This window comes from Fibrobacter sp. UWP2 (assembly GCF_900141705.1).
GTDB lineage: Bacteria > Fibrobacterota > Fibrobacteria > Fibrobacterales > Fibrobacteraceae > Fibrobacter.
The window spans coordinates 1-57,671 of record NZ_FQYM01000013.1 but is presented as its reverse complement, the minus strand read 5'-3'; the positions used below and the strand labels follow the sequence as shown (position 1 = coordinate 57,671).

Here is a 57,671-nt window from a genome sequence, read left to right as displayed (position 1 = left end):
TGTTCCGAGGCGCTCAGCAAAAGCACCGTCTCGGCACTAGAGCAAAGGGTTTTGTTGTTCCAGGCAACGCTCTGTTCAAAATCCAGGTCACAAGCCCCGCGAATCCCGCGCACCAAAAAATCGGCACCCACAGACTTCATAAAGTCGACCGTCAACCCCTCGTGTACGGCGACCTTCACGTTCTTTAATCCCGCAACAGCCTTCTTTGCCATCTTGGCACGGGTAACGCAGTCAAACAGATTCTTTTTATTTGCATTCTGCGCGACCACAATCCAAAGCGTGTCGAACAAGGCCGAGGCGCGCTTCACGACATCCAAGTGGCCCAAAGTGAACGGGTCAAAGGAACCGGCGAATACAGCAATCTTTTTCATGCTATAAATATAGTTAATAGTTACTAATTACTAGTTAATAGAGAATATTCTGGTAGCTCGGAACCGGCAACTTAAAACTGCGCCGAAGGCGCTCTGTAAATCACTAGCGAAGATTCGCCGTACTTGCGGATATCCGTTTTGCCCTCAGCCTCGTCGGCCTTGGCCCACGCAGGAATGCTTCGGCTCGGGGCTTCGAACACGGCGACGCCCCCGGGATTCAACCACCCAATGTACTTGCGCAAATCCGGGTATTCCATGTCCTTGAACGGAGGGTCGGCGTAAATGAGGTCAAAGCCCTCGTCGGCACAGAGCGATTCTTTTTCCAACGTGAGGGCGTTTTTTTCTAACAAAGTAAGTTTATTCGTCAAGTCGAGCGACTTGTATGCCATGTAAATCAAGCGCGCCTGCGAATGCGCATTCTCAACAGCAGTCACGTTCGCCGCCCCGCGGCTCAACGCCTCAATGCCCATAATGCCGGAGCCCGCGAACAAGTCCAGCACACGAAAGTTCTCCACGCCCTGCAAAATATTGAACAACGCCTCACGGGTCCTAGAACCCGTAGGTCTCGTTTTCATTGTTGGCGGGGACTGCACCTGGCGCCCACGGAGAGCGCCTCCCGTGACGCGGATAGGCATTTTACGGAACGACGAACATTTCGAGACGAATGGCAGACTGCATGCTGTTCTTCTTGGCGAACTTCATGTCGATCTTTTGCACGGCCATGCGAATCGGGGACTCGGCAAGGGCGACAAAGAGCGTCTGCAATTCGGGATAATCATTCGTCGTCGTCAACTGGTAGGTGTAGCGTTTGTAAACGCCGAAGTCTTCGATGGAGGGTTTGTCCAAACCATTGAACACTACTTTATTCGTACTCGCCAAGGTCTTGAAGGCCTTGACTTCGTCGGCCTGCTCGGCGGCGGTCACAAACTTGGTCACGGCATTCAGGTTGACGTTCGTAATGTTGAACACGCCGAATGCAGTAATGTCGGTAGCCGGGGCGTTCTCGGGAATCGGCGGCGTTTTGAATTCGCCGCTTACCGTCTTGAGACGTTCCAAGAAGCTGCGCTGCGACGTAGGCTTGGTCGCCACACCTCGCACGTAGTAGAAGTTCGGCGACTGGAACGAGCAATCCGAAAAACCGATGTCGTCGGGCGTTGCCGTGTTGAGGAAGGTCATGAACTGCGCCAACGCCGCACGCTGGAACGAAATCTTTTCCATCGGCAAGAACTGGGTGAAGTCGGTACGCTTGTTGTTGAACAAGACGGACGGATTCACCTCGCCCACCACCTGCTTGACCGAGAGCACTTCGCGCTGCTTAATGGCGGCCTCGGCGGCAGCAGCCTGCGCGGCGAGCGAACCACCGGCGGAGGTCATCTGACCAGACCCCAAGGTCAAGGCTGCGCGGCTCGGGTCTTCGGCACCAATCAGTTCAAGGTAAGGACCGGGCAAAATACCCTGCAGCGGCTTGGGAACGCCGCTCACGCTAATGAAGCAGCTAAAGGCAACAAACAGGAACAAAATGGCAAGCAAAACCGTCAAGGTCTTTTTCTTGGAGGTTTTGACCTGCGCGGCAACGTCGGTCACATGGACCGGGTTCAAGTTGTCCATAAGTGATTCGCGCTCGGCGGCATCAATCAAATTCAAATGAATCATACACCCTCCATCACATTCAAGGCAGTCCCGATGGCGCCAGCGCAGCACAGCACGGCGGCGGAATCCGTTTCTTCGACCGGGAGCCTCAAGTTAGAGAACGAGTCCATCAAAATCAACTGGTAGTCGGGGCAACGCTTGCGGAGGTCTTCCACGAACAGCGGGTCCATGGCCAGTTCACCGCAAATGTTGACCTGGTGAATATCCAACGCGGCGTTTTCTTCCTTGGCGAGGTTAATCTGGTTCATCACCTCGGCGGCAAGAATGTCGTAGGCCTCCTCGCGGGACTTGTTCACCAGCGGGAGCGTCGACACGCAACGGAGCCCCTGCAGGTTGTCCTTGGAGAGCCACATCAAGGTCACGCCCATGTAGTCGGCCTTGATGACACACTGCAAATTCTTGATGTTTTCGGCAACATCCATCAAATTCAAAAGCGAGAGCACATCCACTTCCATAGCCTTCGGGGCCAAAGCCTTGGCGCGGAAGCCTTTACGGAGGGCATCCACCCACTGGCGCCGGACCGCGATAAGGAGTACGGTGAGTCCAACCGAGGGTTCGCCTCTCAACACCTTGTAGTCGAGCACGTAGGCGTCCTTCTCGGCATTGGTAATGAGGCCGAGGTACCAGCGGAGGTAGTCGTCCAGGTGCTCTGCGGCTTCGGCAGGCACGTAGACCTGGCGAATAATGGAGCGGAACGCGGGAATCGCCACCGAAATGGATTCGACGCTCTCAATTTGGTTGGCTTCCATCCACCCCTGGAGGACCGTTTCGAACGTGTAGATGTCATCAATGGGGCTGGTTTCCGTTTCCAGAACAGCGGTCTTGAGAACGCGCTTTTCGGCGGACTCCAAGAGGGCGACTTTCAGGGAAGCATCGCCAACTTCAATACCCAGGTAAATCTTCGTATCACTCATATACTCAACGACTTATGAAAGTTGTACTCCCTAAAACTAATCAAAAATTACGCCCTGTAGTATACCCTCCAGCTTTTTCTTGCCAATTCCGGGCACTTTTTGCAGGTCCTGAGGGGTCAAAAAGGGTCCATTTTGCTCGCGAAAGGCAATTATCTTCGCGGCGAGCTTGGGACCGACCCCCTTAAGGGCGCAAATTTCGTCCAACCCGGCGGAATTGATTTTGATGGGCAAGTGGACTATTTTCTTTGATTTTTTTTGTTTTTGGGGTCTCGGGTGGGCATCCGCCCTCGGCGATTCCGCTAGCGCAGAATTTAATTTATCTGTAACCGACAGGGAGTCGGGCAGAGGCTCCACCTTCGCGTTCCAGTACTCCAGCTTCACGGGGTCGTCCTGCTGCTCTATGGCAGGGATTCCCCACGGAAGGATTCTCACGACAAGCCCCACCACGAACAGGGCGAGGGCAATGTGCAACACGTTCTTCTCAGCAGCATTCATCCGGCACCACCTTATTGGATACCGAATGTAGCATACTCGAAGCAAGCCTTGCGTTAAACAGGTTCAGCATTTCGCTATCTCCTGGACTTACGTTCTGTAATCAAGGCCTCCACCGCCTGGGCGTCCGAAGGCACGTCCACAGAAATGCTCGGGAACCGGCTCTGCACAATGCGTATCGGGCACCTGCCCAAAATGCGCATCTGCTCTAGCGAGCGTTCCAGTTCAACCGCGTTCTGCGGCAAGGAGGAAAACTCATCGCGGGAGCGCCTGGAGTAGGCGTAAATCCCTTGATGCTGGAACCAGCGCGGGGCTTCCTCCAAAGCCACCTCGCGGGTAAAGTCCACAGCGAGCCCACTTTGCACACGGACCTTCACCACCGTCTTGAGGGCGCACTCGGCGGGGTCGAGCGGGCAGGCGACCGTCACCCAGCAATCGGGGTGGGCGGCCAGGTCCTCGGCCACGTCGCTCAGCACCGAGGGTTCCACCAGCGGCTCGTCGCCCTGCAAGTTCACCACCAGGTCCAGGTCCAAGGCACGGGCCGCCTCGGCCACTCGGTCGGAACCCGTCGCGGCGGGGCCCGTCAAAATGAATTCAAAACCAGCCCTCGACACGACCTCGGCAATTTCTTCGCTGTCGGTCGCACACACAATGCGCCCAAAGCACTCCGCGAGCTGAGCCCGCTCCAGAGTGCGCACAATCATCTCTTTGCCTGCCAATTTAAAAAGGGGCTTCCCCGGAAAGCGAGAAGACCCCATGCGGGCCGGAACAATGCAGTGGACTGCGGCCATGGCGCGTAGCGAACTAACCGCCAATCACCTTGGGAATGGCGAAATGGTCGTTCTCTACAGCCGGGGCGTTGGCAAAGGCCTGGTCCAGGGAGAATCCCTGCACAGGCACGTCTTCGCGGAGGATGGTGGCACCGTTCTCGACGGCGGTCATCGGTTCCACGTTCGAAAGGTCAAGAGCCTTCAAGGCTTCCAAATGGTTCAGCATCTTGTCCAAGTGTCCCTTCACGGAATCGATATCGCCCTCGGCGACTTCGAGCCTGGAAAGCTTCGCCAATTTCAAGACTTCTTCACGTTCAAGCATAAAAACCTCAATTTTACCGCTATAAAATAATAAAATAATGAACAATTAACAATATAAGTTCTCTACAGAACTTCCAAGGCGGCGTACTTCAAAATAATCGTCCTCACGGTGCCATCGCCGTTAAAACGCACGTCCACGCGGGCATTTTCGCCGCTGCCGGTGCAGCGCACAATGGTGCCGACGCCGTACTTAAAATGGCGCACACGCACTCCCGGGCGGTACGGGTTCTCGCTGTACTCGTCGTAGACCACACGCGGGCCCGAAGGCACCGGCGGCTTGACCTTGATGGGGTTCCTGTACACAATGCGCTGGTCGTTTTTGCGGATAGAAGCTGGGACCGAGTGCGGCATGGCCGGGCGCGAACCCGAGCTGGGTCGGGAGAACTGCCCCACCGGAGCCGAATGGTAACGGATGGGGCCGTTGCCGTAGCCCGAGCCCGCATTGGAGCCGTAACCAAATGCAGGGCGGTCGTCTACGCACGGGGTGAACTCCACCACCGACGGGTCCAGTTCCTTGAGGAACCTGGACGGGGCAAAGGGACGGATGGTCCCTTGGAAAAAGCGGCGTTCCGCATGGTACAGATAAAGTTTTTTTTCGGCGCGGGTGCAGCCTACGTAAAACAGGCGACGTTCCTCCTCCATCTGCTCGCGCATTTCCTTGTCGGCGGCAAAGGCGGTTCCGCGCACCAGCGGGAAAATTTCCTCGTCGCAGCCGGCAATGTGAACCGTGTTGAACTCGAGGCCCTTCGCCATGTGGATGGTCATGAGCGTCACCATGCCCTTGGAGGTGTCCACCTTCTTGTCGCCGTCGGTCAAAAGCGAAATGTCCTGCAAAAACTCTTCCAAAGTCGCACCGGGGTGCTCTTCGTCAAATTCGCGAATGGCGTTCACCATTTCGTCCAAGTTCGCGATGCGTTCGTCCGCGGTCGCTTCGTCTTCTTTGCGCAAAAAGTCCTGATAGCCGGTCTCGTTAATAATGCGCTCGGCCAAAATCGGGAGCGGAGTCTCCCCCGCCGCGAGCAAATCCTTCCAGCCCTGCACCATGGCGGTAAAGCCCTTGAGCTTGGGGGCAGCACGGCCTTCGCCGTTGGCCTCGGCCACAAGCACCTGCCAAAAAGTCCCTTCGCCGTTGCGGACGCGTTCCAAAATAGTCTCGACGGTGGTCTTGCCAATAGCACGCGGCGGCGTGTTAATCACGCGCAGGTGGGCCGCATCATCCTTCTCGTTTGAGAGCAGGCGTAGGTAGCCCAAAATGTCCTTGATCTCTTTGCGGTCCCAAAAGCGGGTACCACCGAAAATCACCGACGGGATGCGGTTGTCGTTCAACGCCTTTTCAATCACACGGGATTGGGCGTTGGTGCGGTAAAAAATGGCAGTCTTCGAGTACATCTCGGGTCCCGCCACCGAAATCAGGTTCGCTATCTGCTGCGCCTCGCTGCGATCGTCCAGCAAATGGCGCACACGGATGGGGTCGCCAGCCTCCTCCTTCGAAAACACCTTCTTCTCCATCTCAGCTGGGCGAATATTATGGGCAATCACGGAGCCCGCGCCCTTCACAATGTTGCTCGTGGAGCGGTAGTTGCGTTCGAGTTTCACGATGGTCACTGGTGCAAAGTCCCGATGGAAGTTACGGATAATCTTGATGTTCGCGCCGCGCCAGCCGTAAATGCTCTGGTCATCGTCGCCCACCACCGTCACGTTGCGATCCTCGTTAATCAACAGCTTCAAAAGTTCGTACTGCACGTCGTTGGTGTCTTGGTACTCGTCCACCACCACGTACTGGAAACGCTCCGCCAATTGTTTAGCCAAGGTCGGCACTTTCTGCAGCATGAGCACCGTATTGAGGAGCAAGTCATCGAAGTCCATGGCGTTGGATTCCTGCAGGCGCTTTTGGTATTCGCTGTAATAGCGGGCGCGTTTTTCTTCGTCGGCGAACTCGGCGCGTGCCAACGCCACGTCGGGCGTTTGCAGCTTGGGGGATCCGCCCTCGTACAGCACCGTATTCTTGTAGCGCGAAATGGCGCCATGGAGTTTTTTGACCTCCGAAGCCTCGAAGTTGTCGCCCAAATCTTCCTTCAAAATGTCGCGAAGCAAGCGTTTTTGGTCGTCATCGTCGTAAATCGAGAAGTTGGCGTTGTACCATGTGCCGCCCATCGCCTTGACAACAAAGTCCTTGGAGAGGCAAAGCTTGAGTAGCTTGAGGCAAACCGAGTGGAAAGTCCCCATCCAGCTAAAGGGTAAGCGGCACCCGAGCAGCTTTTGAATGCGGTCCTTCATTTCGCGGGCAGCCTTGTTGGTAAAGGTCACCGCCAAGACCCTGTCGGATTCCACGTTGTGGTACGAGACCAAGTGGGCAATCTTGTATGTAATGGCACGCGTTTTTCCCGAGCCCGCCCCCGCCAAAATGAGCATGGGGCCTTCAATCTTTTTTGCCGCAGCCGCTTGCTCCGGGTTCAATTCCTTGTCAAGCACGCCAAAATCAACAACATTCGCCATTTTCAAAATCCAAAAAACATTTTTTTAGAAAGCCGTTCAAAGAACCGCCTCTCGCAATTTCGTTTTGTATAAACAAACTAATTAAATCAATCATCCGCAGCAGAAGCACCCACCGCCTGTTCCAGCGTGGTGAGCCCTTGCAACGCCTTGTTGATGCCGTCCATGCGGAGCGTAATCATGTCGCACTCCTTCATGGCGCAACGCTTGATTTCGTCGCCCGAGGCACGGCGGATCACGAGGTTACGCACCGATTCGTTCGGCACGAGGAACTCGTAAATACCGCAACGACCCTTGTAGCCCGAGCCATCGCACTTTTCGCACCCCTTGCCGTGGTAGAACTGCATGTCGGGAGACAGGTGCAATTCTTCGCGCAAAGAATCCGAGACTTCGACAGGCTCCTTGCAGAACTTGCAAATGCGGCGCACAAGGCGCTGCGCCAAAATGCCCTTGATGGCGGTAGAAACCAGGAACGGTTCCAGGCCCATTTCGAGCAAACGCGGGAACGAACCTGCGGCGTCGTTGGTATGGAGCGTACTAAAGACCAAGTGACCCGTCAATGCCGCTTCGATAGCCATTGACGAAGTTTCCTGGTCACGCATTTCACCGATCATGATGACGTCAGGGTCCTGACGGAGCAAGGCACGAATGCCCGCGGCAAACGTAAACCCGGCCGCATTGTTGATCTGCCCCTGGTTGACGCCGTCGATGTTCAATTCGACAGGGTCCTCCATGGTAGAAATGTTGATGGTACTGTCAAGAATCTCTCTAATGGAAGCGTAAAGCGTGGTAGACTTACCGGAACCCGTCGGACCGGTCACAAGGATAATGCCGTTCGGCAAGTTAATTGCATCGATGAACTGCTTGAGCACGCGCGGATCAAAGCCCATCTCCTTGAGCGGGAACTGACCCGAATTCGGGTCCAAAATACGCATAACGATCTTTTCGCAAACGCCGCGCTTGCGCAAAGAAATCGGGAACGAGCTCACACGAAGGTCCACCTCGGAGCCTTTGTAACGCACCGTGAAACGACCATCCAAAGGTTTACGCTTTTCTGCAATATCCATCTTGGAAAGTAGCTTGATACGCGAAAGGATCTGCGGCATAAGGCGTGCCGGAATCGGCGGCTGCACTTGCAGGTCACCGTCAATACGGTAGCGGAGCTTGAGGAACGTCTCTTGCGGTTCCAGGTGAATATCGGAAGCATGGCGGGCAATGGCCTCGTGAATGAGGGTCGTCACGATTTTCACCACCGCGCGACCTTCTTCGTCGGTCAATTCCGGTTCGTCATTCCCGCCCTGACCGCGTTCCACGGTCTCGAGTTCCTCGCCGTCCTTGGTCTCACCAATCAGTTCAGCCAGGGATTCCTCGGCAGGACCATGACCTGCGAACACACGTTCAATGGCCTTTTGCACATCGGCTTCGGAAGCCATCACCACGTCGACTTCCATCTTGACCTTGAACTTCACGATGTTGATGACGCGCATGTTGGTCGGGTCCGTCATGGCAAGCGTCAGCGCCACGCGCTGCACGCGGCGGGCGTCCTCGGTCTTGGAGACAAACAGCGGCACAACCTTGTAGGCCTTGCACAAGTCTTCGGGCAAGTAGGTATAGGCTTCGGGATCGATGCTGAAGCTATCCAGCTTCACATAGGGAACTTCGAACTGGCGAGAGAGAATTTCAATCAGTCGGTCCTCGGGCATGTAGCCCAGTTCCACCAGAGTGCGCCCCAGGCGCTTGCCCGTGATCTTTTGCGTTTCAAGAGCCTTCTCGAGCTGTTCCTGCTTGATGTAGCCCTGCGCCAACAGCATTTCACCAATGCGCATCTTGGTAGTGGACTGCATCTGCACGCCCAAGATACTCGTGAGCGTATCCTCGCTAACCATCCCGAGGCGCACAAGAATCTTGGCCAGCGCCATCCCCGTGCGCTTGTGTTCCGACATCGCGTGAGCCAACTGGTCTTCGTCCAGGACGCCCTGACGAAGCAAGAGCTCACTCAAATTCATCTTAGCATTACTTATCATAAATGAGACCAAGCCTGCGCTTTAATGATTTGCTTTTCCCCGTTTTGGCGCACCATGCGGACCTGGTTCCCTGCGGTTACCGACCCGACCCGGTGTACTCCGAACGAGGACAATTCTTTTTGAAATATATCATTTTTATAAGAAGTAGTGAACAAAAGTTCGTACTCCTCCCCGCCGTTCAGGGCGAAATCCATAGCGTCCAAACCGTAAAATTCGGCCATTTTGCGCACTTCGGGGTCAATGGGGAGCAAATCCTCCTCGATTTCCATACCAACGCCCGACGAAAGGGCCAGGTGGTTCAGCTCCGAGCTAAGTCCGTCGCTAATGTCCATGGCGGCACCCTCCACACCCGCGTCCACCAGGCGGGCCCCAAAGTCCTCCTTGATCGCGGGGCAAAGGTGATATTCGACCAAACTAGCGAATTTGTCCTTATCCTGAGGCTTATTCATCAAAATCCAGAGCCCCGCCGCCGACTTGCCGAGGGTTCCACTCACATAGACGCTCTCGTCGGGTTTCGCCGCACTGCGCAAAAGCACGGTATCCGTCACCAGCTCGCCCAAAAGCGTCGTCGAGAACGCGCCCTCGTCGCCCGAGACCGTGTCGCCGCCAATCAGCGCAATGCCGCGCCTGGCAAAGCCCTCCGAAACCGCCTTTACAACGCGGTCGCGGGTCTCGGCGCTCCAGTTCTTGTTGACGCAGAGCCCAAAAAGCGCGAATCGCGGGCGTCCTCCCATCGCCGAGATGTCGGAGACGTTCGAGACAATGTGCTTTTCCACCGCCTGCTCGGGGCTCGACCAGTCCAGCCTGAAATGGGTATTCTCGACAGAGAGGTCCTTCGTCACGAGCCAGCCGTCAAAAATGGCGCAGTCGTCGCCCACATCTAGCCACCCCTTGAAATGGGGAGACTGTTCGACAAATTCCGCTCGATTTTCGAGAATTTTGCGGACCAAATTGAATTCGCCTAGGTTCGGAAACATACCAAGAATGTAGCAATTTATTCCCCGGGAAAAACATCTTGGCGATTTTCTGTGGATAAGTCGGTTACAAGTTTGTCATAGAAAATAATTTTTAAAAATAGGCGATTTATTTATCCACAAAACGGTCTAAATAACCTATTTTTACGGCCGTGGGACACATTTTCTTTATAACGCCATCGTCACCGGGCAGCCTCGACAAGATGAGCCAATGGACTCTCCGTTGGTTGCTGCAGAACGACATGGCCGAAGACTCCACCATGTACACCTGCAATTCCATCGAGGACGCGCAGAACATTCTGGAAACCGCCCTTATCGAAGGCGAATCCCCCGCCCTCATCATCTTTGACCACGCGGACCACGCCAAAGAGGTGAACCTCAAGTTCAGCAAAAAGCTCCACGAGGCCATCCCCGAATCGTGGATTGTGGAAATCGTCCCCGACGACATGCCCATCGAAAAGAGCGACGGCAGCCTCTACTGGATCCGCCGCCCCGTGAACGAAGACGAATGGGCGCAGACCCTGGAGCAGGTACTGCTCCGTACCCCCACCCCGCAGTGGGCCGAATAACTAGTTCGGCGTTTTGAGTTCCGAGTTACTACTAAATAACTAATACTAAATTCTACACATGATTAAAGGTGTAAGTTATTTTGGCGTGCGTTCGCCCAAACATGTTTTGGCCGACATGGCCGACATCAAGGCGGCGGGTTTCAATGCTGTACTCCACACATGGAGCGAAGAAGACCAGCAATACTACTACGGCACAATGAAGGACATCGTAGACGGGAGCGCCGCTCTCGGGCTCCAGGTTTACGTGAATCCCTGGGGCGTTGGTCGCGTGTTTGGCGGCGAAGCGTATTCGGAACTCACCGCACGCAACCACGACATGTGCCAGGTGGGCGTAGACGACAAGCCGAAAGTTGCCGCATGCCCGAACCATCCGGAATTCCGCGCCTACATGCACAAGTGGATTGAAACGGTCTGCGCGACGAAGGTAAGCACGATTTTCTGGGACGAGCCGCACTTTTACTTTGAAAAAGGCGGACTCGAAAAATGGAGTTGTCGTTGTGAGAGGTGTCGGGAAAAGTTCCGCTCCCGATTTGGCTACGACCTGCCTGCAGAACTCACCGACGACGTGAAAAAGTTCCGCGAGGATTCGCTTATCGACTTCCTGAAAGAAATGACCGAAAAAGTGCACGCCCGCGGCAAGCGCAACTGCGTGTGCATGCTCCCGCCATGGTTCCCTGCGGGGCTCGACGACTGGGGCCGCGTTGCAGGCCTTGCAAGCGTCGATGAAGTTGCAAGCGACCCGTACTGGGAACGCGGCGCGACCGAGGAATGGGTCCGCGGGAAGTATGCGGAAACCGCCAAGAAACTTGTAGATGTCGCCACCAAGTACGGCAAGGCCGTGCAGATGTGGATCAAGGCATACCAGATAGAGGCGGGCCGCGAGAACGACCTCGCCATCGCCGTCGAGGAAAGCCGCGCCGCAGGTATCGACAACATCTTCGCGTGGAGCTACCGCGGCACCGAGACGCTCAGCTGGCTAAAAAGCGACAACCCGAACGAAGTCGCCCGGGTGTTTAGGAAATCGCTCGATCTCTAACGGAGCGCGCGAACGCTAATTACTTCGTCACGCGTATCGTCGCAGAACCTGCGCGGGATTTTGCGATGAACATGCCGCCCGTTTTCACGAGGGTTTTCGCGCTGGCCCGTAGTTCCTGCATTCCAGAGGCCCGCACCGTTCCAAGATAGTTGCCATTCATGTCAAACATGCGGTAGCTTTCGGTTCCGGTCGCATGCGATAGCGCAGGCCTTACAAAGTCTGTGCATCCGTCAACGCAAACGATTTCATCTTCTCCGAACACAAAGTAATCCACGTCCATCCAGGAACCGGTCACCGTAAAGCGCAATATGTGTTCGCCCGCGGGGAGGTTCACCGTCGCCCGTACCTTGTTATAGTCGTCGTAGTTGTCCTCGCCTTCGTTTTTCGGGACAGAAATCACATCCGTGATGTTCTTGCCGTCGAGCGACATCTGGAAGCCCGAAGTCTCGTTTGCGGATGCAACCGCCGCCAAGAAAGCGTACTCGCCCGCTTCCTTGACATTCACGCTGTATTCGAGCCATTCGCCTTCTTGGTTGTAGCCCACGATGTAGCCCGTCGCCTTCTTGTAAATATCGACGCCCGTACCTTCGCGGTAATTGCTGCCGCCGTGGTCTTCGGAATCGTTTTCCTTGTAGGAGTCGTTGCCCGAGCCGACACCCGGGATGTCGAAGTCTTCGGCCTCGATCTTGCCGGGAATTTCAAACGGTTTGTCCTTGAACGGCTTCTGCGGTTCGGGAACTACCGGAGCGCGGTTGATTGCCTTGAGCATCTGCTCCGCATAACGTTTGCCGAACGTCACGTAGGCATCGTGACCGAAGTGGTAGCGGTCCACGCCGTTGCCGTCAAGGCCTTCGGACGACGCGTAATAGGTATTGTCCATCGAATTCGGGAGTTTCGACACGCGGTCGGAATAGCAGCAGCCCGAACGCAGGAGTTCGCCCGCCACGAACGGCACCGTGTCGGAACTCATGTCGAGCGCCTTGAGGATATCGTCGCGGGTCTTCTTCACGATTTTCGGCCAGTCCGAGTAGCCGCCGTCGGTTTCGCCCTGGTGGAAGATGAACCCCTTGATGACGCCCACCTGCTGCGCCTTCTTCGCGATATCGATAATCGTCTTCGTCACGTTGCCGTCGCTCGCGTATTCCTTCGCGTAGTTCTTGAGCCAATCCTCCGCCGTAGAGAGGTAACTCGCATATTGGTCCTGGTCAAAAAGCTTGATGCTTGCGCCGCCCACCGCAACCGGGATAATCCCGATGGTCACGTCCGGCATGCTGTCGGCCATCGTGCGCCCAAACCAGTCTGCAATAGAAATCGTGTTGCCGCAGTTGAACAGCGAGGGTACCGCCGGGTAAACTTCGCCGATGGTGTTTCGGCCCTTGCCGCTACACTTTTGCGAGGCAAAAATCTTGAAGCGCGGGTTTTCGACCTTGTCGGCGTTTTCGGCATTGGCAGTGCCGCCCATGTTGGACTGGCCGTACGCGATATAGATGTGGAAATTGGGGTCCGGAGCGGCCTCTGCAGGCATAGAGCCGAACACAATGAAGCCCACGGCCAAGCACGCCACAGGCATGAATCGAGAGAGTTGTCTAAACATTCCCATACATTCTCCTTTCAAACAACACTCTAAATTTACCCTCCAAAACGCGAAAAGGGCACCCAAAGCGCCCTCATTCCATAGACAGATTGTCAATGCGTAGACAAGGGAGGGCTCTGCCCTCAAATAAAAAGCCCCGTCGCATGGACGAGGCAAATTCACAACGACGAACGAGCGGTCGCTCCTGTGAGCAACAAAGCCCTCGGGTGTTAACCGAGGGCGGTTGCGAGAGCGAGTGAGGAAGCGGAGGTTCCGCACCCGAAACGACGAACGAGCGGTCTTATTTCGCGCGTTCGAGGTAAGAACCGTCGCGGGTATCCACGCGGATCTTGGTGTTGTTCTCGATGAACAGCGGGATCATCACCTTGGCGCCGGTTTCGAGGATGGCTTCGCGCATCACGTTACCGCTGGTGTTGCCCTGCACTGCCGGAGGAGCTTCCACAATCATCAGGTCGACAAATGTCGGCGGGATGACTTCGATCGGCAAGGTAGAACCGCTCTTCGGGTCCTTCCACCAGGTGACTTCGACGGTAGCGCCGTCAAGCAGCCACACTTCGCAGCCGTTCAGGGATTCCTTCGGGATTTCCATGGTTTCCTGGGAATCGTTGTCCAGGAAGTACCAGGTGGAACCGTCGTTGTACAAATACGTCATCTCGGTGTAGGTCACGTCGGCTTCTTCGACGGTATCACCGCTCTTCCAGGTGCGTTCGAGCGTGCGACCCGTCACCAGGTTCTTAATGCGAACACGGTTGAAGGCCTGGCCCTTGCCCGGCTTCACGAACTGGTTCTCGATGATTTCGTACGGCTGGCCGTCGACCATGATTTTTAACTTCTTGCGGAATTCGTTGGTGCTTACAGTACCCATATTATCCTCTTGTTGATTTTGATTCTAAATTTAGCAATATAATGGAAAGCCCCGTAACCGCATTCACGCAAATTTCTGACTTTTTGGAGTATCTCAGCGACGATTTTACCGCAAACGAAGCCGTCGCCGGCACCCTCGCGGGGCTAGACCGCAACCCAAAGTTCCCGTTCCTGTGTTCCAGGCATTACGCCGACCTTATCAAGAAGGCAAGCGAGCCCGCGGCACTGCTGCACGAGATCTTACCGACAACGGAAGAACTAGCAAGCGTCCCCGGGTTCGTGGACGATCCCGTAGGAGACCTGCCCGCGGGCAAGGCGGAAAGCATCATCCAGAAATACGACCGGCGCGCCCTGATAGTCTCGACCGCCACCTGCGGTGCGCGTTGCCGCTTCTGCTTCCGCAAGAACTACCCGTTCCAGAACAACCCCGACGTGGCACGGCAGGTGAGCGACTGGCTCGACACGCATAACGACATCTGGGAGGTAATCCTTTCGGGAGGGGACCCGCTGACGCTTGGCCCCGGTGCCTTCCGCGACCTGGCGGAGGCCATCGCGATGCACGGCTCGGTCACGACGCTCCGCATCCATACGCGACTCCCCGTAATGCGGCCCGATGTGGCGATGCAGCATTTCGAGTTGCTCCGCGAACTGCCCGCCCGCTTCGACTGCGTGCTGGTATCGCACGTGGACCACCCCGACGAACTCGACGAAGAATCACAGGCCGTATTCGGGCAGCTCAAGTACTGCGGATGGACGCTACTCAACCAGAGCGTGCTGCTAAAAGGCGTGAACAACAACGCCGATACGCTCGAAAAACTGAGCCGCAGGCTGTTCGAGCAGGGGGTTCTCCCCTACTACCTGCACCAGCTGGACCACGCAAACGGAGTCGCCCATTTTGAAGTAAACGACGACGAAGCCCGCAGGCTCATCGCCGAAATCCGGACTAGACTGCCCGGTTACCTTGTCCCGAAACTCGTGCGCGAAATCGCGGGCGAAAAGAGCAAAACGCCGGTATAGCGCCTTCGGCGCAGTTAGTAGTTACTAGTTACTCTTCTTCTTCCGGCTCGGTCTTTACGCAGCGGAGCGAGAATCCGCGTTTCTTCTGGTTGTATTGAGTCGTATAGAAGCCCATGGCCGTTTGGCGGTAATCAAAATACGCATACTTCGCCCCTGTAACCGTTTTCGCTTCATCGGAAGTCCAGAAGTTTGCAAAATAGCCGTCATCGTCGAATTCTGTCTGGCTATAGTCATCATACGGATCTGCAAATGCTCCGTAATAGGCCCCCGTCGGAATCACCGAGAATCCATAGGGATCCGTCGACACCTTCACACTCGAATAGGTCGTCCAGCCCTTCGATGACTTCAGGAGCCCCGAAGCCCCATCCACCTTGTAGACGTAATTGCTCAGCTTATACCATTCCGTAGAATCCGGGACATGCCAGCCATCGGGACAGATGCCCTGATGCGGCTTTTTAACTTCTTCGGCGGCAGATGTCGTCAGGTATGAAGACGACAAGTCCATGGCCGCCGTCCACGTATAGAGCCTTCCGCCCATATTGCAGTTCTTATCGACATTTTTATAGCACCAGGCGTTTCCGACCAGGTTGTCATTATCCTTACTATAGTAGTTCAGGTTTTCGGCCATCCAGGTCTGGGTGCCGACAACGACCGTCCTGTATTCCTTCCCGTCGCGGGTATCCTTAAACTTGCCGTATTCCACCTCGCTATTCATGTAATGTTCTGTCGGATAATCGTAAAGGGTCGCAGGGCGCCAGTAACCTTTACCGCCATCGCATATATAGGTGGAAGTAGAGGACTCGGGCTTCATGAATTCGCCCGACTTCTTGGCCGTACACGAGGCTTGGTAGAGTTTCTCGGTCGAAAGCATTAGGCGCCATACGCCATCTTCACAGACATAGTAATTGCCCAGGTTCGCACTATTGCCATCTTTCAACTGCATAAACTCGCCATCCTTACTGTCGGTACAGGTGCCAAAGCCATAGGCTTCGCCCACGAAGAGGCTTATATACTTTTCGAAATCGGGAACCGGTTTCTTAATTTCTTCGAGCATCTGGCGAATGCCGCTCGTCCCGTACGAATAGGACATGATCCAGTCGGCCATGGCGACTCGGGTCTTTTCGCTGTTGTCCCACGTGCCGTCCTCTTCGATGTTGTCGGCAATGCTCGTTAGGCGGCTAAGCAAGTCGGCTTCCGTAAGGTCGCCCTGCAAAAGGATCGAGGCCGCAAGCATCTTGGCGTCATCCTCGGTCGTCCCGAAAATGGACAAGTCCTCAAAGGAATGGTTCGCCCCGCCAAAATCGAACGCCTTCATGAGTTCCTGTTCCGCAGCAGCCTTTGCCGCAGGCACATTCTTGTACTTGCCGCTCTGGGTAAACAGATACACGACACGCTTGTAAATCAAGTGCATCAACACGTTGATATTTGCACTTTCACGGTCCTTCAAGTCGACAATGCCACGCAACGTTATGGTTCCGGTAGAATTCTTGAATATGTTTTCGTTGTAGTAACTACCGCTGACCTGCAACTGCGCATACTGATTCGAAAGCGTCACCTTGGGAGAAGTAAAGCCACCCTTGTCATCGGTCACTTCCCATTCAAAGTTCGTACCCGTAAGGTCAAGTTCGTCGTCGAGTTCGGACAGTCTGACAGTACTCCCGGCCAGGAACGGTCCCTTTTCGGCAACACCCTTGAACGTCTGCTTGCTAATAGCGACCGTCTTTACCGTTTCTCCAGCGCCATTCACGCTGGAACTCGATTCAGGAACCTTGCTTGAGCTGGACTTCGCAGAACTGCTAGACTTGTCGCCAGAGTCTGTAGAATCGCCCTTCGAAGAAGAACTGCCCTTGGAATCCGCAGAATCGCCCTTGGACGAAGACGAATTGTCCTTGGAATCCGAGGAACCTTTCTTTGACGAAGAGGATTTTTCGTCATCGGAATCGGACGATTCCGGTTCGCCAATGTCTTCCCACTTTTCCTTGTGGCACAAGAAATTGTGCTCTTCGTCTTCGACGAAGATGATATCGCCGTCCCTATCGGAATTACAGGAACCCAGATCGTAAATCGATTCTACGCTGGAGCCATCCGCAGGGTAACTGTCGGACTTGACGAAGCTATCAGAAGAGTCGTCTCCGCTACACCCTCCCAAAAGCATGACAAGGGTAATCGGCAACAGGGCATAAAGGTTCTTTTTCATATGGACCTCGATTTATATGGACCTCAATTTATTTGCACCCATTAATATATGTTCTTTAAGAGAAAAAGCAACTAAGTAGGCTTACCCTTCTCCGCAAAATGCGGAAAATCACACTAGAACAGCGTTTTCAAGCCGAAACCGATAATACCGTCAAGGTAATTTTCGCCATTTCGCAGGGCATAGTACAGGTTGACACTCCAGCTGCCCCGGTATTGCGTAAAGCCCAGACCGTAATTCTGTTCCCGAGACCAGCCGTGGCCCGGGTTCATTCGGCGGAACAGTCCCGGCTGGTAAAACGCCTCGATACTCAGGTCGTAGCCGTCTTGCCACAAAAGCGCGAGTTCGCTAAAGCCGTAGGAACGGGTCCGCAAAAAGCGGTAGGGCATGCCCTTGAAGCTGTCGAGCCCGCCGAGGGTGAACAAATCCGCCCGCTTAAGCGAAGCGTCTGTCGGGAACACCCCGCCAGCGGCTCCGGTAAAGCGGCTGATGAAATTGCCATATAGCGGGTAGTAGGCCACTGCTGCCGCAGCCGCGGTCAAAAAATTATCCAGCGAATCGGGGCGGTCCATTTTCCATGTAGCCGCAGCATTCAAGCGCCAGCCGCTGCGTGGCAGCACGAACCTATCCAGCGAAACATAGCTCATTTCGAAGGACGAATGCTTGTCGTCTTCACTGATTCCGAAATAAACGCCTACCGTAAAATCGAAACCGATATCGCGCGTAACGCCCACCTCGCCTACCACCGTTTTCTCGACTATTTCTCCGTACTCCCCGGTGGAATCGTCCAGCGTCTCGACGATTTCTTCGTCGTAATTGCCGCGGAGCACCACATTCCAGGCGGTTCCCAGCACCCAGGGTTCCTTGTAACTTCCAATCAAATGGCGCGAGTCCTCACCGGTGAAGCCCTCGAGCATCAGGTCGCGCGCCGTGCCAGCGATGTTATAGAGATTCACGTCGACCTGGCCCTCCCACACGTTTCCGTCGCTGGAATACGTGAGCAGCCCCTCGGCCTCCGAGATGTTCGCCTTGCGCATGCTGTAGACGGGAATAATGCGGTTGCGCACGGGGTCTCGAAATATTTTTACGGGCGCCGTCTTTTCGAAGTAGCCCACGCGCGCGAGTTTGCGTTCGGAGCGTTCCAAGTCGGTGAGCGATACGGCGGCACCTTCCTCGATTCCCGAGAGACGCCGAAAAACCTCGGTTTTGGTCCCCGACGAATCCATGTTCTCGGGAGGAGCCCAAACGAAGGCGGAACCGCGTTCTAGGCGCAGTTCAAGGAGGCGCGACGAGCCATCCCCGCGCAGGTTGCCAAAGACGCGTGCCGCGACAAAGCCCTTGTCTTCGTAGTAGCGTTCCAGTTTTGCGGCAAGGGATTCCCAGGCATCGCAGGGATTGCCGCGGGCAGGCGCCATCTGCGATTCGTCGAAGGATTCGTGTTCCCCCACCCATACAACGCTGTCGACAGTACACACGTCGCCACCCTTCGCCAGCGCGAAGGCAGCCAAGAGCAGTATGTATACCATCATCCACATCAGAATACCGCCCTCGCCTCGGTGCTGAGTTTTTGGAAAACGTTCTCTTCGGCGTCGCCAAAACGGAGCACATAGTGCAACCCAAAAGAAATAAAATCGTTCGCGTCGACCGACGCCGTGGCCTCCAAACGGTAGGTCCTGCCGGCGCTATACCCCGACATCATCTGGTACGGCGTCACGTCGCCCCCATCCTCCATTTGAACCGCGGCAAAACGCACAAAGGCGTCGGCTACGTTGTTCTTTGCGTAACCCACGCGGAGCGAGCCCTCCCACAGGTATGCGTCGAACTGGTAGTCGGCATCATCGCTCCCCGCGCCCGTGCGGTAGCGGCCCCCAGGCTCAATGTGAAAGCCGTCCCAAAAGCTAAAGCGGTAGCGGCCCGAAATGTCGCGCGTATCCCACTCCAGATCCTGCAGGGCGTCCAGTTCCTCGTCCTCGAGCAACAGCGTCGCCCCCACAAAGTGGTTCTCGTTGATGTCAAAGCCTGCGTCCACCTCATGGTGGAAACACGTCTCGAAATACGAAATGGAACTGAGTATCTTTTCGAAGTCGGCACCGGGCTTGTACATAAGCGAGATTCCCACAGGGTGTCTCCAGTTGAGACGCGCCTCCCACGAAACCGTCCCCGATGAAATCTTGCGAAGTCCGTGCGGCGTGACCGGCGGGAAATACAGGCGCTTGCCTGTGGTGTCCTCCCCCTCGGCATTGTAGGAGCCTCCCACCGTAATGTCGCGCAAAATTCCCTGGCGGATCCCCATCAAAAGCCCCGGATTCACGTCCATGTCGATGCCAAACGAGGCGTTGGAAGCAAGCACAGCCCCCACCGAATCGTTACGGCCCATGCCCTCGTAAACGTAGTCGCCGTTGTCGACGCCCTCAATGAAGGCGCCCGTCACGCTGTCGTAGCGAACGTCGCCCGTGCCCGGCGCCACCGCCTTGTAAATGGCGGTATAGGTCTGCTCCTCGGTGAGGCCCAGCTTGTAATTCACGTTCCCCGAAAAACCGCGGTCGTCATCGCCAAAGCGGGCGTTCAAGTCGCCGACCCAGCTATTCTCGCTGTCCGAGGAATCCAACGTGCGTTTTTCGTACTGCAAAAAATGCGAGAGGTCCACGTAATGGCCCCGGTACTCGGCGGTTTGCGTCCAGGTGAGCGACTTGAGCGAATCCGCCCAGTCGTCGCCAAAGGTGCCGCCCCGACGCTTGGCGAGTTTGCTCTCAAAGCCCTCGCTCGCATTCCAGTTGTCACCCACAAGGCTAAAACCCGTACCGCCCTTGCCGTAGGCGATTTCGTCCTCGGTGTTCTCCGCCGGCGCACTAGCGACGCCCTCAGTCACCTTGGTGTAGCGCACGTCAAAATTGCCGAAGGGGCGCCACAGCCCTTGCAAATACTCAGCGGAACCTGTCGACTGGTAGCGTTCCATCTCGTTTGCCTGGACACTCGCAACACGAATCGCGTTCAAGTCGCTTTTGACCAGGTTCGTCTTGTGCAACAGTGAGAGCTTTGCCCTTGAGGCGTTCCATTCTTCACCCTCGCCCTGGCGGTAACCCCAAAGGGCCTGCGTGAACCAGCCCGTGGCAATGCGGTAGCGCATGCCGAATTCGTCGTGACGGAGGTCGCCTCCCAGCAGGGCGCTGTCCAAGTCCCACTCGTCGCGAAGTTTGTACGAATTCCAGTCCTGATCGCTGCCCTGGAATTCATTTACCTCAAACCCGTCTTGAATGTAGTTGCCATAAACGGAGAAGGCCACAGGGAATTTTTTCATTTGCTCGGTGGAGTCCGTGGTCAAATACCAGCGAAACGCCCTCCCCTCGGGGCCACCTACACCGTGCGAAAGCGTGTTGGAGTCCTTGCGGTTCATGGCAACTTCCAAGTCGGCATAGTAGCGGCGGTCCGCCTGCAAGCGCATCCTGGCGCCCGCCCGTTCCACTCGCTCGGGGCGGTGCAGCGCCATGAGCGAGTCCACGCCTCCCAAGGTGCTGTCGTAGCGGTAAAGGGCGCCTCCCTTGTCCGCCTTCAGGGCTGCGTAGTCCTCGTCGGTCCACGTCCCGCGTTTTAGGCGGTCGCGGTCGTTCTCCAAACGGAAACCCGAAAGATCCAAATATATGTTCGGGTGGCGGTACTTGGCATTGGCGGCATAGAGGTTATAGATGTTGTCCTCCTCGTAGGCGTCGTATTCCACACGAATCTCGTCATCGGGACCAGGAATCCGCTTCCCCATGAAATCGACGAGGCCGCCCGCGTAATTGATTTCGTAATCCACGCCTCGCGTCAACTTGTTGCCGTTCAGCCAAACCGTCTCGGAGTTGGGGACCACGGCAAGGTAGTCGCCGCTTTCGCTAATGGAGTAGCCCTCGCGCTGTCCCGACACACCGTTCATCACGCGTTGCATGCGGTTCACCTCGTCGGTACCGGCAGCGCCGCGCACCTCAGTGTAGCCCGCCCGCAAGCCCGCCATGGCGCCGAGCGTCGAGCGCTCTATCGAAAAAAGACCCATGTTCTCGTCCTTCCAGGTGAGGTCGCCCAGGTGCACCATCCAATGGCGGCTCTCGGCCCTAAAGTAAATCTGGTCCACATCCTGGAGCGTAGCCGTGGTCTGGTCGCCCGCCTTGCGGTCCACGTCGCTCAGCAAGGCGTCAATAAACACGCTGTCGCCCACCATGCCCTGGATAGATAGGCGGAGTTCCTGATCGATTTGCGTGCCGCCGTCACCCACGGTGACCTGCATGGTCTTGTATCCATGAGTTTCGAGATTATTTTGTTTGTAGTTTTTAGCCGAGGGCGAGCCAGTTGCCGCGACCGCCTCGGGTATCGATTTATTTTGTACAAGATAATCGGGATTCCAAACGGGGACCGAGTCCAAGTTCAAGGCGAACGCATGACCAAGCGCCAGCAGTGCAAAAAACACTCCTGTGCAGGCACGCATTCCGAGACGGTTCGCCCCGCGCATACCGCCTACCTATCGAGGGACTTTATTACGAATTGTTGGCTCGAGAGGAGCTTGCGCCCCGCCACCAGGTCCACGCTCCATTCGCCCGGTTTTAGCAGCTTGGGCGAAATTTCGGTATGGCACACATTGATGTCGGACTGTGACGACTCCGCCTTGGACTCGATGCCCTTGCGGGTTTCGGGATCCCTGACTTCACAAGGCAGGACCTGGATGGTGTCGGTGCCCCAGAACCAGATATGCACCAGCGTGTCGCCCGCGAACTGGTTTGCATTGGATATGGTGGAATAAAAGTAAAGGCGCGTGTTCTCTTCAAAGACACTGTCAACACCGAACGGCGTCCCGCGGACCACGTTGCGGCAGACCACGCTCTGCGCCGGAGAGAGTTCCGTCTCGTACACGTCGGCAACGGCGCGGTCCTCGAGCCAAATGTCTATAAAGCGGTGCACAAAGAATGCTAAAAAGACGACGAGTACAAGAACCGTCGTCTTTCTGATACTGCGGAGTGGCGGGAGTTTAGCCACAAAGACCTCAATTAGATGAGCTTGCTAGTGTTCTGCGTAAAGGCGGGGACGGCGTCCACCAGTTTTTCGACCAACAGGCGGTTGAAGTCGTCGATGCGGTTGGGCAAGCGGGAACCCGGGAAAATCTGGACTAAAAGCAAGGCCTCGTCGACCGGGGCAATGTACACAGAACGGTTTTCACCCGCGTAAGATACAGACAAGAAGTTCTCGCCGCCCAACATGAGGCCCACCTGCTTGGCGGAGTCGAACGATGCCGTCGAGAGCACGGCCAAAGGTGTGGCGTCCAAGCCAAGGGAACCAACCTCGGCAATGATGGATCCGTCGCGGTGACAAAGAACAATGTACTCGGCCTTGACACTCGCCTGGTAAGCCTGCATCAAGCGACGCACTTTACCGACATCATCGGAATAAATGGTAAAATCACTCATTCTGCACCTACTTCAAAAATCTTTCGCGTTACTTCTTTTTGGGGACGTACGGACGCAATTCAATTTCATCATCCGCAGTCTCCTGCGGCTTGTCGACGACACGGCCAAAGGTGGGCATGCGGGAAGCCGGTGCCGCGGCACGCGGACGACCAAACGGCGAGGAAGTCACTCCCTTTTGGAACAACCCCGAACCACTACCGCCAGACGGGGCTCCGCCAACGGGCGGCTTGGCTGCAAACGACGGCATTTTGAACGGGGACGACGCCGGAGCGCCACCCATGGATTGACCTACAGCAGGGGCTGCCGGCTTGGGAGCGGCCTGCGTTACAGACACGCCTTCCTTGGTGAGGGACACGTCGTGAACGCCCGTGTTATTCACGCTTTCGGCGGCCTTGCGGAGGAATCCCTGCTTCACGTTGAACTTTTCAATCACCAGCATGGCGATGGTCTTGAGCGTGGTCACCACGCCCTTGCCGTTGTGCGCCGTCGCCGGGAAGAACGGGACTCCGCGAGGGTTCAATTCCGCGTTCATCTCGTCGAGAGTAAACACATTGTCCATGTCGCGCTTGTTGTACTGCAGCACAAAGGGCATGTCATCGAGATCCATGCCGTAATCCTGCAGGTTCTGGCGCAAGTTCTGGAGGCTCTCGATATTTTCGGCCTGGCGAGAGCGCTGGGAGTCGGCCACAAAAACAATTCCATCCACACCGCGAAGCACCAGCTTACGGGTACTGTTGTAATAAACCTGGCCGGGAACCGTGTAAAGTTGGAAACGAGTCTTAAAGCCCTTGATATCGCCAAGGTTCAGCGGGAGGAAGTCAAAGAACAAAGTACGGTCGCCCTCGGTAGCCAAGGACACCATGTCGGTGCGCTTGTCCTGGGGCATTTTCTGGTGGATGACCTGCAAATTCGTGGTCTTGCCGCTTAGGCCCGGACCATAGTAAACCACCTTACAACTAATCTCTCGTGTAGCAAAATTTATCGAAGACATTTCAATTCCTTGAACTCTAAGATTTAATCTAGCAAAAAATCGTTATAAGACAACAACTTAGGAGTGGAAACCGTTGATTTTTTGCCATTTTGGGGCGATAAACGCAGAGAGGAGGCAAAAGCGTTTGGGGCAAAAAACAGAAAACACCGGTGCACATCGGTGCATCGGTTTTCCTTTTTTAGCTCAAAGCTGAACTAGAGGCTATTAGGCAAAGCCGTTAATGACTTTGGCGACCTTGGCCTTGTAGTTCGCAGCGCGGTTGGCGTTGAAACCGGCGCGCTTGGAGCTGGCAGCCTTGTCGAGCTTGCTGAAGAGCTTCGGCATTTCAGCAAGGGCGGCTTCCTTCGTGGTAGCGGTACGGATGACCTTGAGGCTAGCACGAATTTCTGCACGGGCAGCACGGTTCATGGCATTGGCCTTTTCGGCCTGACGCAAGCGCTTTTTGCAAGATTTATGTTGCGGCACTTTATATCTCCGGGTAAAAACTTACTTAAAATTTTTTGTAGGCACAAAGATAGTAAAGCACAGAAATTTGTCAACCCCTCCCACCCTCGCCATTTGCTAAATAACGCCCATTATTTGCTAAATTATAGGCATTATGATGCCATTTGCGAACCTCACGGCCCAAAGAGAGGCCTATAAAAGCGAGCTGGAAGAGGCCGAAAACGCCGTCTTGGACAGTGGTTGCTACATAGGCGGACCAGCGGTCGCGGACCTGGAACGCAAATTGGCCGATTTTTGCGGAATCGAGCACGCCATCACCTGCGGGAGCGGGACCGAGGCGCTGACCATCGCCCTGATGGCACTCGGGGTCGTACCTGGGGACGAGGTCATCGTCCCGGACTTCACCTTCATCGCGCCTGCGGAATGCGTCGCCTTTTTGGGCGCCGTACCGAAATTCGCCGACATCGACCCCGAAACGCTCCAGATCGACCCGGAAAGCGTAAAGGCGCTGATTGGACCCAAGACGCGCGGGATTATTGGCGTGGACCTCTTTGGGCAGTGCGCCCCGTTCGCGGAACTGCGCCGGATTGCAGATGAGCACGGACTGTGGATCCTGGAAGACGCGGCACAGGCATTCGGGGCATCACAGGAATCAAATGATTCTGGATTAGGACCGCGCCGCGCCTGCACCCTCGGGGACATTTCCATCACGAGTTTCTACCCCTCCAAGCCGCTGGGTTGCTACGGCGACGGTGGCGCAATATTCACTTCGGATGCGCGGCTCGCCGAGAAGGTGCGCATGCTCGCAAACCACGGATGCAGAGAACGCTACCTGCACGAGACCGTCGGCATGAACAGCAGGCTTGACGCCCTGCAGGCGGCCATTTTGCGGGTAAAACTCCGCCACTTCGAGGACGAGCTGAAGGTGCGCCGCGAGAACGCCCGCAAGTACAATGATTTTTTTGCCGCCTTTGGCGATATACAGCCGCAACGGATCGCCCCCGGGAATACAAGCACCTATGCGCAATACACGCTCTTGGTGAGGGACCGCGAAACATTTATACAGGTGCTCGACCGCGCCCAGGTGCCTCACTGCATCCACTACCCCATGCCGCTGCACCGGCAGCCATGCTTCGCGGGGGCAGGATGTATTGCTGATGGGAGCAAGAACCATGCCGAAATCGCGAGCCAGAAGGCAGTAAGCCTCCCCGTCTGCGCCTTTACCGATGTAGATTTTATCATAGACAAGCTGAGGTCCGTCCTATGAAGAATACCGACCTGATTCCCGAAATCGCAAACGACATGACCCCCCGCAAGGTGAGGGATTCGCAGACGGAGACGCACGCCATCGTGCATCCGGACAACACGAACGCACTCCACAACGCCTTCGGCGGGTACCTGATGGGCCTCATGGACGTGGCCGCCTGCGTAGTCGCGTTCAACCATGCGGGCCGCAAGGTGAACACCATCTCCATCGACGGGGTGCGGTTCTTCCGCCCGGCAACGCTCGGGACTATCCTCAACATCCACGCAAGCCTGAACCGCGCGTTCAACACCTCCATGGAAATCGGCCTGAAAATCACCGAAACCGACCCGGTGAACAAGTGCGAACTGCCTATCGCGCACGGCTACTTCACGTTCGTCGCCATCGGCGAAGACGGCCGTCCCACCGCGGTCGCCCCCGTGGAGCCCGAAACCGAAGAGGAAAAGCGCCGCTACGAGCAGGCACTCGTCCGCCGCGAAGCGCGTATTGCTCTCGGGAAGAAGCTGGGATAACGCTGTATACAGGCGGAACCATTATTTATGTCCGGGGCTCTTTCTGAGCCCCCTTCCCATTTCTAAAATTGTGCCATGCGCGGAACCCAAAAAGACGTCAAAGACCGCTCCCTGATAAGCCTCTCCTGGCCGCTTATCCTCACGTTCGCCGTGGGCATGATCCAGCCCATGATGGACAGCTGGTTCCTCTCGCGCACTTCCGAAACCGCGGCCGCCGGCGTCGGCGCCATGCTCCCGATTCTAGGCGCATTGTTTACCGCACTCCACGCCTTCGCGCAGTCCGGCGCAAGCATCGTCTCGCAGTACATCGGCGCCAAGCAGAACAGCCACGCGAACAGCACGCAGACGATGGTCCTCTTCGGGAGCATCTTGCTCGGGGTCGCCCTCACGCTCGTCATCTTCCCGCTTTCGGGGCATATCCCGCAATGGATGGGCCTCACCGAGGAACCCGCGAAATACGCGATGATGTTCCTGAGCGTCGTCTCGTTCGGGTTCGCATTCCGCGCGCTGCAGACCATCCTCACTGCGCTCATCGCCACGCACGGCCTTACCGTATGGAACCTCGTGGGCAACACGCTCACCATCGCCTCGAACGCCGGCCTGAACGTCGTGTTCCTCGAAGGATATTTCGGGCTCCCCAAGATGGGCGTTTACGGCGTGGCCCTCGCCACAGCGCTCTCGTGGCTGATATCCTCGGGCATTTTGTGGATGGTGCTCAAGTTCAAGGTAAAGCACCAGAGCAAAGCACGCGACTGGAAGCGCTCCCGCATACTCCTCCCCGACTGGATTCGCATCGGCCTCCCCGCCGCCGCGGAACCCATCAGTTTCCAGCTTTTCCAGGTGTTCATTACCGCGATGGTCGTGTACGTGGGCACCACCGCGATGACCGCCCGCGTGTTCGCGGGTAACTTCGCCGCCCTTTCCGTGATTCTCGGGGTCGGCCTCGGCAGCGGAAACCAGATTCTCGTGGCACACCTCGTAGGCGCCCACGACTTTGTGAAGGCGAACCGCCGCGTTTACCAGACGCTCGCCGTAGGCATCACGAGCGGGCTCTTGCTCTCGATAGTCGTCGCTCTCTTGGGCGAACACCTGCTACGGCTCTACACCGACAATCCCGAAGTTCTCAGGCTCGGAAAAATCTGCCTCTGGTGCGACGTAGCCGTACAGCCGTTCAAGGCGGTGAACTTCATCCTCACCACGTCGCTGCGTGCCGCGGGCGATTCCAAGTTCCCCGCGATTGTCGGGAGCGGCATGATGTGGACGCTCGGGCTTGCGACTTCGCTTATCCTCGCGTTTGTCGTGGGGCTAGGCCTCCCCGGCCTCTGGCTCGGCATGGCGAGCGATGAATTCTACCGCTCGTTTGCCAACATCTGGCGCTGGAGAAGCGGCCGCTGGAAAAGTAAGGCCGTGGTTTAGTCCTGGATGCAACGCACCGAGAACCCGACGTCCTTATCGTAGTAGTCCAGGTACGCAATGTCGTTGAGGTAGTACAAGTACATGCCGTACGCGTAGTAGCTATCGCCCTCCGTAGAACTCCAGAAGTCCGCGCTGCCGCCCTCGCTGCTGAAACCCCCAATGCTGTTCCTGATGCCAGCAGGGAGCGCCGAGAACCCGAAAGCATCCATGCCGTTACCACCGCTATTCCAACCGGACGTGGACTTGAGCACCTTGCCTGCCGTCGATTGTCCACCGACTGCGTTGAACAACGTTTCCCATTCGGCCTTACTCGGCAAATGCCAACCATTGGGGCATACACCCTGAATGTTTCCTGACGGCAGAGAGCATGTATAGCCATAGCCACATTCGCTTTCCGACTTACCTACCGCCGCGGCCCACCTGTAAAGCCTTCCGTATTTTTCACAATACTCAGCAGTATTTTTGTAACAGAAACTAGAGTCTGTTTTGAAGTTAAGATTCTCTGCCATCCATACCTGGTCGCCAATCTTTACTGTTTTGTAGGTCTGACCATCACGGTCATCCTTAATGCAGTTTTCGTCTGTCTTTACGTTGCACTGAACCCTTTCATATTCCGAACTGCTGCTGGACTTGGCGCTGGAAGAAGACTCCCCACCCGAAGGCCGCGTCGCGAAATCACTTTCATCATCGCTACACGCGACAAAGAAAAACGCCAAGAAAAGCGCAAATACAAGATGTAAGGATCCTCGCCTACGCGAGGATGACAACACTCTAGGATGACACCACAAGTTCGTCATATTTCCTCCTTTTATCCGCCTTAAATATAAGAAATTGCTAAATTTTATATATGCCCTTTTACCCGGATGAAGTCATTCAGCAGCTCAAAAGTCAAGCGGACATTTCGCTAGTCATCCAGCAGTTTTTGCCGCTGAAGCGCACGGGTACAAACCGCTACGTGGGCGTATGCCCCTTCCACGACGACCACTCCCCCTCCATGACGGTAAACCCGACTATCGGCATTTACAAGTGCTTTGCCTGCGGTGCGGGAGGAGACGTCTTCAAGTTCGTGCAGGAGCACGAAAAAATCGACTTTAACGGCGCGGTGGAATGGGTCGCGAACTTCGTGGGATTCCCGCTTCCCAAGTTTTCCTCGAAGGAAAACGCCGAAGTCACCGAAGAGCGCGCCATGGTGCGCAAGCTAAACGAGCTTGCCTGCGAATGGTTCGAACAGCAGCTCTCGCTCTGTCCCAAAGCCCTCGAATACCTGGCCAAACGCAACATCTCGGAACAAACACGCAAGCAATTCCACATCGGCTACGCCCCCGATGGGCGCGAGGGCTTTATCGCCTATGCGGCAAAGAACGGCTTTTCGCCCCGCGACTGCGTGAAAGCGGGGCTCGCCACCGAAAAGAAGAACGGCGGCATCGCTGACAAGTTCCGCGACCGCCTGATGATTGCCATCCAGAACCAGTCGGGAATCGTTGTCGCGTTCGGCGGTCGTGACCTCGCCCCCAAGCAAGAAGGATTCGAGCGCCCAAAATACATGAATAGCCCCGACACGGCACTCTACAACAAGAGCGAAATCCTTTTCGGCCTGAACCATAGCCGTGGCGCCATCGCAAAAGAGAACGCTGTCATCATCGTCGAAGGCTATTTCGACCTGATGAGCCTCTACCAGGGCGGCGTCCAGAACGTGGTGGCGGCATCGGGCACCGCCCTCACCGAATTCCACGCGAACATCCTCGCCCGCTACGCGAAAACTGCCTATCTCGTGTTCGACGGCGACGCCGCAGGCCAAAAGGCGACCATGCGTTCGCTAGAAATCGTGCTCCCCAAGGGCATCAACCCGCGGATTTTCGCACTCTCGCGCCCCGACGGCACCAAGATTGACCCGGACAACTTCGTGAACGAGCGCGGCGCCGACGCCTTCCGTGCAGAACTCTCGCAGGCCGAGGACTGGCTCAGTTACCTCGCCCGCAAAAAGGATCTGAGCAGCATCGAGGCGCGCGCCGAGTTCATCACCTACGCGAAATCCCTCGTCAAGAGCATCGAGAACAAGGAACTGCAGAACCAGTACCTGAACCTCATCGCAGAACGCTTCGACACGAACCGCTCCCTAAGCGGGGTCAAGAGCATCAAGCCACAGAAAAAGCCCCCGGTACAACCGCAAGCCATCCCCGAGGAATACGGTGTCGACTATTCCGCGCCGGTGCAGGAACAGGTCCGCGTCCCGTGGGAAATCCTTTCCCCCGTCGAAATCCGCTTCGCAAGCCTGCTGTTCCACAATCCAACCCTCCTGGACCGCGCCTGCGAATACTTCGACATGGACTTTGCCGCAAGCGGCATCCAACTGCTCGAATCTTCACTCATAGACGAGTTCATCAACACGATTATCGCGGGCTACACCGAGACGGGCCACTTTTCGGCGCAACTCCTGTACGAACAGCTCTCGCCCACGCTGCAGCTTTTCCTGGAGAACATCCCCGAGGAATCGTGGACGCCCCCGAAGGAAATCATCGAATTCTACGAGACCCTGATGGTCCTCACACTCCGCCTCTGCGACCGTATCAAGAAGCAGATTTCGCTTTCAACGCAGGAAGGCATGGAGCTGAGGATCCGCTTGAACCAGTTCTCGCAAAACATGCAAAAGCTGGATTCGCAATACAAGAAGGGCTCGCTATCCATCGACTATTTAGCAGACCAAATCATCAAAAGCAAGCTATCTTTAATCCAAATCCTGGCCGCCACACAAGGATAAACTATGCTATCTATAAAAAACCTCAAGGCAAGTATTGAAGACGGAACCCAAATCCTGAAGGGAATCAATCTCGAAGTGAAGCCCGGCGAAGTTCACGCCATCATGGGCCCGAACGGCTCGGGCAAGAGTACCCTTTCGAAGGTCATCATGGGCCACCCCGCCTATCACGTGGACGGCGGTTCCGTGGAACTCGACGGCAAAAACCTGCTCGAGATGGAAATCAGCGAACGCGCAAACTCGGGGCTGTTCATCAGCACGCAGTACCCCACCGAAATCCCCGGCGTGAACAACGTGGAATTTTTGAAGATGGCGCTCAACAGCAAGCGAGCCTACCTCGGTCTCCCCGAGATTAGCGACGACGAGTTCAAAAAGCTCTGCGAAGATAAAATGGAACTCCTCGAAATGGACGAACGCTACCGCGACCGTGGCGTGAACGAAGGCTACAGCGGCGGCGAAAAAAAGAGGAACGAGATTTTGCAAATGGCCATTTTAGACCCGAAGGTGAGTTTCCTCGACGAGACGGACTCCGGTTTGGACATTGACGCGCTACGCATCGTGGCAAACGGCATCAACCACATCATGAGCCCCGAAAAGGCAGTCATCCTCGTGACGCACTACCAGAGGCTTCTCGACTACATCAAGCCCACCTACGTGCATGTGCTGCGCCACGGCAGGATTATTTTGAGCGGCGGTCCGGAACTCGCCCTCAAGCTCGAAGAACAGGGCTACGACTGGATCGAGGAAAACTAATGAACGCCATTGAACGCATACAGCAACTGGGAATGCCCCGCCGCAATAACGAATTGTGGTCGTTCTTCCCCGTAGCCAAGATTCCCGCACCGGAATTTCCCGACGCCTGCGCCAGCGAAGAGGACTTTTCCGGCGAAACCGATTTCGCGGCCCTCCTGCCGGTGGCGCAAAACGCGCGCACGATGGTCCAGAACATCGCCGACGGTTCCGAAGAGATGGCGCTCCTCAAGTGCAACAACGATTTCGGACGCACCATCCTGAACGTAGGCAAGGGCGCAAAGGCGAGTTTCGAGATTCTCGACAACAAGGTCGCCCACAAAATCGCCGCCGAACGCTTTGACGTGAACATTGGCGAAGGCGCCGACGTGGAATTTTTCTTCGCGAATCCTGCGAACGACCTGCCGCTGCGTTTTAGGCACTTCCGCATCACGCAGGCAGCCGGCTCCCAAGTACGATTTTCCTCCATCGAACGCGGGAACGGCATCTCCCGCGTAAGCATCGACGCCTTTTTGCAAGGCGCAGGCGCCCATTTTGAAATCCGCACCCTGAACATTTTGAACGGAGACTCTAGCAGCCACCACAGGCTCACCATCCACCACGAGGTTCCAGAGACGACAAGCATCCAGTTCGCCCGCAACCTTTTGGACGGTCACGCCACCGCCAGCTACGACGGCAGCGTCATTGTGAACCCTGACTGCACCAAGGCTTTCTCGAGCCAGCTCGTGAACACCATCCTGCTTTCCGAAGACAGTTCCGTCTCGGTGAAGCCGGTCCTCAAAATCTACCACGACGACGTGGAATGCACCCACGGCAACACATGCGGAGAACTGGACCCGGACCAAATGTTCTACCTGGTGAGCCGCGGAATTCCGCCCGAAAACGCCAAAAAGATGCTCGTAGAAGCCTTCGCGAAGGAGCTGTTCTACCCGCTCCCCGAGACACCCGCCAAAAAGCGCCTGCTCCAGACCCTCGCCTAGCCCCGCGACAACGGCGGTGCCCCTAAAAAACGCCCTCCAAAAAAGGAAAAGCGGCTCCTTTGTGAGGAGCCGCCTTATTAGGAGGGAATGAGAACACTCTATTAAACACTATTGAGAAGTATCATTGTTACTGCTGCAAAGGTCACCACAAAATTCGCGAAAAACGTATTGTTGGAAAGGTCTCTTAAAATCTGTTTTTTCATGACACCCCTCTTCTGTTTTTTTTGAACAACCATAATATAGATTAGCCACACCCTAGATTCAAGTATCACAAATCACACTGCGATTTAGGTCACAAAGTGACATTTTACTTACGCGGCAAAGCGGCTTATTTCTTGATTTCTTCAATCTTGCGGATGGGTTCGTCCATCATCTTTTCGGTAATAACTTCGGGCGTTTCCTCGGCGACGGCGGCATTGGACTCCTCGGGAATCCAAGGCTTGTCGAGGCTGCGTTCCCATGACACCGTCGGCGCGGGGATGGCCTCCTTGGAGGAGTCCACCAGCGGGAGGCCCAGAATTTCGCGGGCCCTGTTCAGGGCGGCATCAATGTTGCCGAGGGCGTTTTCTTCGCCCAGCTGCTTGAGCACGCCGGCACGAGTCAGCGCCACCACCGGCTGGGCATGCACTCCCGAGAGCAAAAGCTGCGTCCCCTCGCGCTTGCAGCGGTTCATGAGGTCCTCAATCATGTTGATGCCCGCGGCATCGATGCTCGAGACACTGCGCATGCGCAAAATGAGAATTTTCGGGGTTTCCGAAATACGGTTCATGGTCTCCTTGAACTTGTCTACTGCCCCAAAGAACAGCGAACCGGCAAGTTCGTAAACCACCACGCCTTTGGGCACCTGGCGGCTGAGCTCGTTTCTGGCGGCCTCTTCGTCGTCGTCCTTGAGGGCCGTAGACACCGCCTCGACCTCGGCCACGTCGCTCATGCGCTTAATGAAGAGCACCGCGGCCAAAAGCACGCCCACCTCAATGGCGACCGTAAGGTCAATAATCACCGTAAGGAAGAAAGCGACCAGCATCACGGTCACGTCGCTCTTGGGCGCCTTGAACATCTTGATGACGCTGTGGTAGCCGCACATGTTGAACGCCACCTGGAAAAGCACCGCCGCGAGCGCCGCCATGGGGATCATCTCGGCGTACTTGCCCAAGACCAGCATAATCAGCAAAAGCACTACCGCATGGACCAGGCCGCTAATCGGGCTCACGGCGCCGTTACGAATGTTCGTCGCCGTACGGGCAATGGCGCCCGTCGCCGGGATGCCGCCAAAAATGGGAGAAAGGATGTTCGCAACGCCCTGGCCAAAGAGCTCGGTATTGGAACGGTGCTTGGTGCTCGTCATACCATCGGCGACCACCGCCGAAAGCAGGGACTCGATGGCGCCGAGCATGGCGATGGTGAGTGCCGGCTGGAACACCTTCTGCATCATCTCGAGGCTGATGTTCGGGAGGTGCGGCACCGGGAATCCGCTCGGGATGTGGTTCTTCATGCCGATGGTCACCACGCCGTGGCCCGTAATGGGATCATCCCAACCCAGGACCTTCACCATAATGGTCGCAACGATAATCGCAATGAGGGAGCCCGGCACTTTCGAGGTGATTTTAGGCCACAAAATGCAAACCAGCAGAGCGACAAGGCCCACGATCACCGAATACCCGTTGGTCGTGTCGAGGGAGGACGCGTAGAGCTTGATTTTACCCACGGCGTCGGCGGGGTCCTTTGCCAAAAAGCGGAGACCGAGGAAATTTGGAACTTGGCCCAGAGCGATGATAATGGCAATGCCCGCGGTAAAGCCTACCGTCACGGGATACGGGATGAACTTGATAATGGCGCCAAATTTCGCCAAACCAAAAATCACGAGGAAAATACCGGCAAGGAGCGTCGCCGAGGCGAGTCCGTCGTAACCGTACTGGCTCACGATGCCGTAGACAATCACAATGAAGGCACCCGTAGGCCCGCCTATCTGGAAGCGGGAACCGCCCAAGAAACTGATGACAAAACCCGCGATAATGGCCGTGTAAAGGCCCTGTTCCGGGCCGACACCGGAGGCAATGGCAAAGGCGATCGCCAAGGGGAGCGCCAAAATACCCACAATAAGGCCGCTCATCAGGTCACTGGTGAAGTCCTTTTTTGTGTAGCCGTGCTTGACACTGCGAAAAAGTTCGGGGGTAATGGTAGCAACAACGCCTGTCAAATAGTTCTTGACGGATTCCTTGGCGTGTATATTCTGCATTAGGCACTCCTGATAAGGGCGCGCCAAATTTAGGAAAATTTACATTCCCTGTTAAGGGGGATAGAAAAAAATTATGGAGGATGACGTCTAAGCTCTAACCACTTATAAAAGTCCCTTCTTGGCAGAGCGCATCAGGTTCCTCACTTGCTTTTTGTCGAGCTGCGGGACCTCGGCGTCACGCTCGCGGCGGGACTTGGGGGCGCATTCCTCGCAAAAGTGTTTGATGACCGTACCGAAGCTCGCGGCGCCGTTACCCACGTCGGTTTGACGGGTACGGTAAGAGCGGACCAGGGCCTCCTTGTGGCATTTGTCGCAAATACCCATCTTGGGGGCGGCAGGCTCATGAGACCTTTCCTTTTTCTTCTTTTCGTCGTCCATAGCCCAGGCACGTGCACTGGCTGCATTCTTTGAGGCAAAGTGATCGTCAAACAAGCTCATAGTTTACTCCTAATTTATTTTATCGCTTCTAATATACAATCTTGCAAGTACAACGAGAGCAGGGTAAGGCACAAAGAGGTGGGTTTTGCGTCCTCAGAATAGAGACTGCGGGCAAACTTGCCTCGTTCGGCCTGCATTTCCTTGAATTTTTCGGCATGTTCGGCAAATTCAATGATTTGCACCCTCGTCGGGTCCTTGGATACAAAGCCACGAATGCTCTCGTTCAGCTTATCGACCTGATCCGGAATCTCGGGCAAAAGCCCTTGCGGGATCGTCACAAAATGCACATAGGACTGCGTCTTTTTAATGATTTCGTCGGCCAGGCTACCATAGGTCGCGGCAACCTTCTCGGCGTCCCCCCTCTCGCGCTTCATCTCGCCAAGCCCAAGGCCAAGCACAATGCGGCCCGCCTGCTTGCCAATGATGTCGGAAGACGCCCTGGCGACAAACTGCGAAATGGTGGGGAGTGCGGGGGCGTTCACAGAAAACTGCATAGGACGATTCGGCCTGCGGCACAGGAGCATCTCCACGCAGCGGGAGGCCGCCTCGCCCTGTTCACCAAAAAGTTCATCACCTATGATTAGTATTCTGTTTTCCACACTAGAAATCTACTCTTTCTTGACTTGTTTGACTACTTTCAAGACCCAATAATCGCCTGTTTTTTGGCGAAAAACCACCTTGTGGCCGTCGGCGACCAGCGCCCCGGGTACATTTTCGATAGGGCTCCCGTCGTCGAGCCATATTTCCAGGGTCTTCCCCTCGGGGTAGCCTGCCATCACCAAGCGGCTGCGCGCCGCATTACGGGGGCACTCGACCCCCCGCAGGTCCAAAAATGTGGGTAATTCGCACTGGAGGGCGTCAGGTAGTGCCGAAACCTTCGTTTTTTCGCAAAAATCGGCTATTTCCAGGCTATGTTCGACCGGAGATTCGAGCCACGAAGCAAGCGAAATGCCCGGCAAACGCGCCAAAAGCACCCTCGAAAGCGCCTCGCCAGGGGCCAAAACCGCCCCCGTACAGCGGCGGAACCACTCCGCACAGGCATACGAGACCAGCGTTTTGAGCGCCTCCGCAAAATTGGGGGCCAAACCGTTCGCGGCAATCCAGCGACCGATGGTCGAATCCTTCAAATTTTCCCATTCTGCCATAATTTTTTGCCGTAGTCCTTTTTTCACGAAGATTTACAAAAAAACATCCGTAAAAAAACTAATTTTTTTTAAAAAAAACCTACCATTTTTGTATTTTCGCATAAAATTTACCCGAACAATGTAGCAAACTTCTTAAATGCTTTCTATATTTGGCGCCAAGCATTCAAATATGCAAAGGTTTTTTAAAGGATGAGTACTATACTTCTCTACGCGATGTTCGTAGTCTATGTTATCGCCGGTGTGGGTCTGGTGATTTATGGGTTTAGTTGCTACTACAGCATTTATCTTTTCTTGAAGAACAGCCGCCGTACCCGTTTGGCTGACCGCAAAGCAATCCTCAAGTACTACCGCGAACATTCCATGAACGACCTCCCGCAGGTCACCACCCAGCTCCCCGTATTTAACGAAGCTAACTGTGTAGAACGCCTCCTCGAGGCCGTGTGCGCCATCGATTACCCCAAGGACAAGCACGAGATCCAGGTTCTGGACGACTCCACCGACGAATGCTACGAAGTCGCCAAAAAGAAGGTCGAGGAACTCGCCGCCAAGGGCTACGACATCAAACTCATCCACCGCACCAACCGCAAGGACTACAAGGCCGGCGCCCTCGCCGAGGCCATGGAAGTCGCCAAAGGCGAATTCCTCGCGATTTTCGATGCGGACTTCGTGCCGGAGAAGGACTTCCTCCTCAAGACCATCCCCTACCTGGTGATGGACGAAAAGATTGGTTTGGTCCAGGGCCGCTGGGGCCACTTGAACCGCACCGAATCCGGTCTTACGCTCGCCCAGTCCATTGGCATTGACGGTCACTTTGTGATCGAGCAGTCCGCCCGCAGTTGGGGCAAGCTCTTTATGAACTTCAACGGTACCGCCGGCGTTTGGCGCAAGCAGGCCATTTACGGCGGTGGCGGCTGGGAAGGCGACACCCTGACCGAAGACATGGACCTTTCTTACAGAAGCCAGCTCGCCGGTTGGCGCATGAAGTTCGTGTTCGACGTGATTGTGCCGGCCGAACTCCCCAACGACATCAACGCGTTCAAGGCACAGCAGTTCCGCTGGGCCAAGGGCTCCATCCAAACCGCCATCAAGATTTTGCCGCGCGTGCTCCGCTCCAAGGAACCGCTCCGCGTGAAGATTGGCGCTATCCTCCATACGACGCACTATTCGATTCACCCCTGCATGCTCTTTACCGCCCTCTGCGCTTGGCCGCTGCTCGCGTTCTTTGAACCGGTGGCCCACCTGCCCACCTGGGTTTACACGGTCGGCTTTAGCTTTATCCTCCTCGCCGCAGTCGCCCCCTCCGTACTTTACTTTGTCGCCCAGCGCTGCTCCGGCTACACTGGCTGGAAGATTCGCCTCCTCTCCCTCCCCATTTTGATGGCCCTGGGCGTGGGCATCGCCGTCAGCAACTCCAGAGCTGTGTTTAGCGCCGTGACAGGCCGCAAGGGCAGCTTCGTCCGCACCCCCAAAAGCGGCGGCAGCAAAAAGAAGGCCAAGAGCCACTATGCCCAAAAGTTCCCGTGGATGGCCCTGACCGAACTCCTCGTCGGCGTCTACTGCATTTTCGGTTTGCTCGAATACATTGGTGCGCAGAAGTTCATCATTGGACCGTTCCTCGCCCTCTATTCGGTGGGTTTCCTCTCTGTAGGCGTTTTGAGCTTTATGCACTACATCGGCAACATTATCGAGGTGCACAAGGCCCGCAAGAACAACGACAACGTCGAGCCGCAAGACGCCTACAACGCCAAGTAGAACCGGCTAAAATCGAATTTCCGGACGCCCGCCTAAACCGCGGGCGTTTTTTGTGCTCTCACGGAGCTGCATCAGGAGCTCGCCCGACTCCCGCTGGTAGTCCGCAGCCATTTGGAGGGAACCCCGATAGTACAGCGAAAAGAAGTTCCACGCCACCGTCGTGAGGATGGCGGCACAGGCGATGGCGACGGCAAGCTCGACCAGCGTAAAGCCATTGCGCCTGCTATTCACCGGCATTTGACAAGCCTCTGGAGCCGAACGCCATTTTGACCGGTAATGGCGCGAAAAACGCCGCGAACTGGAGTCGCGCCACCGCTCGCAAGGCTGTCGGTACACGCAGGCGGATTCTCGATTAGCGCCTCCATCTGCGCCACGGCCTCGATAAGGCTCTGCGCACGGGAGCGTTCCACGGACCGCACTCGCAAAACCGCGTCGAATCCGCGACCGAGGGCAAGAGCCCCAAAGGCAAACACTGCGAGCGCAACGCAGACCTCGGGCAGGGTGAAGCCCCGACTTTTGCCATAGCATTCTTTCATTGACGTACCACCCTCTCGAAAACAAAACGTTCCCCTCCGTAAAACACGGGCATAATGCTTTGGACGCTATCGTGCCTAGCCGTAGAGTCCAGTTCGAGCGTGCCTGCCGGGGCGGCAAGAAGCCCCGCAAAGCGGGCCTTTTGCAACAGGGCGACCCGAGGCTCGTTTTGCCCCAGGGCAATCGTCGCGCTAGGGAAATCGCCAGTCGCATGGTCCTCTAGAACGACCTCGCGCTGAGCCGTCAAAAGCCCACGAAACCGCACATGGTTCGAGACCTCGATGCGCTCCCCCGCAACCACTTCCAGGAACCGCGCCTGCACCTGCCCCCGCATAAACACGTTCCCGAGCGCGTACAGGCGGAGCGTATCAAAAACAGCCGCACCCATAACCGTGGCATCGCCCGTCACATAAAAATTCGCCGAAGCCAAGTGGTCGTCAAAATCCAAACGCAAATCGCCGTCAATAATTTGTATGTAATCTTCGGACGGCGGAGAAAAAAAGCGTTTGCTCCCAGAGAACCTTTTGAGGCGCGAAGAACCGAGAATGCGTTTTTTCAGTGTTTCGCGTTCCGCTTGGATCCCGTTGTGGAACGCACTGTAGTGGAGTTTTTGGTAGCGGGAAACAACGCTCGCACAATAATATTTTTGAGACACGCGAACTCCGGGTTGCCTCAGGACCACCGGGGTGCAAAACTCCTCGTAAGGCCCCATAGGTGCGACGCTTACCGGGGGCAAGTCTTTGAACGCTTCGCCGGGTAAACGCCACAGCCTAAGCAAAATAGCCGACTCGGCATTGTAAACAGCTTGCACCTCCGCGCCCACTCGCGACACGTACCGCCGCAAACCACCCACCGTGTGGAGGAACGCCGAGAGCATCAAAGCAAGCACAAGCAAAATGCCCATCAACATCGCCAAAATGTATCCCGACTTGTTCAACGTCCGCTCTCCTTTTCAAGAGTCTTGTCTCCGCAACGCAATACAACGCGGTCCCGGTCAATGCGTTCGACAACATAGTCTTGTAGAGTATCGTGTAGTTTTAGCGTGCGGGATTCCCCGCCGCCAAGCTGCGCCAAAAAGAGTTTGCCGCCCACAACGCCACGCACTTGGAACCAAGGCGTTTCACAGTTTTTCACGTTTAAAACGGGCTGCACTATGGCAGGCTCCCGCGGCGCATGCGGCTCGTGATTCTTTTCAACCACAGGCGTACTCAACTCGGGTGGAGCGGGCTCGAACAAGAGCGACGCACTCTCGTTTTGTCCAAAGTCAAAAAAAAGAAGCGCAAACGGCAATGCCGTCGCAAGGCTCACGGCAAAGCGCCAATGCCGAGATCGGCGGACCGTCCCGTCCGGCTCCGCCAAATCCGCACGCCTCCAAAACGGATCCTGCGCGGCGACCTTAAACAGAGCCTCCCAATCCTTGTCGAGGTCCCCCTGCAGGCAAACAGCCTTCGCATAATTTTCGGCTCGCGAGAACAGGGCATCGGTCTTGAGGAATTCATCAAAGCGTTCCAGCCGCTCGCGCACAAGCGCGGTAGCACATTCGCCGTCGTAGCCGGGTTCCTCAGACCAGTGGCAGAGCCTGCCCTCCATGAAAACCAGGACATACAAGGCGCCTTTCCAGACTGCAGCAAGGCGGAGATTCCCTCCGCACTCCGTTTCGCGTACCAGGCGGTCGCCTTCGCCATACACGCCTATGGACTGCGGCAGCACGCGACGCCCGCATTTACGGACCGGCGGCAAGGCGCCACCAGAGGGCGCTTTGGCGGGGAGCGCTACCAAATAGCGGTGCAGCCGCCCGTCGGCCGCATTGAACGAGATCATTTTCCAGAACCGTGGTTGGAACGCCTTGGCCGCCTCAGGGAATTCCTCGCCAAACAGCTGCAAAAGTCGCCCACCTGCAGGCTCCTGATCAAAACCGGTCACCACCTCCCATGTGAACAGGCGTACCTCAGCTGCGCACACCCTACCTCGCAGGAACGTCAAAATTCACCTCCGGAGTAATGAATATGGCAAGTTCGCTTTCTTCCTCCTGTTCGCTCGTGTAGCTGAACAGCCTGCCGAGCACGGGAATGCTCCCGAGAAACGGCACCGCACTCCGCACCTGCGACTTGCTTTTACGCCGGAGACCGCCCAGGCAAAGGGTTTCCCCGCTCTTGAGGACCACCGTCGTCTTGAGGTTCCGCGTGCTGATGTCACGGGGGCCATCGCCGCTGCTCCTACCCGCCGTCTTGATCTCGGGCGCCACCTCCAGCGTGATGCTCCCCTCCCAAGTCACCGAGGGCGTGAGCTCTAACGAAATGCCGTCATTAAAGCTGCGGTAGTCGGTAATGGGGTAACCGTCGGCACTCACCTGGCTTACCAGGTAATAGACCGTGTTCGTGACGTTCAGCTCCGCCTTGTTGCCGTTGAGCGTGGTCAGCTTGGGGCGCGCAAGGACCTCGGCGCTGTTGTTCTCCTCGAGACTCGCGAGTTCCATCTCGAAACGGTCAGGCAAAATCCCGATTTTGCCAAAGGCTCCCGACCTGGAAACATCTTTCCCCAAAAAATCGTAGAAACCGCGCACACCCAAGTCATTCTCCCCCGTTTTGCGGGCAGCCCCGCTGTGGAGCCCTATTTCAAAGGTCTTCCCGCGTTTGAATTCCACCAGGATGCACGAGAGCGTGACCTGCATGGCGGGCACGTCGACCTGCGTCAAAAGCGATTCCGCCGCCACGATCTCCGCCACAGAACCGCCCAGCAATAAAGCGTTCTGCTCCTTGACCTCGGAGGCGACAAAATTCCCACTGGGGAGGAACTTGGCGAGCTGCTGCAACGCCTTCTCGGAATGCACGTGCCTTAGCGGGTAAAGCCTCGTGGCCGACAAGGCGTTCTTGGCGCCGCGTTCCGCTACGTACAAGCTAACAGAATCTAGCACATAGGCATATTTGCTGCCCTGGAACAGCGCCTGCAAAAGCGTTTGCAGGGGGACGCCGCTAAAATGCAGGCGCACCTGCTCGTGCAAGTCCCCGTACACCGCCAAGTTGAGGCCCGCAGCAAGCGAAAGCTCCTGTAGAACATCAGAGAGCGGCACCCCCTCCAGATTCACCGTGAAAAGACCGGTATCATTTACCAGGTCGATATTCTGGTCTGGCCCCCCACTTGAAGCCTCACCCCGCTTTAGGTCAACGCGAAGCACCCCCGACTCCTTCCACACGCGGAACCCCTGCGATTCCATGAGCCCGCGAAACGCCTGCTCCGCAGGCAAGTTGCGCAAGTCGCCCGAAATGCGCCCCGAAACGCCCGCCGAGGGCAAAATGTTGAGTCCCGTGTTGGCGCCGTACTCCCGCACAAACTCCAGCACGTCCTTGTTGCGTACCGAGACCGTCACCAGCGAATCGTCCACCGCAAAAAAGTTCTCGCCGCGGTCCTCGGCGCGCTTGATGTGGAACACCTTCCCCACCTGCACCAACTGGAGCCCCTGCGACTCGCAAAGCGCCGTGAGCCCCTCGAGCACGCTCACGCCCTCCAAATGGAAAGAGACCCGCGCATCGACACCCTGGTCCACCAAAATCGGTGTGTCGTAGGCAAGTGAAAGCGAACGCGCCACCTCGCTAATGGGCACATCCACAAAGTCGAACGTCGCCGCAAAACTCCGTGCGGCAACAACCAAGAGAACGGCAAGCGTCACTGCCGCTACGGCCGGCTGAAAACAGCCCTGCCTGTGATTGTATTTTGGAGGCATTTTGCCACCCCGAAGAATGCATTCCCGCCTAGGCGGCCCCTGCCCGGGATGTATCAATATGGCGAACTTCGCGCCATCCTATGACAAGCAATATACAAAAAAAGACCCGCCAGGACAAATTCCGGCAGGCCTCTCTCAAAAAGGAACCTTTTAAGGCAATCCCTTGGCCTAAATCTTGAAATCGAGGCCCACGCCAAAACCGCGGCTTTCGCGGTTGTAGGTGTTCACGCCGTATTCGACCTTTTCGTCGTAGTCTTCGTACAAAGTGTGGAAGTAGCTCAAGTTCACGCGCATCCAGTCGGTAGCCCAGCAGCCAAGACCAAACCCAAAACTCACGGAGCTCAGGTTGATGGTCATGTCGCTGATGTAGTCGTCGGTGATGCCATAACGGGTGACCTGCATGCCGGCACCCGCCGTAAAGCGTTTCAAGAAATCATACTCGACGCCAAAAAGCATCTCGTTCGTATCGTCGATGTAATCTTCCAGGTCACCCGAGTAATCGGCCTTGGAATCGAACCAGTGGTGGTAACCCAGAGAAATGCGGAAGTAATCCATGGGGGCATAGGTCAAGCCCAAGGTCACGAGGGTCGGGATGTCGTTGTTGTCCTTTTCGCCGTCGTCAAACTGGGAGAGCGGAGTGCCATTCTTCTTGGTGTCGTTTTCCATCTCGATGCTCGTGTTGTACTCGAGTTTCGCGCCCACCGTAAATTTTTTGTACTGGAAACCGAGACCGAGAATCGGGGTAATACCCCAGCCGGTCTGTTCCACATCAAGTTCCATGGAAGCCTTATCGTCGAGCGTTTCAAAAGTCCCCGCGAGCGTCGCGTACTGAACGGCTTCTTCCGTTTTGCCAGCCTTCTTGGCTGCAGCGGCGAGGTCTTCGAAGGTGTCGGCCAATTCGCTCGCATCCTTCATTTTGCCATCGGGATTCACGCCGGGAACGGTCGTGTTCAATTTAAGGTTCTCAATAGAACCATCATACGTGTTCATTGCGTAGTTGAAGCGGGCACCCAAATACACAGAGAATATGTTGTTGAACTTGTAGGCGGCACCGAGGGTCGCGCCGAAAATGTAGGAGCTGGCGTCCAACGAAATATCGACGGCGCTCTTGGTGGTCTTGAGCCCCTTTTCGGTAAGTCCGTCCTCGATTTGCTTAAGGGCCGAGAACATCAAGGCATGGAAACTGGGGATGCCGTCGTCAAAATTCACTTTGCCACCGCCACCAATCACGCCAAAATGGCCCGAAACAGCCAGGTTGCCATGATGCCAGGTCGCAAGCAGACTCGGGAGCGACGGGACAAACGCCTCGCCCTCAAATTCCGTGTCGTCGGCAAAGATCGGGGAATTATCCACCGTAACCGAGCGGGACTGCCAAAAAGTCTGGTTGTTGAGGGAAATGTGGAAGCCGTCTTCCATAAAGGCAGTCCCCGCCGGGTTCGCATACGGGGCGTCCACATCGGTGGAAGCGTCGCGGGCTACGCTGCGCTGGAAAAGGACAGACTGGTTGGTGTTCGTGTTGATGCCGCCTGCAAAGGCTAGTGAAGCAAGGGCAAGGACCAGGGCCGATTCGTGAAGTTTCATCTTGTCTCCTTCTGGTGGATGGCAAACTTCCAATTGCGTCGCAGAAGGTAGAAAACAAAAAAAGTTTATTTCTTACATTTCACTTCCAAATTTATTGCTATAAGAAAGATGGAAGTTTTTTGTAAGTTTTGAAAATTTCAGTAACGGCATGGGTTCGTCAAGGCCCCACGACGTTTTATGTCACTTTTCGTAAGTTACTTTATATGTATTTTTTACTTTGTTAAGAATCGACGAAGGGCAAGCAAAGACGCCCCCAGGCTCACAAGAACCGACCCCAACAGAGTAAATATCGGGAAGAGGACTCCCGCAAGGAACGTCTCATAGAAAACCTGCACGGCGAGCAGCAGCGGGATAACCAGGAACAAGGAGATGTGGGACGCCGCCCGGACCGTCTTTACGCGGAGCGAGACCATCAGGGAAAACACCGTCGTGAGGAGCACCGCCGAAAGGGCGCCGAGAATGGAGGCCACCGCCGCGACGGTGGAAACATCCGGATGCGCAAGCCAATAGGCCGATTGGGCCAAAAGCGAAAACACCACCGGGAAAGGGAGTATAGCCAGAAGTTTGCCCCAGAAAAGCGTCGAAGGCGCGATGGGAGAAAGCTGCAAAAGTTCAAGCGAGTTGCGCTCCCGCTCACCCGCAAACGAATCGCCGGCCAAGGGCGCCCCCATGGGCGCCATGAGGCAGCCCAACAAGAGCATCATATAGCCTTCCATGCCTTCCATAATCTGCCCGCCGAAGCGGGAAACCGCAATCCCCTGGCTCGCCGCAAGGATTACCGGCGGGATGATGAAGGGAATCCAGAATTTCGGATCCCGGAAAATTAGGCGAAGTTCGTGTTTGAAGACATGGAGCATGGGTTTGGGAGAAAAGATAGATTTATTTGCGTCAAAAACGGGTCTAGGCGTTCTAGGCCCTCTGCAATTTGAGGGCTAGCCACTAGTCAGAACTTGACGAAGACTGCTGTGCCTGCGCACTCGACAGCAAATCTCTACCGCCGTTTGAGCTCGATGATCCAAGCATGGACGGTTTGCCCGGATCCGGCTCATGCACAACTTCGTAAGTGCTATGCTTGGCATAAGGTGCCGAGTAATCGATATACTTGATATTTTCAAGCTCAGATCCATAACTTATAGCGAAATCAGACCAGCAGAGACAATTGGCAATCTCTTCGACATCAACAAATTTCAAGACCAAGGTGTCCCCAGACATCGTCTTGGATAGGGTTCCTCCCAGCCTTTGGCAGTTATCTACAACATACCACAGCGAACCCGAGAACCTTCCGCTCGAATCCGGCTGCATATACGCCTTGGTGGCAAGCGTCGGCACATTCCCAAAAGGATAATCCGCAAAACATTTCGTTGACACTTGGACATCCAATTCCTGCGGTCCCGAAGACGAAGAAACGACCTCCGCAGACGAACTTGAATTCACCGTAGTCGTATCGCCCGGTTCCGAGCTAGAGGACTCCTCGACGACTTCCGAAGACGACGGAACTTTTTCTGACGAAGAAGATTTCTGTTCAGTCGAGGAACTTTCCTGTTCTACAGAAGACGAGGATTTCGCCTCTTCTTTTGATGATGACGACACTCCCTTTGACGAAGAAGATTCCTGTTCTGCTACAGAAGACGACGATTTCGCCTCTTCTTTTGATGATGACGATACTCCCTTTGACGAGGAACTCCCCTGTTCAACCGATGACGAAGAAAGCGTTTCTTCTACAGAGCTAGAACTGTCAATTTCCGAATCTGCAGGATTTGAAGATGACGGCGACTCATCATCGCAAGCTGCCAGCATCACGGCAAGAGCCATACTAAAGATAAGTGATTTCTTCATAAAAAACTCCTTCTGCGTTCACCCGTCCTTTGCCAAACAATATAAACTATTTTCAGTACCCTGCTTGTAAAAAAAGACAATATTACAATCGTACAGACAGCAAAATAGTCTGCGGCGTAGCCGCAAACCTCAAAGCGAGCTTCGCGAGCGACCTCATAGCTCAAAGCAAAAAGTCGCTTGCGAATTTTTGCGACCCGCGCGACTTAGTCGCGCTTGAGCGTCTTGTACTTGATGGGCTTCGGGTTGTCGGCATCTTCGCCGAGGCGCTTGCGGCGGTCGGCTTCGTATTCGCTCCAGTTGCCTTCGAACCACACCACCTTGGAATCGCCTTCGTAAGCGAGGATGTGCGTGGCGATACGGTCCAGGAACCAGCGGTCATGCGAGATAATCACGGCACAGCCTGCAAACTTGAGGATTGCCTGTTCCAGGGCCTGCAGCGTTTCAATGTCAAGGTCATTGGTCGGTTCGTCGAGGAACAGGAGGTTGCCCGGCTTCTGCAGGTTCTTCGCCATGAGCACGCGGTTGCGTTCACCGCCCGAAAGCGTCGTGAGCTTTTTCTGCTGGGCGGCACCCGTGAAGTTGAAGAGTCCGCAGTAGGCGCGACCGTTCATCTTGCGGTCGCCCACCATAATCTCGTCGTTCCCGCCGGTGATTTCTTCCCACACAGTCTTGCTGTCGTCGAGGCTGTCGCGGCCCTGTTCCATGCTGATGATTTCCACGGTCTCGCCAATCTTGAGCGTACCGCCATCGGGCTTTTCCTGGCCCATAATCATCTTGAACAAAGTCGTCTTACCTGCACCGTTCGGGCCGATAATGCCCACGATGCCGGAGCGCGGCAGGTTGAAGTTTAAGTCGTCGAACAGCACCTTGTCGCCAAAGGCCTTCTGCAGGTGTTCCGCCTGAATCACGATATCGCCCAGGCGCTTGCCGTTTGCAATGTGGATCTGCGCCACCTTGATCTGTTCGCGAGAATCTTCGGCAAGCAATTCCTCGTAGGCCTTGAGACGGGCCTTGCTCTTGGCCTGGCGCGCCTTCGGGCTCTGCTTGACCCATTCCTGTTCGCGGGCAAGGCGCTTCTGCCTGTCGGATTCGCCCTTCTCTTCGCCACGGAGGCGTTCCAGCTTCTGGTCGAGCCACTGGGCGTAATTGCCTTCCCAAGGAATGCCGCGACCGCGGTCGATTTCCAAAATCCAGTTCGTCACGTTGTCGAGGAAGTAACGGTCATGGGTCACCAAAATCACGGAGCCCTTGTATTCGCGGAGGTGGCGTTCGAGCCATGCAACCGTTTCTGCATCCAGATGGTTCGTCGGTTCGTCCAAGAGCAGCAAATCCGGTTCTTCGAGGAGCAAACGGCAAAGGGCCACACGGCGCTTTTCACCGCCAGAGAGGTTCGTCACCGGCCAGTCGCCCGGCGGGCAGCGGAGAGCGTCCATGGCAATTTCGATATTGCGGTCAAGGCTCCACAAGTCCTGCGCGTCGATGATGTCCTGGAGCTTCGCCTGTTCGTCGAGGAGCTTGTTCATCTCGTCGTCTTCCATGGGTTCGGCGAACTTCATGGAAATCTCGTTGAAGCGGTCGAGCACGGCCTGCTTCTTGGCAACGGCCTGCATCACGTTTTCCTTGACGGTCAGGTTCGGGTCCAGCTGCGGTTCCTGCGGCAGGTAACCCGCGGTGCGGCCCGGCTCGATCCAAGCTTCGCCCTGGAATTCCTTGTCGATGCCCGCCATGATGCGCAACAGCGTAGACTTACCGGCACCGTTCTGGCCGATGATGCCAATCTTTGCGCCGTAGTAGAAGCTCAAGGAAATGTCCTTCAGCACTTCCTTGTTGGGCGGATAGGACTTGGTCATCTTGTACATGTAGAAAACGAATTTTTCTGCTTTATTCTGTTCGGCCATAGAGATTTGAGGTCGCAGCTACGCTGCTTTGAGGTTTGAGGTTTGAAGTAGTTAGTGGTTGGTACGACGTAGTCTTTGAGAATAAAAAAGACAAATGTGAAATTTTCCACATTACACAATAAAATTATCTATTGTTCAAGTAATCCAATACTTTATTCGTGAGGTCGTTTTCCTTTTTCCAAAAGACCACGGCGCCCGTCGCGCGGTCTACGACCATGTCGTAGCCCTCTTGCAGGGCAATCTCGTTAATGGCCTTGCGGATCAGCTGAATAATCGGGGCGCTCACCTTCTCGTTTTCGCTGATGAGCTCGCCCTTACGGCCATACACGCGGTCAATAAACCCCTTGAGTTCGGTATCCTTCTTTTGGTACTCGGCTTCAAGTTCACGTTTTTTTTCGTCGGAGAGCATCAAGAGTTGCTTGTCCAGTTTTTCCTTGATGGCAGCCAGTTCCTTTTGCAACAGGTTGCCCTGCTGCTCCCACTTGGCCACCTGACGGTCATATTCTTCCTGAGCTTTTTTGGTGCCCTTGTAACCGTCAAAGATGAGCTTGGAATCTACGTGAGCAATGCGCAGGCCGTCTTCGGCAAAACTTGCGCATGCAAACACAATCGAAAGCAGAATCACCAGTTTACGAAGCATAGAACCTCCTGCTACTTAGAAGCCTTGTCCAATGACGAAGTTGAATTCCATGTCACCCACCTGCGTGCGTTGCAAGCCGCTGTACGTTTCGCCCACATCCATGGGCCAGGCAAAGTCAAAGCCAATGATACCGAGCATCGGCACAACCACGCGGAAGCCAAAGCCCATATCCTTCTTGAGGCTGGTCGGATCCCATTCGCTCAAAGGATTGCGGCTAGGTTTTGCCACCTTGGTACCCGGATCATAGCGTTCACCAAACACGTTGCCCGCGTCAAAGAAGAACGGCAACAGGTAGAACGTCTGCGGCACAATGCCCAACTGAAGTTCGGCGCCAATGTACTGGAAGCTGCGGCCCAAGCGGCGGTAGCCAATAGAGCCCGAGCTGTAACCGCGCATCATGCCCTCGTAACCAAGCACGCCGCCCATCGAGTACAGAGTACGGTACTGCAGCTGGTCGCCAAATATCACGCCGTATTCGTTGGTGAGCGCAATCGCCAGACGATCGCGGAACAACGGGAACCACCACTTGATGGTCAGTTCCGTCTTCACGAATTCAAAGTCGCTGAACAGTACGTCGTCGGCCACCTGCACGTCGAGCACGTAACGGGAGCCCTCGGTGGGGAACTGCGGCAAGTTCTTGTCGTCGCGCACCAGCCTGAAGTTGATGGCAGATTCAACACCCGTGTACACCACGTAGCTGTCGTCGATGTTGGGGCCCTGTTTGTTCATGAGCCAGCTGTAACCGACCTGCCCGTAGAAGTAGTCGTCGGGCCACTTGAGGCGCTTGCCCAGGTAGACACTGCCGCCATAGCGGGTAATGTCGGGGTCGTTATACTTGTCCATATTCCACCAGCTGTAGCTGAGGCTCGTACCCAAGGTGATGGGCTTGTCAAAGAGCCACGGCTCCTGGAAGCTGATGGCGGCGCTCTTCTTGTCTTCGCCGTATTCCAGGCTGAGGGTCGCGGCCTGACCGTTACCCATACAGCAGTTCGGGATCGAGATGCTCGCCGTACCCACGAGACCGTCGGATTCGCTGTACGAAACACCGAGGCTAAAGGTACCCGTACCGGCTTCCTTCTCTTGCACCGTAAAGTCGAGGTCCACTTCCTGCTCACCCACGACCTTGATGTCGGGAATGACCATGTCGAAGTAATTGAGCTGCATGATTTCGCGGAAGCTGCGCTCCATGGCGGACTGGCGGTAGGTATCGCCCGGATACAGGCGCACTTCGCGGCGAATCACCTTTTCGTTCGTCTTGGTATTGCCGTGGATATGCACCTTGTGGATGCTCGCCGGCAAACCTTCGCGCATGCGGTAAGTCAAATTCACGATTGAATCGTTCGTAAACGTACGCTCTTCCTCAAACTGGGCAAACAAGTAGCCGTCTTCGCGGTAAGAGTCGAGCAACGCCTTTTTGGAGGCATCGTAGACGTACTGATCAAAGACCTCGCCGCTATCGAGGCGGAAGGCGTAATCCAGAATCTTGTCGTTCAAAACCTCGTTGCCCGAGAAGTGCAGGCTGCCCATGTAATAGCGGCGCCCCTCGATCATGGAAATATGGATGGCGATGTCGCTCGAGGTCTTGATATCGTCATACTTGTTGAGGGCGGGGAACATGTCTTCGAGCATGTAGCGCACCAAAAGTTTTTCTTCGTAGGGGGAACGTTTCTTCTTGTTCCTCAGATCATAAATCTTGGGGTTGTTGAACTTGCGGCCATCCGTAATCTTGAGCCATTCCTTGCGGGCGCTCTCGTAGCGGATAATGTCGTTCAAAGCCTTGAGGGCGTCCTCCTCGTCCTTGACCTGAGGCAGAGGACGGGACACGTAGCCGTGCGCACCCACGCGCTCGTTGCGGTAGTAGTGCGTTACCTGCATGGTGGGCTTGCCGGCCATCTTGTGGAGGGCTGTGGCGCTGTCGCTCATAGCAAGGTTCAGCTGGTCAAAAAGCACCTTCAAGTCGTTGCCGACCGGGACCATTCGACCCAGGTAGAACAGGCAGGTCGAGTCCGGCAGGTACTCGGCGAAATATTCGGTCAGTTCGGCATCCAGGTAGCCAAAGTGGCGGATGGCGTTCAGCACTGTGTCTCGATCAGCGTTAAAGACGGCTTCCTTGAATTCGCCGCCACCCCACCACTGGTCCTGCTTGGTGAGCATGTGCTCCTTGATGTCTTCGGCAGGCACGTGCTCGTTACCCTTGATAATGAAGTAGCGGACCTTGACCTTCCCTCCTTCACGGATAATGAAGGTCACCTTATTCAAGTTCTCGTCCACAGCCTCTTCGCGGTAGCCCACCTCGGCAAGCAGGTAGCCTTCCGAGCGGTAGTATTCCAACAACGCCTGACGGTCACGTTCCAGCTGGCTCTTGCTGTAGACACGTCCCGGGATCATGCGGAGTTTTAGCCGCAGGTCTTCTTCCGAAATTTCGTCGCAGCCGTCCAAAATGGCAGTATCAAGGGCAGGGAGTTCCTTAATCTTGAAGATGAGGTCCACGTCGGTCCCCTCGTCCAGGTAGTCGACCCAAGCGGTCACGTCGTCAAACAAGCCCGATTCGTACAAGCTGGTCACCGCCCCCTGGACCTTCTCGGTAAGCGCCGTGGGGGTATAGCTTTGACCGTCGCGAATGCCAATGCGACTCAGCACCGAACGCTGGTCCATGTGAACATTCCCCTCGACCTTGACCTTATTAATCCTGTTCTCGGCCATGTAGTTCTGCGACATTTGAGACATGTCCAGAAGCTGGGCGTTTACAATACCGACAAAGGCAAACACTATAAAAAGCAGACGATAGCGCAGAGTAGACCTACCTATAAAAGCAAAAAACTCAAAATACCGCCCAAAAATACAAAAAATACGTCCCCGAAACAGCGACTTTTAGGGCAAAAGCACCCCTTTTCTGCAATTACGCCCCCGGCCATGCACAAATTTCTGCAACCTTTGTCACTAAAAAAAAACAAAAGTCAGAAAATTACATACAAAGTACAAAAAGATTATATTGAAAAAGGGAGAAAAAAGGAGTTCTTAAATAAAAAAAAGCCATAAAAGTGTGAAATTCCCATCGCTTCCAATCATCAATATAGAACTCATATCAGGGCTCAACCCCGGCAAATACATTCTGAATGTAGAATACAACACGAAAAATATCTCCGTTTACACATTCAGCATTGCCACGGATTCAAGTGACGCCGTGCTGGTCATCCAGGGCAACACTCTCGCCCGCGGAACCTTCAACGGAAAGCAAGCGACCCTTGCCCACCCCGGACACGGTTTCTACGTCATCAAGGTCGAGCAGAATCTCAAAATGGTGAATTTTCGCTAAACTCCATTCAAAATAAGCTTTGTAGCCACAAAAAAGCATTTTTACAAAATATGTAAAAAGCGCTTTTTGTTTTTTATCTCGTCGTCACAAACATTTCCCTCCATAAAAAAAAACTATTTTAAAACCGTCCAATTTTTAAAGGCTCCCCAAAGAGGCGCCAACAACCAAAGGTCTACTTATGCGATCTACTGCCTGGAATGACGAAGAAAACAAGGTCCTACCCGAAATGGCCCTGGACTTCATGCCCGAAGAAAAATTGCGCGACCTGCAGCTGCAGCGTATGCGCGCCACCGTGAAACTTGCCTACGAGAAGGTCCCGCTCTTCCGTGAACGCATGGACGAGAAGGGATTAAAGCCCGAAGATATCAAGACCCTCAAGGACGTGGCCAAGCTCCCCTTCACCATGAAAAAGGACTTGCGCGACACCTACCCGTATGGCCTGTTCGCCGTAGACCTGAGCGAAGTCGTGCGCCTGCACGCAAGTTCGGGCACCACGGGTAAGCCCATCGTGGTCGGCTACACCAAGGAAGACATGGACGTGTGGGCCCAGGTCGTGAAGCGCGGGCTGCTCGCCTGCGGATTCCGCAGCACTGATATTGTGCAGAACTTCTACGGCTACGGCCTGTTCACCGGCGGTCTCGGCATCCACGGCGGCTTTGAAGCCCTCGGTGCAACCGTCATCCCCATCAGCGGCGGCAATACCGAACGCCAGGTGATGCTCATGAAGGATTTCGGCGTCACTGCGGTAGGCGGAACCCCGAGTTACTTTGTCCGTATTATCGACGTCGCCGAAAAGATGGGTGTCGACATCCGTGACCTGAAGGTCAAGCGCGGCATCTTCGGTGCAGAACCGTGGAGCGACGGCATGCGCGACTACATCGAAGAAAAGACCGGCATCAAGGCGTACGACATCTACGGCCTCTCCGAAATCGTGGGCCCGGGCGTGGGCTGCGAATGCGAGTGCCGCGACGGCATCCACATCTTCGAAGACCATTTCTACCCCGAAATCGTCGACCCCGAAACGCTTGAACCGCTGCCGGACGGCGAAGAGGGCGAACTCGTGCTTTCTACGCTCAGCAAGAAGGCCATGCCCATCATCCGCTACCGCACCCGCGACATTACCGCCATCGAGAAGACCAAGTGCAAGTGCGGCCGTACCATCCGCCGCATCCGTCGCATTGGCCGCCGTAGCGACGACATGATTATCATGCGCGGCGTGAACGTGTTCCCGAGCCAGATCGAGACGGCCCTCCTCCGTGCAGAGAAGGCCCTGCCGCACTACCAGATTGTGCTCGACACCAAGAACAACATGGACACGCTCGAGGTGAAGGTGGAAGTCTCCCGCGACATGGTGAGCGACTCCATGAGCGACATGGAACAGCTGAACAAGAAGTTCAAGCACTCCATCGAACAGATTCTCGGCATTTCCGTCATCGTCACGCTGTGCGAACCCGATTCGCTGCCGCGTAGCGAAGGCAAGGCCAAGCGCGTCATTGATAACAGGAAGAAGATGTAAGGAGGCAAAACATGAAGATTCCGCAAGTATCCGTTTTCGTTTCCAACCGTCCGGGCCGTCTCCAGGCGGTGTGCAAGTCCCTTGCCGACGCCGGCGTGAACCTCCTTTCGCTCACGCTTGCCGACTCCGGCGAATTCGGGCTCATCCGCCTTATCGTGAGTGACCCGGAAAAGGCCGTCGACGTGCTCGCCAAGGCGGGCCTCAGCGCCACCATCACCGACGTTGTCGCCTGCCCCGTGAACGCCGCCATCGGTGGCCTTGCCGAACTGCTCTCCACTGCGGTCGGTAGCCAGCAGATCGACTACATGTACGCCTACCCCTCCACCCTGAACGGCTCCAACATCATGATTTTGCGATTCCAGGACGTGGACAAAGCCATCGAAGCCCTGAAGGCCACGAACTTCAAGGCCATCAGCAAGGAAGAACTGCTCGGGTAAGCCATGGTCAAGGTAAACGGAGTCGACGTGGACACGGCGGGTCAGACACTCGCCGATTATCTGGCTACGACAGACTTTGACGTAAAACGCATCGCCGTGGAACTAAACGAGGAAATCGTCCCCAAGGCGAAATATGCCGAGACGACACTTGCCGACGGAGACGTGGTCGAAGTCGTGAGTTTCGTCGGAGGCGGGTGATGAGTGTTCCCTCTCGGGAAGAATGGCGTGAGGCGCTTGTCGAAAAGCAAGGAGCCGCAGTCGTCGAAAAACTCCAGCGATCGACTGTCGCCGTGTGCGGGCTCGGCGGGCTCGGTTCGAACATTGCCGTAAGCCTTGCGCGTGCGGGCGTCGGCAAGCTCATCCTCATCGACTTTGACCGGGTGGAAATCACCAACCTGCAGCGTCAACAGTACAAGTTCCTACAAGTCGGAAAAACGAAAGCGGAAGCCCTCGCCGAAAACCTCCGCGAAATTTCGCCCTACGTAGAATACGAACCCCACGTGGAACGCATCACGGCAGAGAACGCCGCGGCGCTCGTAGGTGCCGCCGATGTCGTGTGCGAGGCATTTGACAACGCCCAGGCGAAGGCGATGCTCGTCGATACTGTCCTCGGCAGCTTCAACAACAAGTTTCTCGTAGCGGCATCGGGCATGGCTGGCTACAACAGCGCAAACGACATCAAAACACGCAAAGTCGGCAAGCGTTTTTACCTATGCGGCGACGCCGTGAGCGAAGTGAACGACGCCATAGGGCTCATAGCCCCGCGTGTCGCCCTCTGCGCCGCCCACCAGGCACTCATGGCAATCCGCCTTCTGTGCGGAATGGAAGAATAGGAATCCTTCTTTTTTTCTACATTTATCTTCGAGAAAAGCAATAGACTCCATGGGGCATTTGCAATGAACGAAGACAAGCTGATTATTGGCGGGCACGAATTCAACTCCCGTTTTATTCTAGGTTCCGGAAAGTACTCCCTTAAACTGATTGAAGCCGCCGTGCGCGATGCGGGCGCAGAGATTATCACCTGCGCCGTGCGCCGTGCGAACACCAAGGACCACGAGAACATCCTCGACTACATCCCAAAAACGGCGACACTTTTGCCCAACACTTCCGGCGCACGCACCGCCGACGAGGCGGTCCGCATCGCACGACTCGCTCGCGAACTCGGCTGCGGCGACTTCGTAAAAATCGAGATCATGCGCGACACCAAGTACTTGCTGCCCGACAACCAGGAGACCATCAAGGCAACCGAAATCCTTGCCAAGGAAGGCTTTGTGGTACTCCCCTACATGCACGCCGACCTGAACGTGGCTCGCGACCTAGTGAATGCAGGCGCCGCCGCCGTAATGCCCTTGGCCGCCCCGATTGGCTCCAACCGCGGGCTCGTGGCAAAGGACTTCATCCAGATTCTCATCGACGAAATCGACCTCCCCATCATCGTGGACGCGGGCATCGGCAAACCCTCACAAGCTTGCGAAGCCATGGAAATGGGCGCCGCCGCCGTGATGGCGAATACTGCACTCGCCACCGCAGGCGACCTCACGCTCATGGCAAACGCCTTCAAGCAGGCCATTGAAGCAGGCCGCAAGGCTTACCTCTCCGGGCTCGGCCGCGTGCTCGTCCGTGGCGCTTCCGCCAGCGACCCGCTCACAGGGTTCTTGCGGGACTAAGAGGTTTGAGCCATGGCAGACAACCAATATTTCGTTGATTCCGAATTTCTATCGCCGGCAGCGCTCGAACGCAAGCACCGCATTGAAAACGACCCCTCCGTGCGCTCGAACTTCATGGAATACATGAAGGGGATGGACGTCATCCAAACCGACATCCCCCAAAAAGTGCTTTCGCAAATGGACGCATACGACCCCTCGCGCTATACCGCCCGAGACGTTCAGCGGGCCCTCGAACGCGAAACCTGCTCCATCGAAGACTTCAAGGCGCTGCTCTCCCCTGCAGGCGCCCTCTACTTAGAGCAAATGGCACAACGCGCAAAACTCGAGACTGCGAAGCACTTCGGCAACAACGTCTACTTCTTTACGCCTCTCTATATTGCGAACTACTGCGAAAACTACTGCATCTATTGCGGATTCAACTGCTACAACCATATCAAGCGCGTCCAGCTCAATATGGAGCAAATCGAGCACGAGATGAAGGTCATCGCCGACAGCGGCATGGAAGAAGTGCTCATCCTCACCGGCGAGAGCCGCGCCAAGAGCAGCGTCGAATACATCGGCGAAGCCTGCAAGCTCGCCCGCAAGTACTTCCGCCTAGTGGGCGTCGAAGTGTACCCGATGAACGTGGACGAATACCGCTACCTGCACGAATGCGGCGTGGACTACGTGACCGTATTCCAGGAAACCTACGACAAGGTGCGCTACGAAAAACTCCACCTGCTCGGTCACAAGCGCATTTACCCCTACCGATTCGACTCGCAGGAACGCGCCCTCATGGCGGGCATGCGCGGCTGCGGATTCTCGGCGCTTCTCGGTCTCTCGGATTTCCGCAAGGACGCCCTCGCGAGCGCCCTGCACGTGTACTATCTGCAAAAAAAATACCCGCACGCCGAGATGTCGCTCTCGTGTCCGCGTCTCCGGCCCATCGTCAATAACGAAAAAATCAACCCGCTGGACGTACACGAGAAGGAACTCTGCCAGGTGCTTTGTGCCTACCGCATCTTTATGCCATACGTGGGCATCACCGTTTCGAGCCGCGAAAGCAAGGAATTCCGCAACGGCATCGTGAAGATTGCCGCCACCAAAATTTCGGCGGGCGTCTCGACGGGTATTGGCGACCACGAAAGCAAGTACAAAAAAGGCGAATGCAAGCCCAAGACGGGCGATGCCATCGCCGAGGCGGAAGCCGAGAAGGCTGGCGAAGGCGACGAACAGTTCGAAATCAACGACTCACGCAGTTTCGGCACTATGTACGAAGACATCAGTGGCGAAGGCCTACAGCCAGTGCTGAACGACTACCTGTACGTATAAGAGGTCTCCATGTCATTCAACAAATCTATGCTCGACACCACGCTCTATTTTATTACCGACAGCACCTGCGTCCCGCCCGAAAAATTCCTCGCGACGGTCGAAGCCGCCTGCAAAGGGGGCGCAACACTGGTGCAGCTCCGCGAAAAGGACCGCCCGACCCGCGAATACATGGAATTGGCCCGGGCGACCCACAAGGTCACCTCACGTTACAACATTCCGCTCATCATCGACGACCGCGTGGACATCGCGCTTGCCATTGACGCCGAGGGAGTGCACGTGGGGCAAACCGACATGCCCGTGAGCGACGCACGACGCATTCTCGGCCCAAATAAAATTGTAGGAGCCACCACGAAGACCATCCCGCAAGCGCTCGAAGCGGTTGAACAGGGCGCAGACTACCTGGGAGTCGGGGCCATCTACCCCACGACTACACACGTAAACACGGTCATCACGCCTGTCGAGACCCTCAACGAAATAGTGAAAGCCGTCCCCATCAAGGTGAACGCCATCGGCGGACTCAACAAGGGGAATATCGGCGTACTGAAGGGATCGGGAATCGCGGGCATTTGCGTGGTATCCGCCATCATGAAGGCGGCAGACCCTGAGGCCGCCACCCGCGAACTTAAAAAAGCCTACCTCGCGCTCTAGCGGAACGACGCCGTCAAGGTCGTCACTTCGCCCGGATTGAACGTGCGCATGGCATCCGTGACACCATCGCTCCATCCCGAGAACACGCCACCCGAGGTGGCGACCGCAGTCACCGTCACCGGCACATCGCGGAAGAAGTTGACCTGCAGCGAGTTTGCATCCAGTTCTAGGTTGTGCACCAAGATATGCCCGCTGCCCTGCACCGAGAGCGTCACGGGAACCGTTTCGCCCAAGTTGAAGTAAGTCTGCATCTCGCTTACAATCGTCTGCTGGCGGGTCTGCGCAAAACTCTTGATCTTTTCTAGGTTGTTTGATATCGAGGACGCGTCCAAACCCCAGAATTCCAAATCCCGGGCCATTTCGGGCTGCACCTGGCTCTGCAATTCTTCAATCATCTTCAGCAACCTGGCCGGCGCAAAGTTCATGGAAAGCAGCACGCAGTAGCGGTTGATGAACGCCTTCTTGAAGCCTTCGTTCCCAAGCAGGCGAATCATGAGGATTGTATGCGGAGAGATGGAGCCGCTGGACTGCTGACCGCCCCACTGTCCCATGCCCATACCCATGCCATTCGTGCCGTTTGCATTGGTCACGTAGCTGAACACGTTGCCATTCTGGGTATTGTACGAGACACCAAAGCCAAAGTCCAGGTCGTACAGGAACCATTTCCACTTGCTCTTTTGGCTTGCGACGCGCCACTTCTTCATATTGTTGTGCGGCCAGTCACCGTTGTTCACAAACATTTCGGCCTGCATGTAATTCATGTAGTTGTCCACGTCGACCTGGTCGGCAATCTTCTGGTAGTTCGCGTCGCTCGAAAGCTCGTTGGTCTGGAGCCAATCCAGCATCGCCTTGTAATCGGTGGCGGAACCGGCGCTTGCCTCGTCCGTGCCGCTGGATGTCGTCGCGAGGAGGTCGATGTCATTCGGGTCGTAACCGTACTTGGTCTCGTAATAATATTCGTTGTTGCGTTCGCGCAAATCATGGATTCCGTAATACTTGCCGTTGTAGTACACAATCACGTAGCGTCCGCGCTGGTAATCAACGCCGAGCCCATCCGTCATCGCCGAGCCAATACGAATTTGTCCCTTTTTTAGTTGAAAATCCAGGTCTCCAACTGGTGTAAATCTAGGCTATTAGCGCTTCATTGTCAAGTAGTTTCATGCTCTTT

Annotated in this window: 53 protein-coding genes and 1 pseudogene (1 of these 54 running past the window's edge); 18 read left to right on the top strand and 36 right to left on the bottom strand. The window is 55.7% G+C overall.

What is annotated here, in order from left to right; all coding sequences use genetic code 11:
• The 10 genes from coaD to thiL all read right to left on the bottom strand — a co-directional run.
• On the bottom strand, positions 1 to 371 hold the 5' portion of the coding sequence (coaD, locus tag BUB55_RS07935; protein WP_073189758.1) for a pantetheine-phosphate adenylyltransferase. 136 nt of this gene lie to the left of the window's left edge; only the first 371 of its 507 coding nucleotides appear in the window; the start codon lies at positions 369 to 371; its stop codon lies off the left edge, out of view.
• A gap of 71 nt (positions 372 to 442) precedes the next feature.
• The gene (gene rsmD, locus BUB55_RS07930; RefSeq protein ID WP_073189757.1) at positions 443 to 1,006 is read right to left on the bottom strand and encodes a 16S rRNA (guanine(966)-N(2))-methyltransferase RsmD; all 564 of its coding nucleotides are present in this window, start codon (positions 1,004 to 1,006) and stop codon (positions 443 to 445) included.
• A gap of 1 nt (position 1,007) precedes the next feature.
• Positions 1,008 to 2,024: a hypothetical protein gene (locus tag BUB55_RS07925; protein WP_073189755.1), complete on the bottom strand. Its 1,017-nt coding sequence runs from the start codon at positions 2,022 to 2,024 to the stop codon at positions 1,008 to 1,010.
• Positions 2,021 to 2,935, bottom strand: a complete 915-nt coding sequence (locus BUB55_RS07920) for a type IV pilus biogenesis protein PilM (RefSeq protein WP_073189753.1) — start codon at positions 2,933 to 2,935, stop codon at positions 2,021 to 2,023. The genes BUB55_RS07925 and BUB55_RS07920 overlap by 4 nt, the downstream gene beginning before the upstream one ends.
• A gap of 36 nt (positions 2,936 to 2,971) precedes the next feature.
• Positions 2,972 to 3,430, bottom strand: a complete 459-nt coding sequence (locus BUB55_RS07915; RefSeq protein WP_073189751.1) for a ComEA family DNA-binding protein — start codon at positions 3,428 to 3,430, stop codon at positions 2,972 to 2,974.
• A 74-nt stretch (positions 3,431 to 3,504) separates the two neighbouring features.
• A complete protein-coding gene (locus BUB55_RS07910; RefSeq protein ID WP_073189749.1) occupies positions 3,505 to 4,218 on the bottom strand; it encodes a 3-deoxy-manno-octulosonate cytidylyltransferase in 714 nt (237 codons plus the stop codon).
• Positions 4,219 to 4,231: 13 nt separating this feature from the next.
• Entirely contained in the window at positions 4,232 to 4,519 is a 288-nt protein-coding gene (gatC, locus tag BUB55_RS07905) for an Asp-tRNA(Asn)/Glu-tRNA(Gln) amidotransferase subunit GatC (protein WP_073189747.1), read from the bottom strand.
• Between the two features lie 62 nt (positions 4,520 to 4,581).
• A complete protein-coding gene (locus tag BUB55_RS07900; protein ID WP_073189745.1) occupies positions 4,582 to 7,014 on the bottom strand; it encodes an ATP-dependent helicase in 2,433 nt (810 codons plus the stop codon).
• An 86-nt stretch (positions 7,015 to 7,100) separates the two neighbouring features.
• Positions 7,101 to 9,017, bottom strand: a complete 1,917-nt coding sequence (locus tag BUB55_RS07895) for a GspE/PulE family protein (protein WP_234971858.1) — start codon at positions 9,015 to 9,017, stop codon at positions 7,101 to 7,103.
• 14 nt (positions 9,018 to 9,031) lie between these two features.
• Entirely contained in the window at positions 9,032 to 10,012 is a 981-nt protein-coding gene (gene thiL / locus BUB55_RS07890; RefSeq protein ID WP_073189743.1) for a thiamine-phosphate kinase, read from the bottom strand.
• A gap of 149 nt (positions 10,013 to 10,161) precedes the next feature.
• Here thiL and BUB55_RS07885 point away from each other — a divergent pair, with 149 nt between their 5' ends.
• On the top strand, positions 10,162 to 10,578 hold the full coding sequence (locus BUB55_RS07885) for a hypothetical protein (RefSeq protein ID WP_143152966.1): 417 nt from the start codon (positions 10,162 to 10,164) through the stop codon (positions 10,576 to 10,578).
• A 58-nt stretch (positions 10,579 to 10,636) separates the two neighbouring features.
• Entirely contained in the window at positions 10,637 to 11,614 is a 978-nt protein-coding gene (locus BUB55_RS07880; protein WP_073189739.1) for a hypothetical protein, read from the top strand.
• 19 nt (positions 11,615 to 11,633) lie between these two features.
• Here the strand turns inward: BUB55_RS07880 and BUB55_RS07875 are convergent, their stop codons facing one another.
• Together BUB55_RS07875 and efp are read right to left on the bottom strand one after the other, a co-directional pair.
• Positions 11,634 to 13,214, bottom strand: a complete 1,581-nt coding sequence (locus tag BUB55_RS07875) for a sialate O-acetylesterase (protein ID WP_073189737.1) — start codon at positions 13,212 to 13,214, stop codon at positions 11,634 to 11,636.
• Between the two features lie 274 nt (positions 13,215 to 13,488).
• Positions 13,489 to 14,073: an elongation factor P gene (efp, locus tag BUB55_RS07870; RefSeq protein WP_073189735.1), complete on the bottom strand. Its 585-nt coding sequence runs from the start codon at positions 14,071 to 14,073 to the stop codon at positions 13,489 to 13,491.
• Positions 14,074 to 14,114: 41 nt separating this feature from the next.
• Here efp and BUB55_RS07865 point away from each other — a divergent pair, with 41 nt between their 5' ends.
• Positions 14,115 to 15,089 carry a KamA family radical SAM protein gene (locus tag BUB55_RS07865; protein WP_073189733.1) on the top strand — a complete coding sequence of 325 codons (975 nt, stop codon included), beginning with the start codon at positions 14,115 to 14,117 and terminating at the stop codon, positions 15,087 to 15,089.
• Positions 15,090 to 15,117: 28 nt separating this feature from the next.
• Here BUB55_RS07865 and BUB55_RS07860 read toward each other — a convergent pair whose 3' ends face one another.
• The 7 genes and pseudogenes from BUB55_RS07860 to rpsT form a co-directional block, all read right to left on the bottom strand.
• The gene (locus BUB55_RS07860) at positions 15,118 to 17,286 is read right to left on the bottom strand and encodes a fibrobacter succinogenes major paralogous domain-containing protein (protein ID WP_073189731.1); all 2,169 of its coding nucleotides are present in this window, start codon (positions 17,284 to 17,286) and stop codon (positions 15,118 to 15,120) included.
• Between the two features lie 113 nt (positions 17,287 to 17,399).
• Complete coding sequence (locus BUB55_RS07855; protein ID WP_159431945.1) at positions 17,400 to 18,812, bottom strand: BamA/TamA family outer membrane protein; 1,413 nt, start codon at positions 18,810 to 18,812, stop codon at positions 17,400 to 17,402.
• A gap of 5 nt (positions 18,813 to 18,817) precedes the next feature.
• On the bottom strand, positions 18,818 to 21,766 hold the full coding sequence (locus BUB55_RS07850; protein ID WP_234971857.1) for a hypothetical protein: 2,949 nt from the start codon (positions 21,764 to 21,766) through the stop codon (positions 18,818 to 18,820).
• A 5-nt stretch (positions 21,767 to 21,771) separates the two neighbouring features.
• Entirely contained in the window at positions 21,772 to 22,287 is a 516-nt protein-coding gene (locus BUB55_RS07845; protein ID WP_073189727.1) for a hypothetical protein, read from the bottom strand.
• An 11-nt stretch (positions 22,288 to 22,298) separates the two neighbouring features.
• Positions 22,299 to 22,715: a roadblock/LC7 domain-containing protein gene (locus BUB55_RS07840; RefSeq protein ID WP_073189725.1), complete on the bottom strand. Its 417-nt coding sequence runs from the start codon at positions 22,713 to 22,715 to the stop codon at positions 22,299 to 22,301.
• Positions 22,716 to 23,142: 427 nt separating this feature from the next.
• Positions 23,143 to 23,706: pseudogene (locus BUB55_RS14755) on the bottom strand (ATP/GTP-binding protein); the annotation flags it as partial.
• Positions 23,707 to 23,910: 204 nt separating this feature from the next.
• On the bottom strand, positions 23,911 to 24,171 hold the full coding sequence (rpsT, locus tag BUB55_RS07830) for a 30S ribosomal protein S20 (RefSeq protein ID WP_073189721.1): 261 nt from the start codon (positions 24,169 to 24,171) through the stop codon (positions 23,911 to 23,913).
• Between the two features lie 133 nt (positions 24,172 to 24,304).
• Between rpsT and BUB55_RS07825 the strand changes: the two genes are divergently transcribed.
• The 3 genes from BUB55_RS07825 (at position 24,305) to BUB55_RS07815 (ending at position 27,342) form a co-directional block, all read left to right on the top strand.
• Positions 24,305 to 25,417, top strand: coding sequence for a DegT/DnrJ/EryC1/StrS family aminotransferase (locus tag BUB55_RS07825; protein ID WP_073189719.1), 1,113 nt, complete (start codon positions 24,305 to 24,307; stop codon positions 25,415 to 25,417).
• Positions 25,414 to 25,926 carry an acyl-CoA thioesterase gene (locus BUB55_RS07820; RefSeq protein ID WP_234971856.1) on the top strand — a complete coding sequence of 171 codons (513 nt, stop codon included), beginning with the start codon at positions 25,414 to 25,416 and terminating at the stop codon, positions 25,924 to 25,926. Before BUB55_RS07825 ends, BUB55_RS07820 begins: the two co-directional genes overlap by 4 nt.
• A gap of 75 nt (positions 25,927 to 26,001) precedes the next feature.
• A complete protein-coding gene (locus tag BUB55_RS07815; protein ID WP_073189718.1) occupies positions 26,002 to 27,342 on the top strand; it encodes an MATE family efflux transporter in 1,341 nt (446 codons plus the stop codon).
• Here the strand turns inward: BUB55_RS07815 and BUB55_RS07810 are convergent.
• On the bottom strand, positions 27,339 to 28,058 hold the full coding sequence (locus BUB55_RS07810; protein WP_234971855.1) for a fibrobacter succinogenes major paralogous domain-containing protein: 720 nt from the start codon (positions 28,056 to 28,058) through the stop codon (positions 27,339 to 27,341). The genes BUB55_RS07815 and BUB55_RS07810 overlap by 4 nt on opposite strands.
• 131 nt (positions 28,059 to 28,189) lie before the next feature.
• On the opposite strand from BUB55_RS07810, the gene dnaG reads away from it, so the two are divergent.
• From dnaG to BUB55_RS07795, 3 genes are read left to right on the top strand one after another with little or no spacing between them, the layout of a single operon-like run.
• Positions 28,190 to 30,100 carry a DNA primase gene (dnaG, locus tag BUB55_RS07805; protein WP_083596930.1) on the top strand — a complete coding sequence of 637 codons (1,911 nt, stop codon included), beginning with the start codon at positions 28,190 to 28,192 and terminating at the stop codon, positions 30,098 to 30,100.
• Between the two features lie 3 nt (positions 30,101 to 30,103).
• A complete protein-coding gene (sufC, locus tag BUB55_RS07800; protein WP_073189714.1) occupies positions 30,104 to 30,850 on the top strand; it encodes a Fe-S cluster assembly ATPase SufC in 747 nt (248 codons plus the stop codon).
• Entirely contained in the window at positions 30,850 to 31,827 is a 978-nt protein-coding gene (locus BUB55_RS07795) for a SufB/SufD family protein (protein ID WP_073189712.1), read from the top strand. Before sufC ends, BUB55_RS07795 begins: the two co-directional genes overlap by 1 nt.
• 328 nt (positions 31,828 to 32,155) lie before the next feature.
• Here BUB55_RS07795 and BUB55_RS07790 read toward each other — a convergent pair whose 3' ends face one another.
• From BUB55_RS07790 to BUB55_RS07775, 4 genes are all read right to left on the bottom strand, one after another.
• A complete protein-coding gene (locus BUB55_RS07790) occupies positions 32,156 to 34,063 on the bottom strand; it encodes a SulP family inorganic anion transporter (protein ID WP_073189710.1) in 1,908 nt (635 codons plus the stop codon).
• Positions 34,064 to 34,165: 102 nt separating this feature from the next.
• Complete coding sequence (locus BUB55_RS07785) at positions 34,166 to 34,501, bottom strand: hypothetical protein (protein ID WP_073189708.1); 336 nt, start codon at positions 34,499 to 34,501, stop codon at positions 34,166 to 34,168.
• Positions 34,502 to 34,515: 14 nt separating this feature from the next.
• Complete coding sequence (locus tag BUB55_RS07780; RefSeq protein WP_073189707.1) at positions 34,516 to 35,100, bottom strand: hypothetical protein; 585 nt, start codon at positions 35,098 to 35,100, stop codon at positions 34,516 to 34,518.
• 9 nt (positions 35,101 to 35,109) lie between these two features.
• Positions 35,110 to 35,646 carry a sulfurtransferase TusA family protein gene (locus tag BUB55_RS07775; RefSeq protein WP_073189705.1) on the bottom strand — a complete coding sequence of 179 codons (537 nt, stop codon included), beginning with the start codon at positions 35,644 to 35,646 and terminating at the stop codon, positions 35,110 to 35,112.
• Between the two features lie 189 nt (positions 35,647 to 35,835).
• On the opposite strand from BUB55_RS07775, the gene BUB55_RS07770 reads away from it, so the two are divergent.
• Positions 35,836 to 37,398 (top strand): glycosyltransferase, encoded by a 1,563-nt coding sequence (locus BUB55_RS07770; RefSeq protein ID WP_073189703.1) that lies wholly within the window; start codon positions 35,836 to 35,838, stop codon positions 37,396 to 37,398.
• 6 nt (positions 37,399 to 37,404) lie between these two features.
• Here BUB55_RS07770 and BUB55_RS14215 read toward each other — a convergent pair whose 3' ends face one another.
• From BUB55_RS14215 to BUB55_RS07715, 11 genes are all read right to left on the bottom strand, one after another.
• Positions 37,405 to 37,635 carry a pilus assembly FimT family protein gene (locus BUB55_RS14215; protein WP_073189701.1) on the bottom strand — a complete coding sequence of 77 codons (231 nt, stop codon included), beginning with the start codon at positions 37,633 to 37,635 and terminating at the stop codon, positions 37,405 to 37,407.
• On the bottom strand, positions 37,626 to 37,934 hold the full coding sequence (locus BUB55_RS14210) for a PulJ/GspJ family protein (RefSeq protein ID WP_073189699.1): 309 nt from the start codon (positions 37,932 to 37,934) through the stop codon (positions 37,626 to 37,628). The genes BUB55_RS14215 and BUB55_RS14210 overlap by 10 nt, the downstream gene beginning before the upstream one ends.
• Complete coding sequence (locus BUB55_RS07755) at positions 37,931 to 38,869, bottom strand: hypothetical protein (protein ID WP_073189697.1); 939 nt, start codon at positions 38,867 to 38,869, stop codon at positions 37,931 to 37,933. Before BUB55_RS07755 ends, BUB55_RS14210 begins: the two co-directional genes overlap by 4 nt.
• A complete protein-coding gene (locus BUB55_RS07750) occupies positions 38,866 to 39,915 on the bottom strand; it encodes a hypothetical protein (protein ID WP_143152965.1) in 1,050 nt (349 codons plus the stop codon). The genes BUB55_RS07755 and BUB55_RS07750 overlap by 4 nt, the downstream gene beginning before the upstream one ends.
• On the bottom strand, positions 39,896 to 41,653 hold the full coding sequence (locus BUB55_RS07745) for a type II secretion system protein GspD (RefSeq protein ID WP_083596929.1): 1,758 nt from the start codon (positions 41,651 to 41,653) through the stop codon (positions 39,896 to 39,898). Before BUB55_RS07745 ends, BUB55_RS07750 begins: the two co-directional genes overlap by 20 nt.
• A 168-nt stretch (positions 41,654 to 41,821) precedes the next feature.
• Positions 41,822 to 43,234, bottom strand: coding sequence for a hypothetical protein (locus BUB55_RS07740; RefSeq protein WP_073189691.1), 1,413 nt, complete (start codon positions 43,232 to 43,234; stop codon positions 41,822 to 41,824).
• Positions 43,235 to 43,446: 212 nt separating this feature from the next.
• A complete protein-coding gene (locus BUB55_RS07735) occupies positions 43,447 to 44,091 on the bottom strand; it encodes an ABC transporter permease (RefSeq protein ID WP_073189689.1) in 645 nt (214 codons plus the stop codon).
• Between the two features lie 82 nt (positions 44,092 to 44,173).
• Entirely contained in the window at positions 44,174 to 45,070 is an 897-nt protein-coding gene (locus BUB55_RS14000) for a hypothetical protein (RefSeq protein WP_143152964.1), read from the bottom strand.
• A 203-nt stretch (positions 45,071 to 45,273) separates the two neighbouring features.
• Positions 45,274 to 46,968, bottom strand: a complete 1,695-nt coding sequence (gene ettA / locus BUB55_RS07725) for an energy-dependent translational throttle protein EttA (protein ID WP_073189685.1) — start codon at positions 46,966 to 46,968, stop codon at positions 45,274 to 45,276.
• Between the two features lie 124 nt (positions 46,969 to 47,092).
• The gene (locus tag BUB55_RS07720) at positions 47,093 to 47,608 is read right to left on the bottom strand and encodes an OmpH/Skp family outer membrane protein (RefSeq protein ID WP_073189683.1); all 516 of its coding nucleotides are present in this window, start codon (positions 47,606 to 47,608) and stop codon (positions 47,093 to 47,095) included.
• Between the two features lie 15 nt (positions 47,609 to 47,623).
• On the bottom strand, positions 47,624 to 50,335 hold the full coding sequence (locus BUB55_RS07715) for a BamA/OMP85 family outer membrane protein (protein WP_234971853.1): 2,712 nt from the start codon (positions 50,333 to 50,335) through the stop codon (positions 47,624 to 47,626).
• 316 nt (positions 50,336 to 50,651) lie between these two features.
• Between BUB55_RS07715 and BUB55_RS07710 the strand changes: the two genes are divergently transcribed.
• The 8 genes from BUB55_RS07710 to thiE all read left to right on the top strand — a co-directional run bounded on the left by BUB55_RS07710 (position 50,652) and on the right by thiE (position 56,503).
• Entirely contained in the window at positions 50,652 to 50,924 is a 273-nt protein-coding gene (locus BUB55_RS07710; protein WP_073189681.1) for a hypothetical protein, read from the top strand.
• A gap of 178 nt (positions 50,925 to 51,102) precedes the next feature.
• A complete protein-coding gene (locus BUB55_RS07705; RefSeq protein ID WP_073189679.1) occupies positions 51,103 to 52,440 on the top strand; it encodes a phenylacetate--CoA ligase family protein in 1,338 nt (445 codons plus the stop codon).
• A gap of 11 nt (positions 52,441 to 52,451) precedes the next feature.
• On the top strand, positions 52,452 to 52,877 hold the full coding sequence (locus tag BUB55_RS07700) for an ACT domain-containing protein (RefSeq protein ID WP_072808187.1): 426 nt from the start codon (positions 52,452 to 52,454) through the stop codon (positions 52,875 to 52,877).
• 3 nt (positions 52,878 to 52,880) lie between these two features.
• Positions 52,881 to 53,075: a sulfur carrier protein ThiS gene (gene thiS / locus BUB55_RS07695; RefSeq protein WP_073189677.1), complete on the top strand. Its 195-nt coding sequence runs from the start codon at positions 52,881 to 52,883 to the stop codon at positions 53,073 to 53,075.
• The gene (thiF, locus tag BUB55_RS07690) at positions 53,075 to 53,710 is read left to right on the top strand and encodes a thiamine biosynthesis protein ThiF (RefSeq protein WP_073189676.1); all 636 of its coding nucleotides are present in this window, start codon (positions 53,075 to 53,077) and stop codon (positions 53,708 to 53,710) included. Before thiS ends, thiF begins: the two co-directional genes overlap by 1 nt.
• Before the next feature lie 63 nt (positions 53,711 to 53,773).
• Entirely contained in the window at positions 53,774 to 54,544 is a 771-nt protein-coding gene (locus BUB55_RS07685; protein ID WP_073189674.1) for a thiazole synthase, read from the top strand.
• A gap of 12 nt (positions 54,545 to 54,556) precedes the next feature.
• Positions 54,557 to 55,855 (top strand): 2-iminoacetate synthase ThiH, encoded by a 1,299-nt coding sequence (gene thiH, locus BUB55_RS07680; protein ID WP_073189673.1) that lies wholly within the window; start codon positions 54,557 to 54,559, stop codon positions 55,853 to 55,855.
• Positions 55,856 to 55,864: 9 nt separating this feature from the next.
• On the top strand, positions 55,865 to 56,503 hold the full coding sequence (thiE, locus tag BUB55_RS07675) for a thiamine phosphate synthase (protein ID WP_234971852.1): 639 nt from the start codon (positions 55,865 to 55,867) through the stop codon (positions 56,501 to 56,503).
• On the opposite strand, the gene BUB55_RS07670 is transcribed toward thiE, so the two are convergent.
• On the bottom strand, positions 56,500 to 57,564 hold the full coding sequence (locus tag BUB55_RS07670) for a CotH kinase family protein (protein ID WP_083596928.1): 1,065 nt from the start codon (positions 57,562 to 57,564) through the stop codon (positions 56,500 to 56,502). The two genes, thiE and BUB55_RS07670, sit on opposite strands and share 4 nt — an antisense overlap.
• Between the last annotated feature and the right edge of the window lie 107 nt (positions 57,565 to 57,671).

Coding starts and splice junctions, on each gene's coding strand:
- rsmD (WP_073189757.1), bottom strand. CDS start 1,006: ATGCCTATCCGCGTCACGGGAGGCGCTCTCCGTGGGCGCCAGGTGCAG.
- BUB55_RS07925 (WP_073189755.1), bottom strand. CDS start 2,024: ATGATTCATTTGAATTTGATTGATGCCGCCGAGCGCGAATCACTTATG.
- BUB55_RS07920 (WP_073189753.1), bottom strand. CDS start 2,935: ATGAGTGATACGAAGATTTACCTGGGTATTGAAGTTGGCGATGCTTCC.
- BUB55_RS07915 (WP_073189751.1), bottom strand. CDS start 3,430: ATGAATGCTGCTGAGAAGAACGTGTTGCACATTGCCCTCGCCCTGTTC.
- BUB55_RS07910 (WP_073189749.1), bottom strand. CDS start 4,218: ATGGCCGCAGTCCACTGCATTGTTCCGGCCCGCATGGGGTCTTCTCGC.
- gatC (WP_073189747.1), bottom strand. CDS start 4,519: ATGCTTGAACGTGAAGAAGTCTTGAAATTGGCGAAGCTTTCCAGGCTC.
- BUB55_RS07900 (WP_073189745.1), bottom strand. CDS start 7,014: ATGGCGAATGTTGTTGATTTTGGCGTGCTTGACAAGGAATTGAACCCG.
- BUB55_RS07895 (WP_234971858.1), bottom strand. CDS start 9,017: ATGAATTTGAGTGAGCTCTTGCTTCGTCAGGGCGTCCTGGACGAAGAC.
- thiL (WP_073189743.1), bottom strand. CDS start 10,012: ATGTTTCCGAACCTAGGCGAATTCAATTTGGTCCGCAAAATTCTCGAA.
- BUB55_RS07880 (WP_073189739.1), top strand. CDS start 10,637: ATGATTAAAGGTGTAAGTTATTTTGGCGTGCGTTCGCCCAAACATGTT.
- BUB55_RS07875 (WP_073189737.1), bottom strand. CDS start 13,214: ATGGGAATGTTTAGACAACTCTCTCGATTCATGCCTGTGGCGTGCTTG.
- efp (WP_073189735.1), bottom strand. CDS start 14,073: ATGGGTACTGTAAGCACCAACGAATTCCGCAAGAAGTTAAAAATCATG.
- BUB55_RS07865 (WP_073189733.1), top strand. CDS start 14,115: ATGGAAAGCCCCGTAACCGCATTCACGCAAATTTCTGACTTTTTGGAG.
- BUB55_RS07860 (WP_073189731.1), bottom strand. CDS start 17,286: ATGAAAAAGAACCTTTATGCCCTGTTGCCGATTACCCTTGTCATGCTT.
- BUB55_RS07855 (WP_159431945.1), bottom strand. CDS start 18,812: ATGATGGTATACATACTGCTCTTGGCTGCCTTCGCGCTGGCGAAGGGT.
- BUB55_RS07850 (WP_234971857.1), bottom strand. CDS start 21,766: ATGCGCGGGGCGAACCGTCTCGGAATGCGTGCCTGCACAGGAGTGTTT.
- BUB55_RS07840 (WP_073189725.1), bottom strand. CDS start 22,715: ATGAGTGATTTTACCATTTATTCCGATGATGTCGGTAAAGTGCGTCGC.
- BUB55_RS07825 (WP_073189719.1), top strand. CDS start 24,305: ATGATGCCATTTGCGAACCTCACGGCCCAAAGAGAGGCCTATAAAAGC.
- BUB55_RS07820 (WP_234971856.1), top strand. CDS start 25,414: ATGAAGAATACCGACCTGATTCCCGAAATCGCAAACGACATGACCCCC.
- BUB55_RS07815 (WP_073189718.1), top strand. CDS start 26,002: ATGCGCGGAACCCAAAAAGACGTCAAAGACCGCTCCCTGATAAGCCTC.
- dnaG (WP_083596930.1), top strand. CDS start 28,190: ATGCCCTTTTACCCGGATGAAGTCATTCAGCAGCTCAAAAGTCAAGCG.
- sufC (WP_073189714.1), top strand. CDS start 30,104: ATGCTATCTATAAAAAACCTCAAGGCAAGTATTGAAGACGGAACCCAA.
- BUB55_RS07795 (WP_073189712.1), top strand. CDS start 30,850: ATGAACGCCATTGAACGCATACAGCAACTGGGAATGCCCCGCCGCAAT.
- BUB55_RS07790 (WP_073189710.1), bottom strand. CDS start 34,063: ATGCAGAATATACACGCCAAGGAATCCGTCAAGAACTATTTGACAGGC.
- BUB55_RS07785 (WP_073189708.1), bottom strand. CDS start 34,501: ATGAGCTTGTTTGACGATCACTTTGCCTCAAAGAATGCAGCCAGTGCA.
- BUB55_RS07775 (WP_073189705.1), bottom strand. CDS start 35,646: ATGGCAGAATGGGAAAATTTGAAGGATTCGACCATCGGTCGCTGGATT.
- BUB55_RS07770 (WP_073189703.1), top strand. CDS start 35,836: ATGAGTACTATACTTCTCTACGCGATGTTCGTAGTCTATGTTATCGCC.
- BUB55_RS14215 (WP_073189701.1), bottom strand. CDS start 37,635: ATGCCGGTGAATAGCAGGCGCAATGGCTTTACGCTGGTCGAGCTTGCC.
- BUB55_RS14210 (WP_073189699.1), bottom strand. CDS start 37,934: ATGAAAGAATGCTATGGCAAAAGTCGGGGCTTCACCCTGCCCGAGGTC.
- BUB55_RS07745 (WP_083596929.1), bottom strand. CDS start 41,653: ATGCCTCCAAAATACAATCACAGGCAGGGCTGTTTTCAGCCGGCCGTA.
- BUB55_RS07740 (WP_073189691.1), bottom strand. CDS start 43,234: ATGAAACTTCACGAATCGGCCCTGGTCCTTGCCCTTGCTTCACTAGCC.
- BUB55_RS07735 (WP_073189689.1), bottom strand. CDS start 44,091: ATGCTCCATGTCTTCAAACACGAACTTCGCCTAATTTTCCGGGATCCG.
- BUB55_RS14000 (WP_143152964.1), bottom strand. CDS start 45,070: ATGAAGAAATCACTTATCTTTAGTATGGCTCTTGCCGTGATGCTGGCA.
- ettA (WP_073189685.1), bottom strand. CDS start 46,968: ATGGCCGAACAGAATAAAGCAGAAAAATTCGTTTTCTACATGTACAAG.
- BUB55_RS07720 (WP_073189683.1), bottom strand. CDS start 47,608: ATGCTTCGTAAACTGGTGATTCTGCTTTCGATTGTGTTTGCATGCGCA.
- BUB55_RS07715 (WP_234971853.1), bottom strand. CDS start 50,335: ATGTCTCAAATGTCGCAGAACTACATGGCCGAGAACAGGATTAATAAG.
- BUB55_RS07705 (WP_073189679.1), top strand. CDS start 51,103: ATGCGATCTACTGCCTGGAATGACGAAGAAAACAAGGTCCTACCCGAA.
- BUB55_RS07700 (WP_072808187.1), top strand. CDS start 52,452: ATGAAGATTCCGCAAGTATCCGTTTTCGTTTCCAACCGTCCGGGCCGT.
- thiS (WP_073189677.1), top strand. CDS start 52,881: ATGGTCAAGGTAAACGGAGTCGACGTGGACACGGCGGGTCAGACACTC.
- thiF (WP_073189676.1), top strand. CDS start 53,075: ATGAGTGTTCCCTCTCGGGAAGAATGGCGTGAGGCGCTTGTCGAAAAG.
- BUB55_RS07685 (WP_073189674.1), top strand. CDS start 53,774: ATGAACGAAGACAAGCTGATTATTGGCGGGCACGAATTCAACTCCCGT.
- thiH (WP_073189673.1), top strand. CDS start 54,557: ATGGCAGACAACCAATATTTCGTTGATTCCGAATTTCTATCGCCGGCA.
- thiE (WP_234971852.1), top strand. CDS start 55,865: ATGTCATTCAACAAATCTATGCTCGACACCACGCTCTATTTTATTACC.
- BUB55_RS07670 (WP_083596928.1), bottom strand. CDS start 57,564: ATGACGGATGGGCTCGGCGTTGATTACCAGCGCGGACGCTACGTGATT.